This is a genomic window from Pseudomonas sp. KD5 (genome assembly GCF_012932895.1).
Classification (GTDB): Bacteria; Pseudomonadota; Gammaproteobacteria; order Pseudomonadales; family Pseudomonadaceae; genus Aquipseudomonas.
In genome coordinates this window covers 1-57,671 of sequence record NZ_JDWJ01000002.1, presented here as the reverse complement: position 1 = coordinate 57,671, position 57,671 = coordinate 1, and the positions used below count along the sequence as shown (strand labels likewise).

The window sequence follows — 57,671 nt, the reverse complement described above, 5'->3', positions numbered from 1 at the left end:
AAGTACTTCGACCCGCATATTCATATGGTCAGCCGCACCACCGATGACTACCAGAACATGGCCGCCGCCGGCATCACCGGGGTGATCGAACCGGCCTTCTGGCAGGGCCAGGCGAGGACCAGTGTCGGCAGCTTCATCGACTACTTCGACACGCTGTTGGGCTGGGAGCGCTTTCGCGCCAGCATGTTCGGCATTCATCATTTCTGCACCATCGGCCTCAATCCCAAGGAGGCCAATGACCTGTCAGTGGCCAATGAAGTGCTGGAGATTCTGCCGCGCTACCTGGTGAAAGACGGCGTCGTGGCCGTCGGCGAAATCGGTTACGACGACATCACCCCGGAAGAAGATCGCTTCCTCGCCGCTCAACTGGAGCTGGCCAGACAATTCAATTTGCCGGTGCTGGTGCATACCCCGCACCGCGACAAGATCGGTGGCACCAAACGCACCCTGGCAGTGATTCGCGAAGTCGGGATTGCCGAACACCTGGTGATCATCGACCACCTCAACGAACTGACCTTGCCTTTGGTGTTGGACAGCGACTGCTGGCGCGGCCATTCGATCTACCCCAACACCAAGATGTCGGAACAGCGCATGGTCGCCCTGCTGAAGGAATACGGCACCGAGAAAATGGTGGTCAACAGCGCCGCCGACTGGGGCATCAGCGACCCGCTCAAGGTGCCGAAAACGGGCGAAGCGATGCTGGCTGCCGGCTTCAGCGAAAGCCAGGTCGAACAGGTGCTGTTCCACAACCCCGTGGACTTTTTTGCCCAAAGCGGCCAACTGGACAAGTCCCTGGTCAGCACCCCGCTGCCCATCGACCAGCGTCGGCAGTGGCAGGACAACTCTGCCCTGCGTGGCCAGGAACCGGTGATCAAATGAGTGCCGGCACGGGTTGGGCTGCCGCGCAGGTCGGTTATTGCAGCAATGTGCACCCGACCCGTGACCTGGCGGGGCTACGGTCATCCATCGAATGGCATTTCCGGGGTGTGCGCACCCTGCGCGGCCTGAACGAGCAAGACAGTGGGCTGTGGATCAGCGCCCTCGCCGCGGCCGAACTACAGCAGGCGTCAGCTCGCGCGGACTTCCTCAGCCTGCTGCAACGCAGCGGGCTGCGGCTGACTTCACTTAACGGCTTTCCCTATGGCCAATTTCATCAAGGCGCGGTGAAAGCCGACGTCTATTTGCCCAACTGGACTGATCCGAAACGGCTGGCGTACAGCCTGAATCTGGCCCGAATCCTGGCACACGCCCTGCCGTCGGATTGCCCCCAAGGCGTGATTTCCACCGTACCGCTGGGCTATGCCGCCGACTGGAACCCGCGGCGACAGCAGCGTGCCGAACATCTGCTGCGCCAACTCACGGCTTCACTGGCCAGGCTGCATCGGGAGACGGGCAAGAAGATCGTGTTCTGCCTGGAGATGGAGCCGGACTGTGTGCTGGAAAACACCGACCAGGCCATCGCCTTCTTCCACCGCTACCAAGCCAGCGATCCGCACCATGACTATCTGGCGCTGTGTTTTGATGTCTGCCACCAGGCCGTGGTTTTCGAACACTGCTATCAGTCGCTGGAAAAGCTGCGCCAGGCCCGAGTGCCTGTCGGCAAGATCCAGCTGTCGAACGCGCTGATTTGTCACCTGCCCGCTGAAGACCACAACCGGCGCGAACACGTGCTCAAGACCTTGAGCGACTTCGCCGAAACCACCTACCTGCATCAAGTCAAAGCCCGAGATGCGCAGGCGCGGTTATCGGGCTGGGCCGACCTGCCCGCCGCCCTCGACGATTGCGCCAATAACCTGGGGCAGTACCCCGAACTGCGGATTCATTTCCACATCCCGCTGTTCAGCGAACACTTGCTGCTGCCTGAGCTCAGCGGCAGCCAGATCGCGCTGTCGCAGACTTTCGACTTTCTCGCAGACCATAGGGATTTTCGTCCCGTGCTGGAAGTGGAAACCTACAGCTGGGGCGTGCTGCCCGCGCAATTGCGGCCCAACACCGAGCACGCCCAACTGCAGGGCATCGCCGCGGAACTGCACTGGGTCGAAGAACAACTGCGCCAGCGAAAACTGCTGCAACCCCAAGTGCGGGAGGCGTACGCCGATGCCCTCTGATCACCCGCGTCAACCGCTGCTGCTGATCAACGTGGTCGGGCTGACCCCGGCGCTGCTGGGGCCGGCAACGCCGCACATCAATGCCCTGCTGAAAACCGCAAAAATGGCCAGTATGCAACCGGTGTTTCCGGCCGTCACGTCAACGGTGCAGGCGTCGATTCTCACCGGCCTGTCGCCGTCGGAACACGGCATCGTCGGCAATGGCTGGTATTTTCGCGACCAGGCCGAAGTGCGATTCTGGCTGCAACCCAACGCACTGATCCAGGGCGAAAAGGTCTGGCAGGCGCTCAAGCGTGAGCTCCCCGGGTTCCGCTGCAGCCAGCTGTTCTGGTGGTACAACATGTATGCGGACGTGGACGCCGCCATCACCCCACGCCCGCACTACCCGGCCGATGGCCGCAAGCTGTTCGGCCTGTATTCGTCGCCGGCCTCGTTGCATGAGCGTATCGAGCAGCAGATCGGCGAATTCCCGTTTCCGGGTTTCTGGGGCCCGGCGGCCGGCATCGCGTCGAGCCGCTGGATCGTCGACTGCGCCATCGCCGAATTCCAGCTCGATCGACCGGACCTGCAGTTGGTCTACCTGCCACATCTCGACTACTGCCTGCAGCGACTGGGGCCCGATCATCCGTCGATTACCGACGAGGTGCGGGCTATCGACAGTGAAGTGGGTCGCCTGCTGGCCTTTGCCCAGGAGCAAGGTGCGGCGGTGATGCTGTTGTCCGAATATGGGATCGAAGCGGTACAGCAATCCGTATCGATTAACCGGCTGTTGCGCTCGGAAGGCTTGTTGCAGGTGCGCCAGTCGCTGACCTGGGAGTTGCTCGACCCCGGCGCCAGCGCGGCCTTTGCCGTGGCCGATCATCAGATCGCGCACATCTACGTGAAACAGGCGCAAGACATTCCTCGCGTCAAAGCGCTGCTGCAGCGCCAGCCCGGCATCGAGCAGGTGCTGGATAAAGCCGAACAACGGGCCTGGCAACTGGATCATCCGCGCAGCGGCGAGCTGGTGACCGTGGCCGCGCCGGGTTACTGGTTCGATTACTACTACTGGTTCGACGATCGCAAGGCACCTGACTTTGCCCGCACCGTGGACATCCATCGCAAGCCCGGCTACGACCCGCTGGAACTGTTCATCGACCCGGCCATTCGCTTCCCAAAATTGAAAGTGGCGCGCCGCCTGCTGCAGAAGAAGCTCGGCTTTCGCTACTACATGGACCTGATTCCGCTGGACACCCGCCTGGTCCGCGGCAGCCATGGCCGCCTGCCCGACAGCGAGAACACCGGCCCGCTGCTCATCACCAATTGCGATCTGCCGTTGCCGCAGCGCCTTGCGGCCACGGCAGTGAAGCAACTGCTCCTGGAACACTTCCTGGGGCATTCACACACCGACCCGGCCAATGCCAAGGAGCTTCCATGCGGCGAGCCATTTCTATAACAGTTCTGAGTGCCTTGGCCGGTTTGGCTCAGGCACAGGACACCAACAACTTCAACTGCAGCAACTTCCTGCAATTTGGAATCAGTGCCGACCAGACCCGTACGGCGTTCAACAAGCACCCCGAGACCATGGCCTGGAACTGGTTCGTCTGCCTGAACCAGCCCGACGCCCAGGGTTACAACCGCGTGTGGGAGTCGTTCAAGCCTTCCGACCAGGTCTACCTGGCCAATGGCGTCAACCCTGGCTCGTATGACAGCCGCATGAAGCCGCCGGACGAGGTGCTCAAGCAAGCCAAGGCCCTGGGGCTGGACGCGAACCGTCTGCTGCACAACCTCAATGCCACGCAGCAGGTCGACGGGATGAGCCTGGAAATGGGCGGTACCGTCGTGCCTGAGGCACAGCGAGGCCAAGTCGTGCGCTTTCAACTGCTGATGTCCCAGGACACTTATAACTACATCGTCAAGAACAATGTCTACAACGTAGATGGCCAGGAGGCCCTGACGAGCAACCTGAACTTTCCCGCCACGGCCTGGGAATTGAAAGCCGCCTGGCTGTGGATCGGCGCGGACATGGACTACAAGAAGAAGCTGGAGAACGACGGCTACTACACCGCCCAGGCCTATTACCAGCAGGGCACCGACTACAGGGTCGGCTATGCGGCGTTGAGTGGCTTGCATGTGGTCAACAAACTGGACTCCAGCTGGGTCTGGACCACCTTCGAGAACGTCAACAACAGAAAGTACACCGTGACCAAGGGCCACCCGCCCCGGCCGATGACAAACAGCACCGGACCGACATCGGATGCCATACCGGTCAATACGCAGTTCCAGGCCAACAACCCGACGCTGTCGAAATACGAGTTGATCGGCGTGGAATATCAACCCAAGACCCAGGTGCTGGCGAACTCGCAGCTGGAATCGGCGTTCCAGGACACCTCATCCTGCCTGGCCTGCCACGGCACCGCCGCCTACTCGAAGACCGACGGTTACTTCAATTTCGCCATCCCGACCCAGGGCGGTCTCACCTACCCCACTACACCGCTGCCGGACAAAGACTTCAACGGCTACAAAAAACTGGATTTTGTCTGGTCGCTGAAACGCGCCCAGTGGAAACGCTAAGGAGAGCACGACATGAGCGTATTGAATTTTCCCCGCTTCTACCTCAACGGCCAGATGTTCTGGAACCCGCCAACAGCCAACAACAACGACATGTTCCCGCTGTATGACGCGGTGAACACGGACATCAACTGGTCGTTCATGACGCACTTCGGCATCGACCGGAACAATGCTCCCGACACCCTGATGCCATGGGCCATCTCGACGCAGTACATGGCTGGCATGCCGACCTATGTACAGCAGGTGCCAAACAATATCAATCCGAAGCATGACCCGTACATGCCCGCCGAATGGGATCTGTTTGGCGACAACGGTTGCGGCCTGGTGAACTACGGGAAAACCAAGTCGACCGTTATCGGCGGCGAAGTGCAGCCCAATAGCTACATCGATAAGGATGCACTGATCGGCGCGCAATACCACTTGCTCGGCAGCCCCCTGGGCAGCAATACCCCGACCGCGGCGCGCTTCGTGGATATCAGCCCATGGCAGAACACCTTCACGGCGCTGTACTTCGACAAACTGGTGTTAGGGGACGCGAACTGCGGCCTGACCCTCAACCGCAAGTACCGGATGATGGACCGTTTCCTGAACTTCAGTTGGGGAGCCCTGGGTGGCCTGGTGAACGTCAGCACCACCTGGCAGACCTGCTTCCCCAAGGAGAATCTGGAATGGGCGCTCGGCAACTCGTCCCTGCTGGCCAACCTGAAGCAGCAGATGGAGCAGCAAGGGGCACAGGGCCTGATGTTCCGCTTTTGCGTCTACCTGACCTGCTATGACAAGAACGGGATATTCAACGATTACCCACAGCGCCTCGACACCCGTTCCAACAACCCGAACGTCATGGCGAAAGTGCGTGACCTCTACAGAAAGGGCTTGGACAACGTCAACGAGATTTTCTTCAATCCTGCCTACAGCCGCACCTCGGCGGTCCTGGGGCTGTGGTTCGCCGGTGAATACCCCACCGCGCCCGCCGGAAGGCGACTGGTGGCCAATAAGGCGGTGTCGATGAGCCAGCTGTATTCCCAGGAGACACAACAAGTCAAGTTGGGGGTGATTTCGGCACAGATCAACGACTACACCCTGTCACTTGACCTGGGCAATACCTTTCCGAGCTATCCCGTGGATGCCACGGCTGATATCCCCGTCCCGGAAAAATTCAATGCCGGTACCTACCATTTGGGTGCCGAGAAGGATGGAACATTCAAGCCGGCGGTCATCTTGAACTTCGCGGACTATCGGCAGTCGGCCTTCAACCAGCGCTCGGGTATCCTCGATGTTCCCCTCGATGACTATACCAAGGGTGTATTGGAATCCGGTCCCCTGATTCTACGTCGGTTGGGCCTGTACAGCGCTCCCCAGACCGTCGCCGCCACCCAGCAGACATGGACCGCCGAGGTGATCGAAAGCGGCAGCTTCATCGACGTCGGCGACTACAAGAAGCTGACCATCATGGTGCAGAACAATGGCCAGCCGGCCGCCAACACGACACTGTGGGTGGCCGAGTACAACAACCCCTACATGGTGACCAGCAGCGACTACTACCTGGCATTCAGCAACGCCGCCGACTTCACGCTGTTCTACGACAACCCGGCGGACCGCAGCAAGAACACGGCCGGTCTGCCGCAGTTCACCGACGCACCCTCGGTCGGCCTCTACCGCAGCACTGGCAGCGGCCGCCGACTGACGGACCTGCAGGACGTGCCTGAACCTTCTGGAACCCCAGTCGGTTATCAAGAGTTCCTCACTGTTTCCGGTAAACCGGTCGCGGTGAACCTGCGCCCCTGCCTGACCCTGGACAAGCCCATCGGTCGCACCGGTACGCTGAACGACGAGAAGGGCAACTCCGTCAATTACACCTATGCCGTCATCACCACCAACGCCCAAGGTATCGCTCAGATAGGCTGCAAGGCAGTCGCGCCAGGCTTCCCCACCCTGCGCTTCTTCGTGAAGGAAGGCGATAAGGATCCGACCATCCCCTTCAGCTTCCCGCTCTCCGAGGCCTACGTCGACTTCCTTGCCCCGCTGCGGGTCCTGCCGCTGGACATGAAGTTGCAACAGGACTTCATCGACACCTGGAACGGCATGTGCACCTCCACGCAAGCTCCGGAAGAAATATGGAACACGTTCATCTTTCCAAAGGTGCTGCAGTCGTTCTATTACCTCTACCCCATCATGAACAAGTACATGCCCCTTGATTCACGCACGCGGGTGGAGGGCGCCGTCGACCAGTTACTCATATTGATCAACAAGGACAACCAGGACGAAAGCACCCTGGCCATGCCGATCACCCGAGACCTGTCGCAAAGCCGCCGCGCCGTGCTGCAGCTGTGGGCCAAACGCCTGGTGAAACTCAACTTCCCACCCAGGAAACTCTCCATGAGCGACTACAACGACCTTTGACGTTTCACGCCGGATTACCGGGTGGCGAGTCCGCCACCCGGCACTTCACAGGAGGTGTCCCATGAAAATCATCTTGGACCGGTTGTTGCTGCTGATCCTGCTGCTCAGCCCGCCTGTTTTCGCCCAGGACAGCGAGGCCATCTACTTCAGCATGGGGGTGCACAACAACCTGGGGTGTAACGAAAAGAACGGCAACTGCATCGCCAAGCGTTCCGTGGGCGAGCCTTCCGATCCGTTTTTCCCGGCCTACTGGATCAGCGACTGGACCATGTACCGGGTGATGCACAACTACGAGAAAAACCCGCCGCCCTACAGCAATCCACCCACCACCCTGACCCCGGCGGACTACACCGTCTCTCGCGGCACCAGTTACTACGACACCGCCTACATCCCGCCGGATGGCGACGGCTTCGGCGCGATGATGGAACACTACGAGAAATACTGCCTGCCGATCTTCCCGATCAAGAACAACAACTACACCTGCTCCTTCGTGTCGCTGGGCAACAAGGCCTACTTCCTGACCTATCCCCAGGACCGTCCCAAGGACATGCCGGCCTGCTGCATGTTCTCGCCGATGAACCACCCACCACGGCAGGATTTCATCAAGCACCTGCCCTACAGTGCCGCGCGCAGCCAGAACCTCAATGGCAGCGTGCAAGCCTATGCCCTGGATGTCGACTCGCCACAAGGCCCGATCCTGTTCGGCTACGCCTTCTACAAGAACGTCACGGGACAACCGCCCTACCGGCATCCGCAATCGTTCTATTTCTCCGGTGATGCCAGCGTCGCCAACGCCCCCATCGTCAGCCAGAACTACACCAACTTCCGCATCGCCAAACCGGACCCGGCCCAGACCTGGGCGCAAGTGGCCGCCATGTGCCCGGCGAATCCGCCGCCCTGCCAATTGTTCGAGCCACCGGCGTCACAGAGCAACGGCCAAAAGGCGCAGTGGAACAAGCTCATGCAACGCAAACCCTGAATAACGACGAAGGATCGCCATGAAAACCACATTCCGTTTCTGCGTGATGTTAGTGGGCCTGGCCAGTCTGCCGGCCTTGATCCTGGAGCAGGCCCTGGCCCGGGAACAGGCCATGCCGTCGACGCAGGCCAGTAACCTGAGTTGCCAACCCCCCAGCACCGCGCCGGCCGCCAATGCCAGTCAGGACCAGTTCGATCAATACAGCTGGCAAATGTTCATCGCCTTGAACTGGCCCGCACAGGACGGGCAGCGCGGTGATCCCGACTGCGCCAAACAGCCTGGGGACCCCGGCTACACCGTTTGGCAAACCTACAAGACCGTGGAGGAAATCTTCCTGCCGAAGGGGGCAGATCCTGGCCCGTGGAACACCCCGCAGACCGCCAAAAGCCTGGGCATCATCAACATCGCCGCGCTGAAGAACAGCACCCAGGTGAATGCCGTGGATCAGGCTGTCGGCGGCTGGCTGATCGACCAGGCCGGTAACCCGACCTACTACGACATTTCGGCCAACGAGACGTCCTACGACTACATCGTCAACAACAGCTTCTATAACGCCGATGTCGTTTCCAAAGCCAACAACATCAACTTCCCCAACGGGGTCATCGAGGTCAAGTCGAGCTGGCGCATCCTCACGACCAGTGACAACGCCAGCCGCTACCTGACCATGCTGGCGCGCGTGCCCACGTTCAACGACCAGGGCCAACGCACCGGTGTCACCGAGGCCTACCTGGGCCTGGTGGGCCTGCACATCATCACCAAGGTCAACGGCTATCCGCAGTGGATCTGGTCGACCTTCGAGCAGATCGATAACGTTCCGCCCAAGGAGTTGGTGCATGGCCAATGGGTCGATCAGCCAACAGCCGGCATGACCTACTCCTACTTCAACCCCGCGGCCCCGGCCATCACCCTCAACCAGTCACCCTGCGACTGGCAGACTCAGGGTACAAAACTGGTCTGCGTGCCCAAGCCCGGCACCACGTTCCAGACCCCGAACCCGCTGAACCGGGTCACCCCGATTGCCGAGATCACCAACGCCGTCAACACCAATTACCGCACCGACCCGGGCCTGCAAAGAAGCGTGCTGAAGTACTACCAACTCATCACCACCCAGCGCCCGCTGATGCCGGACAACCCCAGCAATCCACTGGGCCAGCCGACCCCGTCGCTCTCGGCCAACGTCACCATGGAGAGCTACATCCAGCCCAACAGCAGCTGCATGAATTGCCACTCCATGGCGACACCGGTCAAAAGTCCCTACAAGGCCGATTTCTCCTACATGTTCAAATTCGCCAACGCGCCTGTCGGCAAAACCACCAAGGACGAGGAATAGATCATGAGCATTCTCAATGGACCACGCCTGAATTTCTGGGGCGGCATCCGCACGGACGTCAGCCTGCCGAACAACGCCCCCACCATTCCTTACGACGGCAATGAGGAATGGCCGCTCTTCGACCTGACCACCTCGACCCTGGCACCGAGCGCCGAGTCTTACACCGACGATCAGCTGAACAATATGATCAACGCGCCCGACGGCGACTACTACACCGCCGGCGGCTGGAATCACTATGGGCAGCATGTCGTCGACATGCAGAACGCCTTGATCAGTTCCCAGGGTAATCCGGGCAGCATCAGCACCACCGGCGACATGGTGGGCCAGCCGGTTTATCTGCTCGGCTCGGTGGACCCGGTGACCGGACAAGGCCCCGTCTCCGGCCCGATGATGGTGGATCTGGACCCGACCTCCTCAACCACCACCCAGATATTCGTCGGTGGTCTGCAAATTGGTGGTAACAGCGACATCCAGTTGCTGATCCGCAGTAATACCGTGTGCAGCAGTTTCGACGTGGCGGGACGTGTGCTGTTGCCCGCGAAAATGGATGCGCCGGGATCTTTCCACGCCAGCGGTACGTTTCAACTGACCTTCCCTTTGAGCAGCATCGTCAGCTGGAACCAGAACAGCAGTGGCCTGCGCTCGATCATCCAGGCGCCGGGTGCGACCGGCATTGTCCTGCGTTTCGTCATGTTCGAAATGTGCCCCACGATGACCACCGAACAATTGGACGCCGATTATGCCGCCGGCCGATACACCCCCAACCCGAGCATTGGCAGGGTCATCGGTACACTGGCCCCGGCCTTCGCCGACGAGCCGCTGAACTGCCAGCCGGGCCGGCAACTGGTCAACCAGAGTACGGGGAATGCCGGCTATGCCGACCTGGGCGGCAACGGTTACCTGAGCATCGACATGGTGAACGTCATTCCGAAGCAAACCTTCAGGGCCGTCAGGGACGATATCACCAGCCCTATCGGACCGAACGCGAACTACGGCCCCGTCACCATCACCGCAGGCACCACTGAACTGGCCACCCTGGACCCGACCAACCGCTTTCTATTCGACTACTACGTGTATGGCGGCATCGTCGACCTGCCCCTGACCGCCAACCAGCTACAGGCAGTGCAGACCGCCGCCCTGGCGATCAACGCGCCCGGCAAGGTCGCCGGTACCACGTTGCAAGCCACCGAATCGACCTATCGGGTGTATGCCGATCAGCGCAACGTCTACCTGGAGGACTACCCCAATGGCCTGTCAATCACCTTGCAGGTCAGGTACTTGGGCGGTCCGGTCCCCAAAGCCACCGAAATCGACCTGCAGGCTGCTGCTCCTGCTGTTTACGATGAACCGCAATACTGGGATTTCCTCGATTTTCCTGCATCGCTGACCGTTAACCCTGGCCAGCTCGCGATCAGTTTCCCGGTCACCGTCAAAGCGGGTTCTGCCGCCCAGGCGGGCTTTGTCGCCTTGACCTGCACGGCCAATGGCCTTCCAAGCAGTGGCTACTTCACCAGCTTCCGCAAATACGCACAGACCGACTTCGGCATCCCCGCGGGCACCCACATCACCTGGGAGCTGATGTACCCGAACGTCCTGCGCTTTCACTACCTGGCCTTCCCCGCCATGTCGCGCTACATCCCGCTCAATCAGCCCGACGCGGTCATGGGCGCCAAGAACCCCATCCTCGCCCGAACTTCGGATGCGTACAAAGGCACCACGCTGTTCATGCCTGTGGTGCGCTCGATGTCGCCCTGCCAGCGGGCGCTGCTCCGGGCTTATCTCACCGGTGAACCGTGGCAACCGCCGCAGTAGCCGCGTCCATCCGTTATTCATGGAGAGAAGCCCTATGCCCGTTCCCATTAATATCCCGGCGCGGCCCAGCGAAACCCTGTGCCCGAGCACCATCATCGCCGAAGGCCTGCTGAACCCTAGGGGCATTTGCGTGCAGGCCGATGGCAGCCTGCTGCTGACCGAAGCCGGCTCGGGTCTGCCGGAGCAGACCTTCAGCGGCCGTATCAGTCGACTGCGACCGGATCCGCACAAACCCGGCGCCTACCTGCCCGGCGAACTACTGGCCCAAGGTTTTCGCGCCATGAACATGCAGGCCCGCATGCTGCGCGATGAAATCATGGGGCTGTCGGACATCGCCTGCGGTGACGGGCGCTGTCTGGTCAGCCAGACCAATTACGTCGAGGGTTCCAAACTGCTGGATCTGCAATTCACACCGCCCGAACCGGTGTTTCACAGTCGCGGCAATCTGAATGCGCTGTGCTACCACCCGACCCGCCGCAGTTGGCTGGCGGTCAAACCCGATACCAATCAGTTGGTGGAATTCGCCAGCGGACAGGACGAACGCGTGCTGGTCCAGTTGCCCGAACTGGACCAGGGCCAGGAAGCCGTCCCGGTGACCCTGGTGTACGAACCGGCGACCGACGCAGTGCTGATCAGTCTATTTTCCGGAGAGTTGCAGGGCGACCCGACGCGCAAGGGTATCGACTTCGCCGAGAAGGCCGGCCAGGTGATTCGGGTCTGGCCTGATAGCGGGCAGATCGAGCTGCTTATTCGCGGCCTGCAACTGCCCACCGGACTGGCGCTGTGTCCGAAGGGCAACGTGTTGGTGCTGGAACTCTGCGATCGCCTGCTGCAACCCTTGCCACCCGACTGGAACGGCGAACCGCTGCATGGCGGCTTTACCCGTTTTACCGGGCGACTGCTGAGCTGCAATCTGCAAACCGCCCAGGTCGCCGTGCTCGCCCGCGACCTGGATACCCCTTCCAACTTGTGTCTGCTGGAGGATGCGGTACTGGTGAGCGAAGGCATGGGTTTGACCGGCCGGCCACTGCCCATGCCAGACAACACCGTCGTCCCGTTGAGCGGCAGGCTGCGGCGGGTGCAGCTCTGAAAAGGTGGGCCACACGTTGCCTGAACATTACCTGCCCCGAATTCGGCAGGAATGTTCAGGCTCGGTTCGCGTCAATCGCTTTCTGAGGCGTCTCGGATTCGAGCGGGTGACACGATGATTTTCACGTTGTGCTCCTTGTTGTTAACCAATTGCTCAAAGCCCTGCCCGACGATCTGTTCCAGCTGAATACGCCCGGTTATCAGCGGCGTGATGTCCAGCCGACCGTCGGCGATAAAGGCGATCACGTCTGCGAACTCCCCGTTATAGGCGAGTGCACCCAGCACCTGTTTTTCGGTGGCGACCAGCTCGAAGAAATTGAACTCGCTGGGTTCCTCGAAGATGCCCACCAATACACACGTGCCGGCCTTGCGGACCAGGTCAATGGCGAGCTTGGCCGTGTGTTTGTTGCCGATGCATTCGAAACTGACATCTGCCCCCAGCCCGCCGGTCAGCCGCCGTACCTCGGCCAACGCGTCACACTCATTAGGGTCCAGCACCTGGCTCGCCCCCACCTCCAGGGCCTTGGCCTTGCGCGCCCCCGACATTTCCAGAGCAATGACCTGGGCCGCGCCAGCCGCCTTGGCGCACATGATGGTGCACAGGCCGATGGTTCCCGCGCCAACCACCACCACATTTTTCCCCAGCAAACTCCCGGCCTTTTTCACCGCGTGCATGCCCACTGCCAGCGGTTCGATCAACGCCCCGGCTTCGGCGGGAAAGTTGGCCGGCAACTTGTAAAGCAGGTTGGCCGGTACGTTGACCAACTCGGCGAACGCGCCATTGTTCATCAGCCCGGTGAACGCCAGGTTCTCGCAAATGTTGTACAGCCCATGGGTGCAGTAATAACAAGTGCCACAGTGCTGACAGGCATCGGCGGCCACCGGTTCGCCCACACTGAACCCCTGGACCCCGGCGCCGATTTCGACGATCTCGCCACAGAACTCATGACCGAGAATGCACTGTCCCTTGATGCCGGTCAGCGGGTGCGGCGCATCCACCGGAATGAACACTGGCCCGGCCACGTATTCATGCAAGTCGGAGCCGCAAATACCGCACCACTGCACGCGAATCTGCACCCAGCCCGCCGGTGGCGAGACGGGCAACGGCACATCTTCGACGCGGATATCGTGACGACCATGCCAGACAGCGGCACGCATGCTGCGGGTCGGATCAATTGGAAGGCTCATGTTGGAATCTCCTTGAAATCGTTGGCCTTGGCGCCCGGCAAATGGCCGGCCGCCAAGGGAGGCATCAGTGTTGTTGGACAAAGTCCAGAATCAGCCGATTGACCTGCTCGGCCGCTTCCATCTGCACCATGTGCGCCTGACCCGGCAGGATTTCGACCTGAGCAGCCAGGCCAGCGCTGTGGGTCGCAGGAATGATCGCGTCGTCACTGCCCCAGATCAGCAACACCGGTTGCCGGTTTTCTTGCACCACGCCGCGCAGATCGAGTTGTTGCCGCCCTTCTTTGAACAGCCCCGCAACCAGCAGGCGCAGGGCCGCATCCACCCCTTCCAGGCGCTTGTACTTGAGCATGTCTTCAAGCATCTGCCGATTGACCAGTTCGGGGTCGGAGAACAGTTGCACCAATTGTGGTTTGAGGGCATTGCGGCTGGCTGCCTCGACAAAACCTTGCAGGTAATCGCCGTTGATTTCCGCACCCAGGCCGGCGCTGCCGATCAAGCTCAGGGAACGCACCCGCTGGGGAGCCAGGCGCGCCGTGTTCAGCGACACCGCCCCGCCCATGGAATGCCCCACCAGATGCGCCACGGGAACATCCAGATGATCGAGCAGAGCCAACAGCACCCCGCTCAACTCATCCAGATCTCCGTGTTCCAACTGTTTGCCCGACTCGCCATGGCCCGGCAGATCCAGAGCTATCACCCGGCGCCCGGCGGCCAATGCTTCATGATTGAACATCCAGTTATTCAGGTCACCGCCAAACCCGTGCACCAGCACCAACGGCACCCCGCCTTCGCCGCGCTCGAAGTAACGGATCAGTCGCCCGTCCAGTTCGACCTTCTGCGGCTTCGGCCCACTGTCTTCCTCGGCACCGTCACCTGGCACGAACGCGGCCTGGAACTGCTCGATCACCGCATCGATCTCGGCCTCGCTGGCTTCGCCGTCGACCACGATGCCGAGCAATGCACCGACCGCGAGGGTTTCATCCTGGCGCGCGATCTGACGGCGCAGCACACCGGAAAACGGCGCTTCGACACTGCTGGAAATTTTGTCGGTTTCTACGTCGAGCACTTCATCGCCCTTGGCGATCGCCTGGCCCTCCTCCTTGAGCCAGACATCGACCCGGCCTTCGGTCATGGACAAGCCCCACTTGGGCATGGTCAGGGTATGGATCTGGCTCATGAACGCTTGCTCCACTCGATCAGCTTGAGCACGGCGTTTTCGATCTTCGCCGCGTCGGGGATATAGAGGTCTTCCAGAGAGTCGGAGAACGGCACCGGCGTGTGCGGCGCGGTGACCATCTCGATGGGCGCCTTGAGCGAGGCGAACGCTTTTTGCGCCACCAGGGCCGAGATGTCGGTGGCCATGGAACAGCGCGGGTTGGCCTCGTCGATCACCACCAGGCGCCCGGTCTTTTCCACGCTTTCCAGAATGCTGTCTTCGTCCAGCGGGCTGGTGGTGCGCAGGTCGATGACCTCGCAGTCAATGCCTCGCCCTGCCAGGCTACGGGCTGCATCCATCGCCGTATTGACCGTGCGCCCATAGGAAACCAGAGTCACGTCCTTGCCGTCGCGCAGGAAGTTGGCCTCGCCGAACGGGATGGTATAGAGCTCTTCCGGCACCTCGCCCTGCATGCTGTAGAGCAGTTTGTGTTCGCAGAAGATGACCGGATCGTTGTCGCGGATGGCCTGGATCAACAGGCCCTTGGCGTCATAAGGGGATGACGGGCAGACAACTTTCAGGCCGGGGATGTGGGTCCACAGCGACGTGAGCATTTGCGAGTGTTGGGCGGCGGCCCGCAGGCCCGCGCCGACCATGGTGCGAATCACCAACGGGGTGGAAGCCTTGCCCCCGAACATGTAGCGAAACTTGGCCGCCTGATTGAGGATCTGGTCCAGGCAGCAACCGGCGAAGTCGACGAACATCAACTCGCACACCGGGCGCACGCCGCAGGTTGCTGCGCCTACCGCGGCACCGACATAACCCAACTCCGACAGCGGCGTGTCCAGCACGCGGCCGGGGAATTGGTGGTAGAGGCCCTTGGTCACGCCCAATACCCCGCCCCAGGCGTCATTTTCACCAGGAGCACCGGCACCGCCGGCGACGTCTTCCCCCATGATGAACACGCTGGGGTCGCGGCGCATTTCCTGAGCCAGGGCTTCGTTGATTGCCTGCTGATAACTGATTTTTCTCGCCATGATAAAGGTCTCGATTCTTGTTATAGGGGCGTTCAGGGATAGGAAACGTAGACGTCGGTGAGCAGGTCGGCGGCGCTTGGCTTGGGGTCGGACTTGGCCTTGCGCACGGCATTTTCGATCAGCAGGTCCACTTCGCCATCGATCTGGTCCAACTGGCTGGCATCGATCAATCCGGTCCGGGTGGTGCGCTCGCGAAACTGCATCAAGCAGTCGTTGTGTTCGCGGAAATACTTGACCTCGTCCGGTGCCCGATAGGTCTGGGCGTCGCCCTCGAAGTGACCGTAGTAGCGGGTCAACTTGACTTCGATCAGCGACGGTCCTTCACCGGCTCGGGCGCGCGCCACCGCGGCACCGGCGGCTTCGTGAACGGCGAAAAAATCGAAGCCGTCGACGGTGACCCCAGGCATGCCGAAACCGGCTGCGCGGTCGGCGATGTGATCGCAGGCCACTGACCAGTTGGACGCCGTGGCCTCGGCGTAACCGTTGTTCTCGGCAATGAACAGGCACGGCAGGTTCCACACCGAGGCCATGTTCATCGCTTCGAACACGGCCCCTTCGTTGGAACCGCCGTCGCCGAAAAACGCTACGGCGACGCCGTCAGTCCCCTTGAGTCTGGCGGCCAAGGCCGCTCCTACCACCAGCGGTGCACCGGCACCGACGATGCCATTGGCGCCGAGCATGCCCTTCTCGAAATCTGCGATGTGCATGGAGCCGCCCTTGCCCTGACAGACTCCGGTTTTCTTACCGTAGATTTCGGCCATCATGCCGTGCACATCAACGCCCTTGGCGATGCAATGACCGTGGCCACGGTGGTTGGAGGCGATGCAGTCGTCATCCCTCAGGTGAGCCATGACACCGGCGGCCGAGGCCTCTTCACCGGCATAAAGATGGACGAAACCGGGAATCTCGCCGGTGGCGAACTCCACGTGCAGGCGCTCTTCAAAGACGCGGATGGTGCGCATCACCCGATAGGCATGCAGCAATTGATCAGCAGTCAGCTGTGTCGACATTTTTATTCTCCAGGGTGTCTTGAGGCTCAAGTTTCAAAGTGCAAGGTTCAACGGGTGTTGCGGGTGTTCACGACCGATGGCCAGCAGCCGCTCTTGCGCGGCATAGGCCAGCGCCGCATTGACATCGATGCTCAGCGGACCGCCGGAGTCGAGGGTCACGGTGGGCAAGTCATCGGCGTTGAATTCGATTTCCCGTTCGCCATCCAGGGCCAGGGTGCCGCTGCTCAGGCACAGACGATGGGCAACACCGGGTTCAAGGCTGGCGGCCGCGAGCACGCCGCAGCCTTGCAACAGGCCAGGCGCCAGGGGCACCAGCAAGGCTTCGGACGATTGCGGATCAAGGCGCATCCAGGCACCGTTGGGGGCTTGGCGCGAGACCGGAAACCACAAGCCGCAGAGGGCCGAGATGCCAATGGACTGAGCTTCCGCGAAGGTTACAAACACCTCCGCCAGATCGATCCCACGGCTGATTGCACGGGCACCGATGAAGGGCAGTGAGGACACCGCCACGTCCACCAGCGCCACTTCGCACAGGTCGCGGCTCGGAATCCGCACCAGCAGGCGTTTATTGCGGCGCAAAGCGATTTCAGGGGCGATCCGCCCGCTGGCGAATAGCCCGCCGGCCAGCCCGGCGCTGGTGGCTTCACGCAGTTCTGGAAAGGCATTGTTGGTCCCCGTCGACAGGGTCAGCAATGGAATGTCGCCGACTTCGGCAGCCACCGCTTTGTGGGTGCCGTCACCGCCGAGCACGGCGATCAGCGACACGCCGCGTTCAGCCATCCAGCGCGCGGCCTGGCGAGTGTCCGCCACGCTCTGGCGCAAGGTAAGTTCCAGGAACTCCAGGGTTGGCCAGTGGCTGTCACGCGCCTGGCGGCCATGACTGTTCTTCTTCACCGCCGCCGCGATGCCGGTCATGTCGGTGGGCATCAGTACGCGCTCGACACCGGTGGCGCCAAAAGCCGCCAGCAGCCGTTGGATCACCGAGACCTTGTCGGTGCTGGAAAACAACCCGGCATTCGCCGTCAGGCGCCTTACGTCCCGGCCGGACGCCGGATTGGCAATGATGCCGACGGTCAGGGGCAAGCGACTCATGTCGCCACCACGGGTACGGCAGAGTAAAAGCCTCGGCAGGAGGACATAGGGCACCTCTTGTTATTATCGGGTTGCCAGTCGTGCTGGTTGCCGGGGTTAGAGCAAGGCCGGTGCCAGAATCGCAAAAGATCGCCGAAAAGCCCGTTCCAGAGCGATTTTGACTACATTTCCAAGTGATGGGATCCCGCTCGATTGAGACGTCCCATGTCAGCCTGCACGGGTTAGAGGTCAGACCTTGAGACGTCGCGTCTCAGCTTCGCAGTGGGGTGAACCGATGCTTGTCGACCGTCCGTGAACGGCGCTTAATAGCCCGCACAACTAAAAGAAGATCGAACCGGAGGCCCTAATGCTTTCCGCACACTCGAAGGCGCATGTGGATTGCGTCAGCCGTGTTTTGAAGAACGCAGCACACCTGCCGCAACTGCCGGTGCCGGACTTGATCCTGGATTCCTGGCGCCGCTCCATGGAGCAACACCACTTGGACCCTGGCTCATTACAAGGGCCGCGGATCCTGTCCCAGAACGTGCTGCAAGAGTGTCGAGAACGCTCCGAACTGTTCCTGCGCATCGCCAGCGAAGAAGTCGCCCGACTCCATGGTCGTGTGCGCGATGCCGACTACTGCGTGTTGCTCACCGACGCCCAGGGCCAGACCATCGACTATCGCGTGGAAACCTCCATCCGTAATGATTGCCGCAAAGCAGGCCTGTACCTGGGCACCTGCTGGTCAGAAGGTGAGGAAGGCACCTGCGGGGTGGCTGCGGTGCTGACCGCACGAACACCGGTTACGGTGCACAAGCGGGATCACTTCCGCGCGGCTTTTATCGGACTCACCTGCTCCGCCGCTCCGGTCTTCGACCCTCGGGGGGAACTGCTCGGGGTGCTCGATGTGTCTGCGGTGCGTTCGCCGGACGACCGTCGTTCGCAGCATCTGATCCGGCAGATGGTGGTGCAGAGCGCACGGGAAATAGAACAGGCGTTTTTCATGAACAGTGCCCAGGGTTACTGGGTGCTGCGGGCCCACAACAGCCCAGGCTACGTCGACAGCCAGCCCGATTACCTGCTCGCCTGGGACGACGACGGCCAACTGCAGGCACTCAACCCCGCGGCGCGGCAGTGGCTGTCGCAAAGTTTTGGTCACCTGCCGGACCACATCGGCCAAGTGTTCGATCAGCAGTTATTGCATCGCGCCAAAGACGAATCACTCTGCCTGTTTCACTGCCGGGGTGGCCGCCATGTCTTGCATGGGCGACTCAGCGCGCCACGGCAAGTGAAACGCAGCCCGGCTCGTCGGGTATTGTCACCCGCCGAACTCGACCCGCGACTGGAAGAAAGTTTGCGCCTTGCGGTTCGGGTCAAAGACCGTAATCTGCCGGTGCTGATTCACGGTGAAACCGGTTCCGGCAAAGAAGTCTTCGCCCGCCAGCTGCACCAGGCCAGTCTGCGCCGTGATCGACCTTTTATTGCGGTGAACTGTGCAGCGATTCCCGAAAACCTGATCGAAAGCGAGCTGTTTGGTTATGCAGCCGGCGCCTTCACCGGGGCTTCGAATAAAGGCATGCAAGGTCTGCTGGAACAGGCCGATGGCGGCACCCTGTTTCTCGATGAAATCGGCGATATGCCCCTGCCCCTGCAAACCCGGCTACTGCGGGTTTTAGCCGAGGGCGAAGTGGCGCCCCTGGGAGCGTCAAGAAGCAAGGCGATAGACATTCAGGTGGTCTGCGCGAGCCACCGCGATCTGGAAGCCCTGGTGACCAGCGGCGAGTTTCGCGAGGACTTGTACTTCCGCCTCAGTGGTGCGCGATTCCAATTGCCGCCGTTGCGCGAACGCAGTGATCGACTGGCATTGATCAACCGGATACTCGAAGAAGAATCGTCGGCCTGCGCGATGGCGATGCAACTGGGAAGCGCCGCACTGGAATGCCTGCTCGGCTATCGCTGGCCGGGAAATGTGCGCGAACTGCGGCACGTATTGCGTTACGCCTGCGCCGTGTGCGAGACCGACTTGATTCTATTAAGTGACTTGCCTGAGCATCTGCCCGGCCGTCGACTCAACGATCCGGCTTCAGCTGACACCATGGAACGCTGCGCCAGTCCGGAACGCGAGGCACTCATCGATGCCCTCGTGCGTCATCGCTGGAAACCCACCCCCGCGGCCAAGGCTTTGGGCATCTCCCGGGCAACGCTGTATCGACGGGTGCATCAACATGGCATCGACATGCCTGGCAGGGGCTGACCACAATTTCATCCGGCGGCCCCGCTCAATGAGCGTTGGCCACCGGACAGCACAATGGACTTGCATCGATCACAGTATTGGTGAACGGCATCGAATAAATGTGGGAGCAAGCCCCGGCTATTAAAACCAGGTCTCCATCTGTATCCCGTATTGCCACACACCCCCAGCGTTGAAGTCGGTCTTGCCAAAGTTGTCTGTGGAGCTGTATCGGTCCAGGTCCGAAGACCAGTTCATGAAGCTGGCGAACACTCGCAACTCGGGGCGTGTGAGCAGGTCTCCAACGTCGGGTTTGAAGGTCGGGGCGATGGTGAATTTCCAGAAGTTGCCGTCCACCGCATTACGTTGCAGGTAACCCTTGGGGTCGAGGTTCATGGTTTGCCAGCTCATTTCGTAGGCCATCTCGAAATTGCTGTTGATTTCATTGGCCAACCGCATGTTCAGGGTCATCCAGCGGTAGTCGTCACCCTTGACGTAGCGATCCTTGCTTTGTTCGGCCAGCAGACTTGGACCGATGCGCCAGTGGGGTGCAATCGGTGTCTCGCCGTACAGCGCCAGGCGCAGCGCACGGGCGTCGTCGATCAGTTCGCCGTCCGAGCCAATGTTCTTGACCTCGGCCCCCAACCCTTGCCCGTAGAGCAGCGCCGTCTTGAAGAAGCCTTCCCTGCCGAAAAAGTTTTTCTGATGATTCGCGATCATGCTGTGCAAGCCGGAGTCCGCAGGCTTCAGGCCCGCTTCATTGGTGCGAGTGCTAAAGTCGTTTTTCTTTGAGCCAATGCCATTGAACATCCACTGCCACTGACCATTATCGAAGAACTGGTTGGAGGTGAGGATGTAGCTTTCCACATCGGCATTGACACCGCCCTCACTGAAATCCCCGTAGTTACGCCCGATCAACGAGTAATTCGAGCGCCAGTTCTTGTTCATCTGCACGTCGTAGATACCACCCCCGGTGCCGGCCAGAAAGACGACGTCCGAGTCCAGCCAATGGATATCGAAGTTGTCCCTGTCGAATCGCTTGCCTGCCCACAGGGTGGCGTTCTCGAACGTCGAATTGCCCTTGAATGCGGCGAGATGATCGAGTTCCGTAAATACCTGGCGCACATTCAGGTTACTTTCGGCGGCCGTCCAGTCATTGGAGCTTTCCACTCCATCGGCGATGGAAACCGTGAATTTGGAATGGGTGCCGTTCTGCGCATAGGCTTCTTTCGACAGGTCTATACGCATGTAAGTATCGTCTTCATTACCCAGTCGCCCGACTGCACCACCGACTGAACCGGCAGGCGTTGTATAAGGACCGCCCCGCCCGCCCCCCAGGCCATCGTTGATCAGCAATCCGGAGCGGGCGTAGCCCTTGAAGCTGAACCCGTCGGTGAGGTGTCCGGTACTGCCCTCCTTCTCCAGGCTTTGCTGACGGGCTTCGAGTTTTGCCAACCGCGTATCCAAAGTGGGCGCCGCAGTGGCGGTCGCAGTGGACGCAACAGGCTGCAAGGCGGGAGTGGACTGTTTGAGCTGCTGCAATTCCCTGGCGAGCGCCTGGGTTTGTTGTTCGGCGGCGGCTGCACGTTTTTCCGCAGCGCTGGCGCGGGCTTCAAACGCGGCCATGCGTTCTTCCAGAGTCGCGGCCTGAGCAGTGGCCGCCGAGGTGCCGAGTACGCCTGCGAGTAGCCAGCTTGATGCTTTCTGCATGGGGGATTTCCTGTTTTGTTTTTATTTTTTGTCCTGCGACCGGCCTTTTTTTTGTGAATTGTTAATTGTCAAAATCCACGAAAAAAAGGATGCCTCATCGCAAATACGCTGCTACATTTGGCGATGTTAACGTTAACTTTTCTAAAAACAAAAATAAAGAGGGCTTTATGAAACAGCTCAAATCACTCTTTCCAGCAGCACTGCTTGCCCTTTGCGCCGGGCTTCCATCCCTCTCCAGCGCAGCCAATCTGACGATTTCCTGCGGTGCGGTGGGCGCGGAATTACAACTGTGCAAAGAGGCCGTCGAGGCGTGGTCTCAACAGACCGGCAATCACGTCGAGGTGGTGTCCACGCCTAACTCGGCAACCGAGCGGTTGTCGTTCTATCAACAGATCCTCAGTGCGCAGTCCAGCGACATCGACATCATTCAGATCGACATGGTGTGGCCGGGGATGCTGGCCAAACATCTGCTGGATCTGCGCGAGGTGCTGCCCGCCGATGCAACCCAAGGCTACTTCCAGGCACAGGTGGACAACGCCACGGTGAACGGACGGCTGGTGACGATGCCGTGGTTCACCGACTCGGGCCTGCTGTATTACCGCAAGGACTTGCTCGAGAAATACAACAAGCAAGTCCCCCAGACTTGGGAGGAAATGACCGCTACCGCCAAGGATGTACAACAGGCCGAGCGCAATGCCGGCAACGCCAACGCCTGGGGGTACATCTTTCAAGGGCGTGCCTACGAAGGCCTGACATGTAATGCGCTGGAATGGATCAGCAGCCAACCGGACGGAGGGCTGGTCAATCCACGAGGCGACATCGTGGTCAACAGCCAGGCCTCAAGAACGGCGTTGACCCTGGCAAAAAGCTGGGTAGGCGACATCTCCCCGCGTGGCGTGCTCAATTACACCGAGGAAGAAGGACGCGGCGTATTCCAGTCGGGCAATGCGCTGTTCATGCGTAATTGGCCTTATGTCTGGGCCCTGGTGCAAAGCCAGGACAGTGCGGTAAAAGACAAGGTCGGGGTCGCTCCCCTACCCCGCGGCGGCAGCACCGGCACCCATGCCTCCACCCTCGGCGGTTGGGGTTTGGCGGTATCGCGTTACAGCGCCAACCCGAAGCTTGCCGCCGAACTGGTGAGCTACCTGAGCAGTGCCCAACAGCAAAAACATCGTGCGCTGATTGGCGCCTATAACCCGGTGATCGAGTCGCTCTACCAGGATCCCGAGCTACTCGCGGCCATGCCTTATTACAGTCAGCTGCACAGCATTCTCAATGATGGGGTCATGCGCCCCGCTTCAATCACCGCCGCTCGTTATCCACGGGTTTCCAATGCGTTCTTCGATCAAGTGCATGGCGTGCTGGCCGGCGAGTTGCCGGTCGATCAGGCGCTGACCGAACTGGAAGGCGAACTCACGCGCATCAAACACCGGAACTGGTAAGCCACAAGGAAGAAAATCACCATGTCTGTCTCTATTGCCCATGCTCCCTGTGACGAGCTCCTGCTCACCAGGGAAACGCCGGTACAGCGTCGCCGAGTGCGCGCTGCCTGGCTATTTCTGACGCCGATGTTGCTGTGTCTGGCCCTGGTGGCGGCCTGGCCGTTGCTGCGGACATTCTGGTTCAGCCTGACCGACGCCAACCTGGCGGACACCGCTGGCGGCACCTTCGTTGGCCTGAGCAATTATCTGTTCCACAACGGTTCCAGCTGGTCGGGCATCCTGGTAGATCCGCAATGGTGGAACGCGGTGCGCAACACCCTGCATTTCACCGTGGTGTCGGTGGGGCTGGAAGTCGTGCTGGGGCTGCTGGTGGCGTTGCTGCTGAACATCAAGTTCACCGGCCGTTCCCTGGTGCGAGCGTTGATTCTGATTCCGTGGGCGATTCCGACCATTGTCTCGGCGAAGATCTGGTCGTGGATGCTCAATGACCAGTTCGGCATCATCAATCACCTGATGCTCAGCCTCGGCCTGATTACCGCGCCTCTGGCCTGGACTGCAGATGCGGATCTGTCGATGTGGGCGGTGATTATCGTCGACGTCTGGAAGACCGTGCCGTTTGTCACCCTGCTGATGCTCGCCGCCTTGCAGATGTTGCCGAGTGACTGCTACGAAGCCGCCAGGGTCGATGGTATTCATCCACTGAAGGTGTTCTGGCGGGTCACGCTGCCACTGCTGATGCCCGCATTGCTGGTGGCGGCGATCTTCCGCATCCTCGACTCCCTGCGGGTGTTCGACGTGATTTATGTGCTGACCTCGAACTCGTCGAGCACCATGAGCATGTCGGTCTATGCCCGCCAACACCTGGTGGAGTTCCAGGACGTCGGTTACGGCAGCGCCGCCTCGACCCTGCTGTTTCTGGTGGTTGCAGTGATCGCCATGCTTTATCTCTACCTCGGACGCCGCCAACTGGAGGTCCGGTCATGAGCCCTCGCCTACTGAAAAAAGCGCTGTTGCGCTTCGGTTTCTGGTGCCTGATCGGGGTGTTGCTGCTGTATGCGGTGTTCCCTTTCTACTACGCCATCGTCACGTCGCTGAAGCCGTCCAGCGCCTTGTTCGAGGTGAGTTACTGGATCAAAAAACCCGACTTCTCCAATTACGCGGCGGTGCTCAACCAAGCCTCATTCCTGCGGGCTATCGGTAATTCGCTGGTGGTTGCGCTTAGCGTGGTGACACTCGCGCTGTTTCTCAGCCTGACCGCCGCTTATGCCTTGGGCCGGGTGAAGTTCCGTGGGCGTGGCACGGTGTTGATGATGGTCCTTGGGGTGTCGATGTTTCCCCAGGTCGCGGTGCTGTCGGGGCTGTTCGAGGTGATCCGTGCCTTGGGCCTGTACAACACGTCCTGGGCGTTGATTCTCAGCTACACGATTTTCACCCTGCCCTTCACCGTTTGGGTGCTGACCACGTTCATGGGTCAACTGCCCCATGAACTGGAAGAAGCGGCAATCATGGATGGCGCCTCGCCCTGGGTCACGCTGACCCGGGTGCTGTTGCCGCTGCTCTGGCCCGCCCTGGTCACCACTGGCTTGCTGGCTTTCATCGCGGCGTGGAACGAGTTCCTGTTTGCCCTGACCTTCACCCTCACCGACACCCAACGCACGGTGCCAGTGGCCATCGCCCTGATTTCCGGCGGCAGCCCCCATGAGTTGCCTTGGGGGTTGTTGATGGCGGCATCGGTGCTGGTCACCGTCCCACTGGTGATTCTGGTGCTGATCTTCCAGCGCCGAATCGTTTCCGGCCTCACTACCGGCGCGTTAAAGGGTTGATGCCCGACAACTACAAGGAACAGCATCGTGATCAAGTTGAAACTGGATAACGTGAACAAACAATTGGGCGGTGCGCGGATTCTGCGCGACGTCAATCTGGAGATCGCGGCGGGTGAGTTCGTGGTGTTCGTCGGCCCTTCGGGCTGCGGAAAGTCGACCCTGCTGCGCCTTATCGCCGGACTGGATTCGATCTGCGCCGGCGACCTGCTGATCGACGGGCGTCGGGTCAACGACCTGGAGCCGCGCGAGCGTGGCGTCGGCATGGTGTTTCAGTCTTATGCGCTCTACCCGCACATGAGCGTCTACGACAACATCAGTTTTGGTCTCAAATTGGCCAAGACCGAAAAGACCAGCCTGCGCGAGCGCGTGCTGAAAACCGCGCAAATCCTGCAATTGGACAAGCTGCTGCAACGCAAGCCAAAGGAATTGTCTGGCGGGCAGCGTCAGCGTGTAGCCATGGGCAGAGCCATGGCACGGGAACCGGACATTTTGCTGTTCGATGAGCCGCTCTCCAACCTGGATGCGTCCTTGCGGGTGCAGATGCGCAACGAAATCGCCCGGCTGCATGCCCGGCTGGGCTCGACCATGATCTACGTCACCCACGATCAGGTTGAAGCGATGACCCTGGCCGACAAAATTGTCGTGCTCAATGGCGGTCGCGTCGAACAGGTCGGCTCACCGCGCGAACTCTATGAGCGCCCGGCCAGTCGCTTTGTCGCCGGCTTTCTCGGTTCACCCAGAATGAACTTTCTGCCGGCGCGCTTGCAGGCGTCGGGCGAAACCAGCCTGATCGACAGCCCCGTGTTGGGGATGACGTCCCTGCCCTTCGACAGCTCGAACCTGGCGACGGACGCTCCGCTGAGCCTGGGCATTCGCCCGGAACACGTGTCGCTCAAGGCAGCGGAAGGAGCCGCCGGCATCGTGGTGACCGCGGTCGAATACCTGGGCAGTGAAACTTATGTGCACCTCGAGACAGGTCAGGACGAGCCACTGATCTGTCGTTGTGAGGTCCACGCCGGATGGCAGGCGGGCGACCGGGTCGAGCTGCTGCTGGACATCGACAACCTGCACCTGTTCGACGCTGACGGCACGGCCTTGAAGCGTCATCCACATGCCATTGAAACCGTCCCTCTGCGCCCGGCACGAGCAGGCGCCCTATGACTTTGTCTTTGAATACCATGAGCGATCCAATGCCTGACTCCCTTGACCTTGCGCAGCGAGCGCTGAGTGACGGCCTGTCTCGGGTCATCCACGATTACCGCCCCGGTTATCACCTTGCCCCCCCGACAGGCTGGATGAACGACCCTAACGGGGTGGTGTACTTCCGTGGCGAGTATCACGTTTTCTATCAACACCACCCCTTTGACGCGAAGTGGGGCCCGATGTATTGGGGGCATGCCAAGAGTGCCGACCTGGTCCATTGGCAGCATCTGCCGATTGCCCTGGCGCCCGGCGATGAATTCGACCGCGACGGTTGTTTTTCCGGTAGCGCGGTGGTGTGTGGAGACACCCTGGCGCTGATCTACACCGGGCACACCTGGCTGAAGGATGTGGGTGATGAAAGCTCGATTCGTCAAGTCCAGTGCCTGGCCACCAGTGTCGACGGCATTCGCTTCGTCAAGCATGGCGCTGTCATCGAGACCGCGCCACAAGACTCGATCATGCACTTTCGTGACCCCAAGGTCTGGCGGGAAGATGACTATTGGTTCCTGATTGCCGGCGCACGGCTGGGCGATAAGCCGCTGCTGCCACTGTACCGTTCCACGGATCTGCACACCTGGGAGTTCCTCGATTATGTAGCCAGCGGCAGCGAGGGCGATGGCTATATGTGGGAGTGCCCGGATCTGTTTCGCCTGAACGGGCGCGACGTGCTGCTGTACTCCCCTCAGGGCATGCAACCCCACGGTTACGAACGGCTCAACAAGTACCAGACCGGTTATCGAGTGGGCCAACTCGACAGCCAATGGCACTTCACCGGCGGGCCTTTTATCGAGCTGGATAACGGCCACGATTTCTATGCCGCGCAAACGCTGGTGGCCGCCGATGGTCGGCGCCTGGTGTGGGCGTGGCTCGACATGTGGGAAAGCCCAATGCCGAGCCAGGCCCATCACTGGTGCGGCATGCTCGGTTTGCCGCGCGAACTTGAGCTGCATGACGATCGCCTTTGCGTGTATCCGGCACGGGAGCTCACCGCGCTGCGCGAGGCGCCATTGCCGGGTACGTCCTGGTGGGATGGTTCGGGGGCCCGGCGGGTACCGGAAGTGAATGGCGACCTGCTGGAAATCCATGTGCATCTGGATCTGCTCGGTTGCACCGACGGGCACTTGGGAATCGCCTTGCGCTGCAGTGACGATGATGATGAAGAAACCTTGCTCTACTACGATGCGGCGCTGCAGCGCCTGGTGCTGGACCGCAGCCGCTCGGGTGCGCAAGTCAGCGGCCAGCGCAGCGTGTCGATAGACCCGACACAAGAGCGACTGGAACTGCGCGTGTTTCTCGATCGCTCGTCCATCGAGGTGTTCGACGAAAACGGGCGTTTCAGCCTCAGTAGTCGCCTCTATCCGCGGCCCGACAGTCTGGGCGTGAAGCTTCTGGCAAGCGGCAGTGGCGGACGTGTCTGCATTCCCAGGGCATGGCCCCTGGCCTCGGGATGGCTGTGAGCGGCGTCATTCGAGTCGCGAGAAACCCGGGCCCTGTGTCATGATTCTGCGTCAACCTGACCGGCCTCGCCTCGCATGACTTCAGTGAAAGACGTTGCACAACTGGCCGGCGTGTCCCTGATGACGGTTTCTCGAGCGCTCAACAACCCGGAAAAACTGAGCCCCGAAACCCTTCAGCGGGTGCGTCGCGCCATTGATGAACTGCAATTCGTACCGAGCCTGTCGGCGCGCAAGATGCGCGGCGACAACCTCCAGTCGCGCACCATCGGTGTGTTCGCGCTGGACACCGCGACCACACCGTTCGCGGTGGAGCTGCTGCTGTCCATCGAACAGACCGCGCAGCAGGCCGGCTGGAATGTCTTCATCCTTAACCTGTTGAGCAACCCACCCACCGACCAGAACATCGACCTGATGTTGTCGCACCGCCCCGACGGGCTGATCTTCAGCGCCATGGGCTTTCGCCACGTCAGCATTCCCGAGCGCTTGAAGAGCAAACCGCTGGTACTCGCCAATTGTCTGGCCGATGACAGTCGCCTGGTCAGTTACGTACCGGACGACGAAACGGGGCAGTATCGCGCCGTGCATCACGCGTTGAGCCAAGGCTATCGGCGCCCACTGTGCATCAATCTGCCAAAACAGAGCCTGGCCTGGGGGCTGCGGCAAGAAGGCCTGCTGCGCGCCTGTCAGGCATTCGGGCTGGCGCCTGACGCGCTTCTGCAATACGACCTTTCCGAGCATGACGCCTACGGTGAAACCGCCGCCATCCTCGACCGGCACATTGTTGAGGGTCGTCCGCAATTCGACATTCTGATCTGTGGCAACGACCGCATCGCGTTTTGTGCCTATCAGCTGTTGCTGAGCCGAGGCCTGAAAATTCCCGGCGATGTCGCCGTGCTCGGCTACGACAACATGATCGGTATCGCCGAACTGTTCATCCCGCCGCTGACCACGGTGCAACTGCCGTACTATGAGATCGGTCGCCGGGCTGCCCGGCATCTGATCGAAGCCCTTGAGGTAGAGGGAGCCCAGCCGGTTGATTGTCCATTGGTGGTCAGGGCGTCGCTATGAGTGCGAGCGCCGCAGACCAGCCGGTGCACGAGACGCCTCAGGATTCGGCATCGACACCCGCGAGCATTGCCTCTCCCAATACGATTTTTCCGCTGTCCTTGAGTGCCTGAGCGGCACCACGGATGTCTCTCGCTTCCTTGTTCTGACCCAGCTTGAACTTACCAACCAGGCGGGTGATCTCGATCTCTATCCCTACGATCGCCTTAAGCATCGAGGCAATGTAGTCCTTCGGGGCGTCCGTCATTTTCCATGGCTCGGGCTGGGATGACTCATGGGTTCGGGTCAGGAGCGCCACCAACCCACGGACATAGCGCTCATCATCGCGAATGGTGATCCTCCCATGGGCGTGCACCACCTTGTAGTTCCAGGTCGGAACCTGTTTATGGGTCTCGTGCTTGCTCGGATACCAGGTGGGCGAGATGTAAGCCTCGGCACCGCGAAAAACCACCAGCACTTCGTCCCCGTCTTTCACGTCTTGCCAGACTGGGTTGGCGCGCGCGACGTGCGCCTGGAGAACACCGAACTGCCCCTGCGCAGCCTTCAACTCGAAAGGAATGTGGTTGGCATCCAGTCCGCTTTCACCGTTGGTAAACAGAATGCCCAGCGGGTGCTGCACGATCAGTTCATGAAGGGCTTCGGCGCGAGGCTCATCAAAATGGGCAGGTACGTACATATCAACTCCTTCAATCGTTCAGGGGTGAGGTGGCCTTCATGTGAATTGTGTTGATGAACTGGCCCATGGTATAGAGCCAATATCCAACAGAATCACTAGGCCAGAATTGATGGCACGTAAAGCCAACGTTGTTGAAATTCCATCGCTGGGCACGCTGGATCGAACCGCCGGTCAATTGGGACGACAACTTGCTCAAGCGCTTAGGTCCGCGATCCGCAGGGGCGACCTCAAGCCTGGTGAGCTGCTGCCATCGACGCGCATTCTCGGCAAATCGCTGATGATTGCCCGAGGCACCGTCATCGAAGCCTTTGAGCAGTTGATCGCCGAGGGCTTCCTGGAATCCCAAGGCAGAGCAGGCACGCGGGTGGCCCGTTCTTTGGCAGATGCGTCGCCAGCCACCCGGCAGGAACAAGGTAGGCCAACTGAAACCAGGTCGTGGACGCCCTCTTCCCGAATCGAACGGTTCGCTCAGGTGGCCCAGCAATTTAGAGCGGCTGCGCAGATTCCGTTCTCGGTCTCGGTGCCGATTGGCAAAGCGGCGCCTGACGATATCTGGCGTCGCCTTGGCAATCGCATCAGGGCGCGAGGGGCTGGAGCGCCCTCGGGATACGGCGATCCACAAGGCGCGCTTGAGTTACGGGAAGCGGTAGCGGATTACGTACGCAAGTCACGCTCTGTGCGCTGTGAGGCGAGCCAGGTGATCATTACTTCCGGCACGCAACAGGGCCTGTATCTCGCCTGTCAGGTGCTGCTCGACGTGGGGGATTTCGCGTGGGTGGAGGATCCGGCCTACCGGGGTATCACCGGAATTCTGGAAAGCGCAGGCCATACAAATCAAATGATCCGCGTCCCGGTTGATGCCGAGGGGCTGAATGTTGAAAACGGCATAGCGCAATGCCCCCAGGCACGGGCAGCCTTCGTGACCTCGTCACATCAATATCCACTCGGCATGCCAATGAGCATGGCCAGGCGCGATGCCTTGCTGGCATGGGCCAGGGCGTCCGATGCCTGGATCGTCGAGGACGATTACGATAGTGAACTGCGTTACGCCGGCCACCCTTTTCCATCCTTGCAGGGGCTGGACCCCGACCGGGTTATCTACCTGGGGACGTTCAGCAAAATACTGTTCCCCTCGTTGCGACTCGGCTACGCAATCGTTCCGCCTTACCTGGTGCAAGCCTTCTGCGGTGCGCGGGTCCTGATGGATCGGCATCCCGCCAACGCCGATCAGCACGTGCTCGCAGCATTCATCGCAGAAGGACATCTGGATCGGCACATCCGGCGAATTCGCGGCGTATACGCAGACATCCACAGGCAAATCATCGAGGCGGTTGCCAGGCTGATTCCTCGCGAACTTGCATGGCTGGAACCGAGCGATCAGGGCATGCATCTGGTGCTTTGGCTGGCGGAAGGTATCGACGATCGGTGGGTCGCCGCCAAAGCTTCCGAAGCTCAGGTATCGGTACGTGCCGTGTCGCCGATGTATGCCGGTGGCAATGGCCGTTCGGGATTGATTCTGGGCTTGGGTGGTTTCAGTGCCGAAGACATTGATTCCGCCACCCGGCGCCTTGCGCAGGTCATCACGTTGGCTGCGAAGCCGTCGGCCGCAGGATCATGCCAATTGCCATAAAACATTTCTAAAACAATTAGCTGGACAACCTTAATAACTTATTGGACAGAAGGTTATATTTTTGACTAGTGACATTTGACAGGTCACCTTGAGTGATCAATACCTAACAGGGTCGACACCTGACAAAGGCGACGATCTAGTGGATGAATATCCATTGTCGACTGCATTGTAAGTAAGGCTTACGAACGAAAGCACTTATTCTTATAGGGCCGAAGATTCGGACCGTGCGGTAGCTTTGGCCATCGCAAAGTACCGGCGTCATTTCGTGCCCGAAGGCGATATCATGCACAGCGTTAAGTAAGGTTTACACATTCCACTTTAAAGCCCTGTGCAACCCCCTTACCGTTTCTTGTGCGTTACATGCTTCATCATTGATACACCGTTTTAAAAGCTTAACACTTTCGCGACTTCCACAACCTCATTGCGTTCACTGGAAGGATAACGGCATTGCTGATACGCAACAGGCATGCTTAAACCAACGTTACGGAGCTTGCCAGTATGCTGACGACTACCCAAGCCTCTAACTGGTATCTTTTGCAGTGCAAGCCACGTCAGGACGAACGGGCAAAAATCAATTTATTGCGGCAAAACTATGTCATATTTTGCCCGCAAATCGTTAGCCAACGCTGGATACATGGTAGCCCCCATCAGTCCCTTGAGCCTCTCTTCCCGGGGTACCTTTTCATTCAGCTAGGCCGTGACGACAATTGGGCGCCTTTGCGCTCTACCCGTGGCGTCAGCCGAATCGTCGATTTTAATCACGGTCCGGCAATGGTCCCTGACGATGTCATCGAGCACTTGCAAGAGCGGTGCTATAAACCACCGGAAATTCTTGCACCTCACTCGTTCAAACCCGGCGAAAAACTGCAAATAACCCGAGGGCCGCTGTCGACACTCGAAGGTATTTTCCTGAGCATGTTAGGTGACGAGCGAGTTATGATCCTGCTTCACTTTCTAAATAGAGAGCAGCCGGTTCGTATTCCACTGACTGATATTGAGCGAGCACGCCTCCATCTTTAAGCCCTTATTCAACCTGTTTCAACAACGAACTTAAACACACTCACCAACTTTAAATTCAAACAAAGTTTTATGCCTTTTTTATTTCATGGATTATTTCCAGGCGCGTGATCACTCACACTTACGGACTCCATTCGCATGAAGAAATCACTGACATCGGCCGATATTACATCGCGCACATTCGGCCCTGTTTTTCCGGTCTATAGTCATTGGATTCATCCCCAAGGAGCAATGAGATGACCCTTAAGACCCATGGCCCCTTCGCACTGATAGTGATCTCTCTATATCCCGGAGCGGCCTGGAGTCTCGACCCCCAGGCCATTAACATCTACGGATTCGACTTCACACCCACGTTGTTATTTTCAGAGAGCTACGATGACAACTTCCGGGAGCTGGATCGGGGACGTCAGTCTTCCATGGTGACCAAGGTGGCGCCCTCTTTCGAACTCAAGGCCGAAGATCGAAACAGTGCCACGCGACTTATCTGGCAGCCTACCCGCTACATTTATCATGATCATCCGGACGCCTCGAATACGGCACAACGTGTGCGGCTCGACAGCATCATGGAGTTCACCGACCGCCATCGCCTGAAACTTGAAGGGGAAGCGCGTAAATACGAGCGCACGACATCGACCGCTGTCGATGGCATCAATGACAAGATTCGCACTAATCGCGTCAATGGTCTCTATACCTACGGCGCCAGGAGCGCTGCCAATCAGATCGATTTGGGCGCAAGTTACGCTCAACTTCGTTACGACAACTCCGATGGCATCAATAAAGACAAAGAGCGCAATACCACCGGCCTGACCACCACCTGGTACCACCGTATAGGCAGTAATACCCGCGGCTTGCTGGAGTACGACCATACCGTCTTCGACTACCTGCTCTCCGACAGCCGTCTCAACAGCACGTCCAATGCGGTCCTGGCCGGTGCCGAGTGGGACTTCACTGCACGCACCACCGGCAAAGTACGCCTTGGTTATGAGCGCAAGAACTTTGATGACAGCAGTGTCAAAGACCTCAGTAACCCGACCTGGCAGGTGGACCTGCGATGGAAGCCACGAACCTACTCGACCTTTTCGTTCGTTGCTCGCCAGGCGCTGGCCGAGGGCGACGACGGTGCTGACGCCGTCAAGACCAGCTCTGCCCTGTTTGGCTGGCGTCATGGCTGGACCGAACGGATCACAACCGTAGCCGAAGCAGGGCTGGCCCGCTATGAGTACGAGGGGCAGAACCGCACCGACAACCTTCGCGACTACAACTTCGCCGTGGAATACCAGATGCGCCGCTGGCTGGATATCGAATTGGGCTATCGCCACCGCAACGACAATTCCGACGCCGACAACCATAGTTTTGAACGCAACATCTTCCTGCTCAGCTTCAACGTAAGTCTCTAAGAGGTCCCCCCATGAACTCGCGAATGCTTGGCTTGTTGTTCGTGCCGTGGCTGTTGCCCGTGACTTTTGCAGCGGACACCGGCGCCCAGTACAAACTGGCAGCCGGCGATGTATTGCGCATCACCGTATTCGGAGAACGGGATTTAAGCTTCGACAAAATCCGCCTCAATGACGCCGGTACATTTTCCTATCCGTTCCTGGGTGAGATCTCCGCCAAGGGGCTCACCCCCAATCAGGTGGAAAAGATCATCGTCGACGGGCTCAAGCAAGGTTACCTGGTCGACCCCAAGGTCAGCCTCAACCTGATCGTCTACCGCTCGTTCTACATCAATGGCGAAGTACAAAAGCCCGGCAGCTATCCATACGAGCCCGGGCTGACACTGGAAAAAGCCATTGCACTGGGCGGTGGCCTGACCGAACGGGCCTCGATCAAGCGAGTGACCATCGTGCGCGGCGATGGCTCACCACCATTGACCGATACGGTCACGCGCAGCACCGCCATCGCTCCCGGTGACACCATCTCCATTGCACAAGGCTTTTTCTAAATCATGGATAACAGCCCAAGCATCTACGTTGAACGTCCGCTCCAGGCGCATCTGCCTCAGCACCAGCAGCATGGCGAGGAGAAGGACACCATTGACCTGCTCAAATTCTGGAGGGTGATCTGGCGTGCTCATTGGAAAATCGCTTGGTTGGTGCTGCTTGCCTGTGCGCTTGCGATGACCATTCTGTCTTTCATTCCCGCGCAGTACATCGGCAGCGCCACCCTGCTGATCAAAGAAAAAACGCCACCACTGCTGACCTTCCAGCAAGTCACGGACTCAAGCTCCGGTACCGTCGATTACTTGCAGACGCAATTGGCGCTTCTGCAATCACGGGACTTGGCCGAACGCGCCGTCAAAAAGCTCAACCTCACCACTAACCCGGTAACCGATCCCCGCCAGCAACCGCAGTCATGGTTTACGCCACGCGAATGGTTGGCAAACCTTGATCTTGGCCAGTGGTTGCCGGCACTGGACTTTTTGATACCCCAACAGGTAACGCCCACTGAAACCGACATTTTCAATGAGGTCACACAGAACCTCATGAAGCGCACCGACGTCAAATTCGTCGGCAAGAGCCAACTGCTCAACATAGAGGTGTTACTGCCCGACCCTGACCTGGCGGCCGCAACCGCCAATGCGATTGCCCAAGGCTTCATTGATAGCCAGTTCGACAATAGCCTGAAGTCCTCGCAGACCAACGCCAGTTGGATGAATTCACGCCTGGTCGAATTGCGCAATAACCTGCGCATTGCCGAAGACAAGCTTCAGGCTTATCGGGAAGAACAAGGACTGGTCGATGTCGGCGGTGTCGCCACCATCAGCGCCAATGAACTGGAAATGACCGGCAACCGCATGATCGATGCCCGCCGTAACCTGGCGGAAGCCGAGAGCCGGTACCGTCAGGTCCAGGCCCTGAGCAATGGCGATCTGAGCAGACTCTCCAGTGTGCCCGCCGTCTTGAGCAACGCTTTGGTGCAGAAATTCCAGGCACAACAGGCCAAGGCTCAAGCCAAGGTCGAAGAATTGTCCGGGCGTTACGGTCCAAAACATCCGACCCTGATCGCCGCCCTCGCCGAGTTGCGTACGGCCACCGACAGTTTGCGTCTACAGGTTCGACAGGTGGTTGCCAGCATCGAACAGGATTACCAGCTAGCCAAGGCCAGTGAAAGCTCACTGCATAAATCATTCAACAGCAACAAGACGCAGATACAGGATATCTCGCGCAAGGAGTTCCAGCTGCGTGAGTTACAGCGAGAAGTCGACAGCAGTCGCGCGTTGTATGAGACCTTCATCACTCGCTTGAAGGAAACTGCGGCCACCTCAGACATGGATTCCACCAAAGCGCGTATCGTCGACCCAGCGATTGTGCCTTTGGAACCGAGCAAACCCCGTAAAACACTGATCATGGTGATTGTCGCCATCGCGGCCGCGCTGATCGGCATGGCGCTGGCATTAATATCCGAAGCCCGGAACAAAACCTTCAAGACCGACGAAGCGGTCGAAAGCACGCTTAATATCCCCCTGCTCAGTGTGGTGCCGCTGGTCACGAAGAGAAGCCGTCGGCAACTGGCGCGATTGTTTGACGACAACGAGCATCCGCGTTTTTGCGAGACCATTCGCAACTTGCGCACCTGGCTGATGTTGCACGGTGGAGAAAAGCCGTCACAGGTAGTGCTCGTTGCCTCGACCATGGCCGATGAAGGTAAAAGCACCATTGCCAACAACCTGGCTTACTCGCTTGCATTGCTGGAGCGGGTCCTGTTGATCGATGCCGACATGCGCCGATCCAGCCTTTCGCTCAATTTCGATTTTCCGGCAGACAGCCCGGGGCTGGCCAATGTCCTGGCGGGTACGGCCCGACTCGAAGATTGTATCCGGACTGTCGGCAATCTAGACATGTTGCCAGCCGGCAAGCTTGCGCCCCCGCCGCTTGATCTACTTAGCTCGCCGTGCCTGGCGCCCCTGCTCGAAGCGCTGAAGTCGCGTTACCAGCGCATCATCATCGACTCCCCGCCGGCGCAAATGGTCAGCGACGCGCTATTGCTGGCCAAGCATTCGGACGCGGTGATTTACGTGATCAAAGCCGAAAGCACACCGGTCAGCCAGGTGCAGAAATGCCTCGCCATTCTGCAACAGAGCCACGCGCCGGTGTTCGGTGTAGTGCTCAATCAGGTTGACCTGCGCAAGGCGCGCAAGCAGGGCTACAGCCATAGCGATACGTTCCAGAACTACGACTATCTGACCCGGTAAACCCTTGCGCCTGTCTCTTGAGTAGCTTCTTTCCAACAACCACCAAAAACTGCTTCATCCCAGTCGATCGATACCAGCGTGCGGGAACGAGGGCGTGCAGAATTCGACGCCGATGTCCAACCCATGCCTGGAGGTTGAGCCGATGACATCGCTATATACCGCTCAAATGATGCACCGGCGAGGTCTGACTTTCTGGGGCCAATGGGTGTGTGCGCTCAGCCTGGTCAACCTGCTATTGATATTGCTGGTGCATTGGAGGGTCGGCAGCCTGACCAGTGAATACCGCATCCTGATGGTTCTCACTGTGCTCGGCTCGATTCCGATCTACAGCGTCATGCAGGTTTACCACAAGCGTCATGAGTGGTTGTCGGGGCTCGGTCGTTTGCTGGCGGCCTGGCTGATTCTACTGGCCGTTCTGATCAGCATCGCCTTTGTCACCCAGACCAGCGCGATTTTTTCGCGTCAAGTAATCATCGTCTGGACCGTGTTGGGTTACCTGATCCAGGCTGCAAGCTTCCTGCCCTTGCATTACCTGGCTCGATTGCACTCGCGCAAGCTCTGTAACGAACGCCGCGCGGTAATCGTCGGTACTTGCCCGACCGCATGCCGGCTTGCAAGGAAACTGTCCATACCGAACCGCGTACCCGTACTGGGGTTTATCGCAACCGCCGAACATACCGGCCCGGCACCGAGCATTTTGCCGCTGCTGGGCCGCATCGACGAGATTCGCGAGATCATCACCCACCTGCACGTACGCCGGGTCTACATCGTCCTGCCGTTGGCGCAGGCAGCCATCATTGAAGCCCTGTACATCGACCTTCTGGACATGAATGTCGACGTGGTCTGGATTCCTGATTTCGGCAGCATGGTGTTGCTCAATCAATCGATCTCGGAAATAGAGCGAATGCCGGCCATCTACCTCAATGAAAGCCTCATCAGTTCGCACCCCGGCAGCCTGCTCTGCAAAGAGCTGTTCGAACGTAGCCTGGCCGCCGTGGCCATTATTGTGCTCAGCCCCTTGCTGCTGATCGTGGCGGCAGCGGTCAAGCTCTCTTCGCCCGGCCCGGTGTTGTTCAAACAAGATCGTTACGGCTGTAACGCCGAGGTGATCAAGGTCTGGAAGTTCCGCTCGATGCATGTGCATGACGACAGCGAAGTGCGCCAAGCCTCTCGCGAAGATGAACGCATCACCCCGCTCGGGCGCTTTTTGCGCCGTAGCTCGATCGATGAACTGCCGCAGCTGTTCAACGTGCTGTTCGGTGAAATGGCCCTTGTCGGCCCGCGACCGCACGCGGTCACTCACAATATTTACTACACCGGCAAAGTACGCGCCTACATGGCCCGTCATCGACTCAAGCCAGGAATCACAGGGCTGGCCCAGATCACCGGGCATCGCGGTGAAACCCAGACGCTGGAAAAAATGCAGCAGCGCGTCGCCCAGGACCTCAACTACATCAACCAATGGTCGCTGTGGCTGGACATCAAGATTCTCGTCAAGACCCCTTTCACGTTGTTCTCAAAGGACATTTATTAAGGAGTCAGCCATGATAGATTTGGAACTGATCGGGCATTTCGCACCGAACCTGCTGGACGCCAACAAAGCATTTTCCTTCATTAACTTTGCGTCCATCGGCAGTCTGTTCGACCGGAATCCGACGTCCATCGCCTATTTTTGCGATGGAATGTTGATGTCTACCTTCATGTCGCGCTTCACCGGCCGGACGATCGGCCGGGTCAGCTTTGACTTCACGTCCATCGCCGACGCTGTCTTCAGTTGCGCCGAGAGACAAGGCAAGCGCATCTATTTTGTCGGTGCCAGGCAAACCGAACTGGACCTGTTCATCAACAAGATCAAGGGGCGCTACCCGGCGTTGCTTATCGCCGGTCATCACAACGGCTATTTCGATGCACCGCAGGCCGTGTGCATTCAAGCGGACATCTGCCGCAGTGAAGCCAACATCCTGATCGTCGGTCTGGGCGCCGGGCTTCAAGAGCAGTTCGAACAGGATGCCCTGCGTGCCGGTTTCAACGGTGTGGCATTCACCTGTGGCGGTTTCATACGCCAAGAGGCGACGGCCACACACCATTACTACCCTGAGCTGATCGACCGCCTGCATCTGCGCGCGTTCTATCGAATGTACCGCGAACCCCACACCATCAAGCGCTACCTGGTCGATTACCCAACCAATTTTGTTCATCTGTTGGCGATGATCGTCCGGCGCCAAGTGACGATCCATATCACTTATCCCTGAGCGCCAACCATGCATATCCTGTTCATCCTCAAGGACTTCAAGCCCGATGGCGGCCTGGAGCGTGTCCAGCTGCGCCTGGCCCGGCAGTTTCTCAAGGACGGCCAACGAGTCAGTTATTTCGTCATGAACGGCGATACCGCGGACGATGAAGAAGCGGCCACCTTCAATGGTGGCGGCAATGGATTCTTCGGTCTGCTCAAGTCGATCGGAGTGCTGCGTCGCCTTATCCGTCGTGAGCGTGTGACCCACCTTATCGCCGCCAAGGAACAGGCCAACCTCTGCACCTGGTTTGCCACCCTGGGTCGCTCATGCAAGGTCATCTACGCCCGTCATGCGGCACTGGATTGCGGCGAACAGAAAATCGGCCTCACTACCCTGCGCCTGCTCTATGGGTTGTACCTCTGTGGCAACGATCAAGTCGTGGCGGTATCCAAAGGCCTGCATCAGGCCCTCGCCGATCTGGTGCCCTGGGGGCGCCAGCGTATCCGTTATTGCCCCAATGCGGTGGTCACTGAACAACTGCTCAGCGCCGCGCAGACGCCCCTGCTCAGAGGGTTGCCGACCGAGTTCTGGTTGGCAGTGGGCCGGCTGGTGGAACCGAAGGGCTTCCATTTGCTGCTCGATGCCTATGCCATGGCCTTGAGCAGCGCCGCGCTGCCGGATCTGGTGATCATTGGCGATGGTCCGCAACTCGCCGCGCTGACATTGCAGGCAAACCACCTGGGCATCGAGGACCGTGTGCATTTCACTGGTTTCCTGAGCAATCCCTACCCATTGATCAGGCATGCACGACTGCTGATCCTGAGTTCCTTTCATGAAGGCTTGCCGACCGTCCTGATCGAGGCCCTGGCGCTGGGTACGCCCGTGCTGGCCTGCGACTGCGAGACCGGGCCCAGGGAGCTGCTTGATAACGGCCGACTCGGCCAACTGGTCAAGGTCAATGATGTACCGGCACTGGCCGAAGGGATGCTACGCAGCCTGGCCTCGCAAGACCAGGCTGCGCCAAACGCACAAGTAGCCGCTGATGCAGTCCGCCAGTACACCAGTCAATACGCCGCGCAGGCGTATTACCAGGTATGGAATCAATGAAGAAATTGCTGATTATCCTGCAGGACTTGGGCGGGGGTGGTGCCGAAAAAATGATGGCGCGCCTCGCTGGAGCACTGACTGACGCTGGCAATGACGTGACTTTACTGATGCTCACTGGCGCCGGCGTGAACTCGGCGCACCTCGACCCACGGGTAAAACAGGTCGAGTTGCACAGCGCGCGCAGCTCCAGGGCCGTGCCGGCGCTGGCACGCTTTCTTCGCCACAATCGCTTCGACGCGCTACTGGCCGCCCTCACCCACGTCAACGTCGTGGCCATCGCTGCCGCCGCGCTGTCAGGTACGCTGGCGCGCCTGCATGTCAGCGAGCGCAACGCGTTTTCCCAAGACAAATATGTCAACCCCACGCTGACGGTGCGCACAGCGTATCTGTTGGCACCATTGCTGTATCGACTGATCCCCAATCCGGTGATCTGCGTCTCGCGCGGCGTCGCCCAGGATCTGATCGACACCACCATCACCCGCCCCCAGGATGTCACCATCGCCGACAATCCGGTGCTCGACAACGATTTTCGCGACAAGGCACCGGCGCGTCCAAACCACCGCTGGCTGCAGGAAAAGTCCACCCCGGTGATTGTCGCCGTGGGCCGCCTGGCGCGACAAAAAGGCTTTGACGTATTGATCGACGCCTTCGCCCGACTGCCCGATCCCAGTGCCCGATTGATCATTTTCGGCGAAGGCGCGCTCAGGGCCCAATTGCTCGAACAAGCGGTTGCCGTGGGCGTGGCCGACCGGTTCGATTTACCAGGCTATACCAGTGATCCGATGGCAGAAGTGGCGGCGGCCGATTGTTTTGTACTGTCGTCGCGTTTCGAGGGCAGCCCCAACGCACTGGTCGAGGCCATGGCCACTGGCACTCCGGTGGTATCGACTCACTGCCCCTATGGGCCGCAAGAGATTCTCGATAATGGCGCGATCGCTCCGCTGGTGGCCGTCGACGACCCTGACGCACTGGCGCAGGCCATCACGATGCAGCTGACGTTGCCGCGTGATGTAAATCGCCAGGCCCGCATCGATGCCGCCGCCCGTTTCGTGAGCGCTTGCGCGGCGAAAACTTATCTCGATGCACTACTCGGGAACCAGTCGTCATGAACACGCTGGAAGTCAGGTACAGCACGCTGCGCAACGCCTTCACGCTGTTCGGTGTGCTGTTCTACATCCAGGTGATCGGATTTTTTTCCGGGCTGGCGGATACGTCGAATCTGGACGCAGCCGAAAAAGACCTCGAAGGCAACGCGGTCAATCAGATTTGCGGTCTGATCACCCTGCTGGTACCGCTGTTCTTCTTCATCCGCAACAAGGTCTTCCTCAGCAAAAGCTTTTATAGGAACAACGTCTTCCTGCTGGTGTTCATGCTCTGCCTGGCGGTATCGATCAGTTGGTCCCACGACCCGATGTTAAGTTTCAAACGTTTTGTGGCGCTGATCAGCGTGGTCTTCTTTGCGGGTTTCATCGCCTACAACTACAGCCTCGAGAAAATCGCCTTCATGCTCGGCTGTCTCATCGGCGCCGCTGCGTTGTTCGGCTTGATACTGGCGCTTGTCAGGCCCGATGTCGCCTTCATTTACGGCGGTGTTCGCGAGGGTGCATTCAAAGGGATTTTCCCGGATAAAAATGCCGGCGCCCGGATCAACGCGATCGCCATTTTGCTACTGCTGCCGATGATCCGTCAGGGCAATCCCCGGGCCATCATCTGCTCGTTGTTCTCACTGATCGCGATTGCACTGGCCCAATCCGCCACCGCCACAGCACTGATTATTGCCGGCACCGTGAGTTACTGGTACTTCCTCACGCTGATCCGTTTGCACATCAACCGTTCATGGCCCGCATTCCTCGGCACGACGATCGTCTATTTGCTGATCTGTCTCTTTCTCTACGGCAACTACACGCTGCTGCTGGAGCTGACCGGTCGTGATCCATCACTCACCGACCGCACGTTGATCTGGGGCCTGCTCACACCGCTGATCGACGCCGAATTCCTCAAGGGTTACGGCTTCGGCGCCTTCTGGTCCAGCCCCAGCGCCGAGGTCTTTATCAGCCGCTGGGGTTACATCGGTAATGCCCACAACGGCTACATCGAAACCTTGCTGAACGGCGGTATCGTTCAGTTGATAGCGCTGCTCCTCATGCTGGTCGAGGCACTGCTAAAACACTATCGGGCCGTGATGGCGGACCAATCGGCACGGTTTCATGTCAGCGCGATGGTCATCGTCGGATCATTCATGCTCACCAACTATGTAGCGTATGTCGTGCCCAACTACCGCTCGGCGGAGTTTCTGGTGTTCTGCGTCCTGGCCCTGTCCTTTCGGCATCACCACGCGAAATACCCCGTGTTGTCAGCAGCAACCCTGCGTCAGCGTCCGTCCGGCGAGGCATTACCGCGCGATTCAGCCAAGGCGTAACGAAAGGAGAAATAACCATGCCAGACCAAGCCCACCCTTCACCCAATACCGTGTGCGTCATAATCGCGATGTACAACGGCGCCGACAGCATTGAGCAAACACTGGCGTCCGTGGCCGGGCAAACGCGACTGCCCGATCACGTCATCGTCATCGACGATGGTTCCACCGATGATGGACCCCAACGGGTCAGGGACTTCAAGGCGCCGTTTCGCCTGACGCTGTTGCATCAAGCCAACGAAGGCCAGGCCAGCGCCCGCAACCACGGCCTGCAGCACACTGAAGAGACTCTTGTGGCGTTTCTCGATGCCGATGACAGATGGTATCCGCGAAAGCTGGAGCAACAAGTGGCACTGTTTGAAGAACTGGATCGTCAGGGACGGCCGGTGGGGCTGATAGATTGCTACGTGCATAACGACTACAGCGACGGCAGGCGAATACTGGAAGACCGGCAAAAAAACGGTAGGCATTTCGACGATTTCATCCGCGCCAACGTCCTCAATGGCGTTTCCTCCGCGATGGTCAGACGCGACGTGATCATGCAACTCGGCGGCTTCAATGCCAGCCTGCGTTACTCCGAAGACCGCTTCATGTGGACCCGGATCGCCGAACACTGGGAGGTCCATACGGTGCCAGAGGTGCTGCTGCAGCGCATGGTCAACAGCGCCAACATGACCGCGCAACCGACAAGGTACTACCCGTACAAGATCAAGTTCATCGAAGCGTTCCTCGCCCAATTTGGCGCGCAGCTCAGCAAGCAGCAACGGATCGATTTCGCGCTGGGCAGCCTCTCCGACTTTCTCGAACTGTTTTCCCGCAGAGGAGAGCATGCCCAAGTGATCGGTGTGTACCGGCGAATGCTGGAGTATTCCTGGCAAGCGCTGATCTTCAGGAACGGCAAACCGACATTGCGCTTCCTCTATGCATGCGTCCAATCATTGCGCAAGGCACCTGCGTCCACCACCGCTCATTGAGCCGGTATCCGCCATGGCCAATCATCGTCTGGTTAAATTGATCTGGATTTTCACCGAGAAATTCGGCCTGATTTTCCTGTCGATGATTACCTTTGTCGCGTATGCCAGGCTGCTGTCGCCCACAGAGTTGGGGGTGGGCACGGTCATCATTGCCGTCGTCGAGTTGATCGGGATGATTTATTCCTCGGTTCTGGAAGACCCGCTGGTACGACTCGAACGACTGGAAGACAAACACATCGCCACAGCCTTCTGGGCGTCGGTACTCGTCAGCCTGCTGTCCATCGTCGTCATCTCGGGCGCGGTAACGCTGTACACACCCGACCCGGTGCTGCGATGGATGACGGCGGTGGCCTCGGTGAAAATCCTGTTCACCATGATGGCGCGGGTCTATGTGGCGCAAATGCGCCGTAGCGGCAACTTCAGGATGTTGGCGTCGCGCACGTTACTGGGCAAAGTGTGTGGTGGCGTGGGTGGCATCGCTGTCGCGCTTTGGGGGTTGGGGGCCTGGGCGGTCATTGCCCAGGTACTGATCATGGAGTTCGTGTCCATTGTCGTATTGATGCGTGCAGACCCGCGCCGCATTGCCTTTAGCATTGACGGCCCGCTCCTGCGCGAACTGTTGAAGGCCGGCGCACCGGTTGCCATCAACGCGCTGAGTTCGCAAACGCTACAGCGCGGGGTCACCGTCATCCTGGGCATGACGGCCGGTAGCAACGCGGTGGGCATGTTCAACATGGCGATGCGCATCATCGATCTGCCGCGCACGGCGATCTATCACGGCCTGATCAGCTATGCGCTGCCGGTGTTTGCCCGGCGCAGCGCCGATCCCTCGCGGTTGCGCGCGATCATCAGCGATTCGACCGCCGTCAGCGGCTTCCTGCTGACGCCCCTGTTCATCGGCATCGCACTCACGGCGCATGACCTGATCCTGTTGATCTTCGGCGCCAAATGGACCGAGGCCATTCCCCTGCTGCAAGTGCTTGCGTGCACGGCAGCCATCGGCAATACCGCCATGTACGCCACAACCGCACTGGTCGCGGTCAATTGCAGCCACCTGACCATCAAGGCCGAAGTGGCAACCACCGTACTGGCACTGGCGCTGGTCTATAGCTTCGGCAGCCTTTATGGCGGCATGGCCGCCGCCCTCGCCCTGCTAGCCCGGATGGCGATCATCACGCCACTGCAAATCCGTGGGTTGAACCGCGCAATCGGCTATGACTGGCGGCTGTTTTTCGAAACCAACTATCGCAGCGTGGTTGCCTCGTTGGTCATGGCTGCGATCGTCCTGATGGTTTCTTCCCGATTGAGTGTTCAAGGCTACCTGCACCTGTTCTGCAGCATCGTGGTTGGCGCGCTGAGCTATGCCGTGGCGTACAGCGTGATGCATCCGCGCTGGATGCAAGAATTCAAATCGGTTTTCACCACCCGCTGAGAGGACGCACCCGACAACCTTTCTCCTACCCGGACCACATTCTCCTGACTCGCGCAATTTCCTTGTGACAGGAACGCCTCATCATGCACAAAACCACGTTGATTACCGGCGGGGCCGGATACATCGGCTCGCATACCACCCTGACCCTGATTGACGCCGGTCAACAGGTGCTGGTCCTCGATAACTTGTGTAACAGCTGCCGCGAATCGCTCGCGCGCCTGGAGTATCTGACTCGCAAGCGAGTCGACTTCATTGAAGGTGATATCCGCGATAACCACCTGCTCGATGATATCTTCAGCCGCTACGACATCGATGCCGTGGTGCACTTTGCCGGTCTCAAATCCGTGGAGGAAAGCATTCGAAAGCCGCTGGACTATTACGCCAACAATGTCATTGGCACGCTCAATCTTTGCCATGCGATGGCCCGATTCGAGGTCTTCAAACTGGTGTTCAGCTCATCGGCCACGGTGTATGGCATTCCCCGACAGATACCGCTCATTGAAGATCTGGGCACAGGCAAACCGATCAATCCCTATGGTCGTACCAAGCTGCTGATCGAAGAGTTGCTCACCGACTTGTGCCTGTCCGATCCGCAGTGGAGCATTGCGGTGCTGCGCTACTTCAACCCGATTGGTGCTCACGATAGCGGGCTGATCGGGGAGAACCCCAATGGCAAGCCCAACAATCTGCTGCCTTGCCTGACACGAGTCGCGATGAGGCAAATGCCCGAACTCACCGTATACGGCAGCGACTATCCCACTGTCGACGGAACGTGCGTGCGCGATTACGTCCATGTGGTCGACCTTGCCGAAGGCCATCTCAAAGCGTTGCGGGCGTTGCAGAACAGAAACGGTATCCACGTCTGGAACCTGGGAACAGGCATTGGCCACAGCGTGCTGCAAATCATCCGCAGCTTCGAGGACATTACCGGTATTACCATCCCGTTCCGGTTCGCGCCACGCCGTGTCGGCGATATCGCCGAATGCTGGGCCGACCCCACCAAGGCGGGGCGTGATCTGGGCTGGTACGCACAGCGCGACCTGATACAGATGATCATCGACACCTGGCGATGGCAAATGTGTAATCCGCACGGATACCGCTCCCAACCCGGATTGGCCGCATCGATTGTGTTAAAGCAATGGGTATGAGCAGGTACATCCTTTTGGCAGCCCTGGTATCGGTGGTGTGCTACGCGTCGGGGGGTACTCCCCCGCCGCTGGCCAACGGCCTGGTGCTGTGGCTCGACGCTGCCGATGCTTCAAAAATGACCTTCGATGCCCAGAACCACCTCCTGCGGTGGCACGACAAGTCCGGCAAATCCAATGACGTTACCGTAGACGATGCCGCAGGCGCCGCACTTCCGCTGCGTGTGGAGGACGCCATGAATGGCCATTCGGTGGTGCGTTTGAGTGGCTCGTCGGCGTTCCTTGGCAAGACAATTCGTGCCGCAAAAGGCCCCATGACCTTATTGATCGTGTCACGCAGACTGAACGGGCAAAGCGGCGGCGAGACCTGGCAGCGGCTGTTCAGCTCGCGCCCGTGGATCGCTGAAAACGACAACGTGGCACCAAATTTCGCGATCAGCGTGCAACAGTCCTCCGCCTACGCCCCGGCCCTCTTCGTTCTGGAACTCAACGACGTGCCCATAGGCCCGTTTGCGGTGGGGCGCAATGTGGTCGGTAGCACCGAAGACTTGCGTGGCGACATCGCGGAAGTGTTGGTGTACGACCGTCACCTGGCCTCTCTGGAGGAACGGCAGCGCGTGTTTCAGTATCTGGCGCAAAAATGGTCCGTCGCTATCCCCAAGGCGGCCAATTCCTGGACCCGTATTGGCCCCCTGGACACTGTACCGCAGCGGATCAATGCCGAACTGCCGTTGTCCGATCAGGCCAATGTCGGCCAATGGAGGGTGGACAGCCAATTTTCCGACGACTTCAACGGTGCGACCCTTAACACCAGTCGCTGGCACGTCAACAATGCCACGGGCACCGAATCGCTCGGGCGTAAACCGGCGCTGTTTACGCCGAACAATGCCTACCTGAGTGATGGCCATCTGAACATCGTTTTCCGCAAGGAAAACGTGCCGCAAAAGTACGTTCGGCTGGGTTACCAAGGCTATAGCTCGGCGATGGTCCGCACGATCGAGCGCAGTTTTTACGGCTACTACGAAGCCCGCGCCAAACCCATGGAATCGGCGGGTTCCAGCGCCTTCTGGCTAGCGTGGACGGGGATTGCCGACAATGCCACGGAGATCGACATATTCGAGATCGGCGGCAAGACCAAGGGCGCTGCCTTCGACCGTCTATACAACATGAACGCCCATGTCTGGGCCACGCCACAGAGCACCGCCCACCTCAGCGACGGCAGCAGCTGGATCGCCCCGTGGCGCCTGGCCCGCGACTTTCATGTCTACGGTTTTGACTGGCAACCCGACACCTTGCGCTGGTACGTAGACGGCGTCCTGGTGCGAGAGGCCAAGAACACCCACTGGTTCTTCCCGATGCAAATCAACTTTGACAGCGAGGCCATGTGGAATTGGTTCGGCGTTGTCGACGACGCCGATCTGCCCTCCACTTTCAGCGTGGACTACCTCAAGGTGTGGCGGCGCGGTCGATAGCCGGGTCTTGATCCAGCGTCTTTGAATTTGATCCTTCCCCCTTCACGCCAATCGAGAGGGTGCGGCAAATGAACGGTACGATGACTTCCGAGCAAGCGACAGCCTGTCTGAATCTGGCGCTTGAACGAAACAGACAACTGTTCAATGAAGCCTATGACCTGAGCCGCGCCGCCCTTGATCTTCTCGATCAGCCCCACATGGACGCGGAAAAATTCACGCAGTACCAGGAGAAAAGACGCAACGCCGATCGTAAATACCAGGAAGCCATCGAACACTTGCGATTAATCATGGCTGAATATCCTGTCCATCCTTGCTCAGCGGCAGATTCATCACATCAGCCATCGGATTCGGCCAAGGGATGAAGCCGATGGTTATTCGTGTTGCTCAGCGGACAAACGCCATCGGGCAGCACATGGGTGCCGGTCAGGCGTTTCGCCGCTACAATGCGCACCTTGACCGTGACAAGCCAGACTAAAAAAACATGTCCCTACCCAAGCATCACCTGGAATTGCTCAGCCCCGCCCGCGACGTGGCCATCGCCCGCGAGGCCATCCTGCATGGCGCCGACGCGGTGTACATTGGCGGCCCGAGCTTCGGCGCCCGCCACAACGCCTGTAACGAGGTGAGCGATATCGCCCAATTGGTGGAATTCGCCCGTCGCTATCACGCGCGGGTGTTCACCACCATCAACACAATCCTGCATGACAACGAGCTGGAGCCGGCGCGCAAGCTGATCCACCAGTTGTATGACGCCGGTGTCGATGCGCTGATCGTCCAGGACCTGGGCGTGATGGAACTGGACATCCCGCCGATCGAGCTGCACGCCAGCACCCAGACCGACATCCGCACCCTGGCGCGGGCGAAGTTCCTCGATCAGGCCGGTTTCTCGCAGCTGGTACTGGCCCGCGAGCTGAACCTCCAGGAGATCCGCGCGATTGCCGACGAGACCGACGCGGCCATCGAATTTTTCATCCATGGCGCGCTGTGCGTGGCGTTCTCCGGCCAGTGCAACATCTCCCATGCGCAGACCGGTCGCAGTGCCAACCGTGGCGACTGCTCCCAGGCATGCCGCCTGCCCTACACCCTCAAGGATGAAAAAGGCGGTGTGATCGCCTACGAAAAACACCTGCTGTCGATGAAGGACAATAACCAGAGCGCCAACATCCGCGCGCTGGTGGAAGCCGGTGTACGCTCGTTCAAGATCGAGGGACGCTACAAGGACATGGGCTATGTGAAAAACATCACCGCCTACTATCGCCAGCGCCTGGACGACGTCCTCGAAGACCGTCCGGACCTGGCTCGCGCTTCCAGCGGCCGCACCGCGCACTTCTTCCTGCCCGATCCGGACAAGACTTTCCATCGTGGCAGCACCGACTACTTCGTCAGCGAGCGCAAGATCGACATCGGCGCCTTCGACTCGCCGACCTTCACCGGCCTGCCGGTGGGCGTGGTGGAGAAAGTCGGCAAGCGCGACCTGCTGGTGGTCACCCACGAACCGCTGTCCAACGGCGACGGCCTCAATGTGCTGGTCAAGCGCGAGGTGGTGGGCTGGCGTACCAACATCGCCGAACCGAAAGGCGAGTTCGAAGAAGACGGTGAAAAGCGCTACCGCTACCGTGTCGAGCCCAACGAAATGCCGAAGGGGCTGCACCAGTTGCGGCCGAATCACCCGCTGAGCCGCAACCTCGACCACAACTGGCAGCAAGCCCTGCTCAAGACCTCCGCCGAGCGCCGGGTGGGCCTGGCCTGGGTCGCTCGCCTGCGCGAGGATCGCCTGGAACTGACCGCCACCAGCGAGGAAGGTGTCAGCGCCAATGTCGCCCTGGACGGTCCATTCGGCCTGGCCAACAAGCCGGAACAAGCCCTGGAGCAACTGCACGACTTGCTCGGCCAATTGGGCACCACGCAGTACCACGCCACGGATATCAAGCTGGATGCACCGCAGGCGTATTTCATCCCGAACTCGCAGCTCAAGGCCTTGCGCCGCGAAGTCATCGAAGCGTTGACCGCGGCCCGCATCGAAGCCCACCCACGGGGTGGTCGCAAGGCCGAGACCAATCCGCCACCGGTGTACCCGGAGTCCCACCTGTCGTTCCTGGCCAACGTCTACAACCAGAAAGCCCGCGACTTCTATCACCGTCACGGCGTCAAGCTGATCGACGCGGCCTATGAGGCTCACGAGGAGACCGGCGAGGTGCCGGTGATGATCACCAAGCACTGCCTGCGTTTCTCCTTCAACCTCTGCCCCAAGCAGGCCAAAGGCGTCACCGGCGTGCGCACCAAGGTCGCGCCGATGCAGCTGGTGCACGGTGACGAAGTGCTGACACTGAAGTTCGACTGCAAGCCTTGCGAGATGCACGTGATCGGCAAGATGAAGGGGCACATCCTTGGTCTGCCGCAACCGGGCAGCGTGCAGCAGGTTGTCGGGCACATCAGCCCTGAAGACCTGCTCAAGACCATCCCTCGCGCGCCCCACTGAGTGACGGACGAGCGCGCCGCTACGGCGTCGCGCTCGCTGCGTTCGGAGGGATATTTAACCGACACAAAAAAACGCCAGGCCGAATCGGCACTGGCGTTTCTCGTAAACACGACCATCCTGGACTCGCGCAATACCGCCGACTGAGTCATGACTGGATGAGTGTAAGGAAAATGGCAGGGGCGGCTGGATTCGAACCAACGCATGGCAGGATCAAAACCTGCTGCCTTACCGCTTGGCGACGCCCCTGTAGCTGTTGCGATGAGTGCCTGGCACTCTCTTTCTGATTTCGCAGCTTGCGAGCAATATCGAGCTGCTGCGTCCCTACGCTGCAAGCCCCGTAAGGGCCTCTGCAAGAACGCGCGGAAATTTATCAACTTTCGCTGCATCTGGGAAGCCCAAAAACAAACTAATTTGTTTTAAAACAGACATTTACTATTGAACCAGGCTATTCGGGATATCCGGAGGGTGCCATGGCAGCCGTTACCGATACGCTGAAGCTGTTTCTCACCGGCGATGTCATGACCGCCCGAGGCATCGACGCAGTGCTGCCGCATCCTGGCGATCCACGGCTTTACGAAGACTACGTCAAGAAAGCCGACGATTACGTCCGGTTGGCAGAACGACGCAATAGCCCGATTCCCCGCCCGGTCGATTTCAACTATATCTGGGGCGTTGCGCTGGATGAGTTCGAACGTCGCCAGCCACACGCACGCATCATCAACCTGGAAACAGCGGTGTCCCGACGCGGACGACCGGAGCCAAAGGGCATCAATTACCGCATGAGCCCGGAGAACTTCCCGGCCATCAGTGCCGCCGGCATCGACTGCTGCGTGCTGTCCAACAACCATGTGCTGGACTGGGGCGCGCCTGGCCTGGCCGATACGTTGGCCACCCTGGCGAACAACGGCATATGCAGTGCCGGCGCCGGGCACAACCGGCAATCCGCCGAAGCGCCCGCCGTGCTGGCGCAGCCTGACGGGCGGCGCTTGCTGGTGTTTGGCCTCGGCGCTCCCGACAGCGGCATTCCACCGCAGTGGGCCGCCACGGATAGCCGCGCGGGCGTCGCGCGACTGGAAGATCTGTCGATGCAAAGCCTGCGCCCTGTGGCCGAACGAATTCTCAAGTACAAAAATCCGGGGGATCGGGTGGTGGCCTCCATTCACTGGGGCGGCAACTGGGGGTTTGAGATCCCTCGTGAACAGGTCCGGTTCGCCCATGCCTTGATCGACGAGGCCGGAGTTGATGTGGTGCACGGCCACTCCTCGCACCACATCAAGGGTATCGAGGTGTATCGCGAACGCCTGATTCTCTATGGCTGCGGGGATCTGCTGAACGATTACGAAGGCATCGAGGGCCACGCAGAATATCGCGGCGACCTGGGGCTTTTGTACTTTGCCTCGCTGGCCCCGGACGGGCACCTGCAGACGCTGGAGCTGATACCCACTCGCCTGCAGCGCTTTCGCCTCTGTCGCGCCGAAGGGGATGACCGTCAATGGCTGCAAGACACCCTTTCTCGCGAGTGCAAACGCTTGGGCAGCAGCCTCCAGACGGGCGCGCAAAATGCCTTCGAGTTGCATTGGTAGGCTTTTTCATTTCTGCGTCGCTTTTGCATTTCTGTGCGACAGATCGCACTTCAGGTACTCCCGTACTACTCCCTCTTGGTGTTAATTTGGAAAAGTTTCTGACTAATCAATCAGATATTTCCTACCAACCACCTGCAAAGGAATGCCCCCAGCAATGGATTTCTCACTCAAGCACCTGGCCGCGACAACCCTGATGCTGGCCAGCCTTTCGTCGTTCACCACCTCAGCGCACGCCAACATTACCCCGCAACAGAGCGCGACCATCCTCAAGACCTTCAGCGATGCATCAGTAACGGATTTCAGGCAGTTCCTGGAACGCCTGGCCAAGAGCGAGCTTGCCAAAACCGGCAATCTTGGCCCGACAATCAGTGCTTTCCAGGGCAACAAGCCCCTTTCCGCTGAACAGCAGAACGAGATTCATCGCCTGCTTGGCCTCTATGCGCGGGTGAAGTACGGCAACGCGGCCACCGAGACCCTGCGCGAACTGGTGGCCATCCCGACCTTCCGCGTGGACGGTGTGGCCCAGCACGAGAACCCTGAATTCATCAAGATCGCCGACAAGCTCAAGGGCCTTGCCCAGGCCTTCGACCTGAACTTTCGCAATATCGACAACCGCGTCTATGAGATCTCCCTCGAAGGGGCTGGCGACGAAATCGTGGGCATTCACGCACATGCCGATGTGGTGCCCGTGACGCCGGAGAACTGGGTCCTGAAAGACGGCACCCGCCTCGATCCGTTCAAGGTCACCCTGGTCGGCGACCGTATGTATGGCCGAGGCACCGAAGATGACAAGAACGGCATCGTGGTTGCGCTCTACGCCATGAAGATCATCAAGGAAGAGAAGCTGCCGCTGGCTCGCCATTTCAAGCTGCTGGTAGACACCACCGAGGAAACCACCGGCGACGCCATCCCCTACTACTTCGAACACAACCCGACACCCAACTATAACCTGGCGCTGGATGGCGGCTACCCGGTGGTGATTGCCGAGAAAGGCTACGGCACCGTCATGGCGAACTTCGCCCGGCGCAACGCTCAGGGCAAGGGTGCCGAAATCACCTCAATGACGGGCGGCCTGGCAACCAACCAGATTCCGTCGACGTCGGTCGCCACCCTTTTAACTGACAAGCCCGCCGAACTGGCCGCCAGTCTGCAGAAGGCAGGTAGCGATTATGCCAAGCGCAATGGCGGCAACTTCGAGGTGACCGCCAAGGTCGTCGGCAAGGACGTCAAGCTCACGGTCACCGGCGTTTCTGCCCACTCCTCCGAACCCGAGTCAGGCATCAACCCGGTGGCACGGATGCTGGGCTTCATCAACAGCCTCGATGGCAAGGTCGCGCTCAAGCACAACCACATTACCGACGCCGCCCGCTACGCCGTCGACAACTGGGGGCTGGACTACCTGGGCGGCAAATTGGGGGTCGGTTTTTCCGATGCCTTCATGGGGCCGCTGACCACCTCCCTGACCTATGTCGGGATGGATGAAAAAGCCTTCAAGCTTGCGGTCAACCTGCGCGTGCCGAAGGGCAAGTCCCCGGAAGCGCTCAAGGCTGAAATCGCCGAAAAGCTGGGTGCCTGGAGCAAGAAGACTCACATTGCAGTGGCTTTCGACTACAAGATCGCCGAGCCGATGTACCGCAACCCCGAAGGTGAATGGGTCAAGGCGCTGTTGGCCGTGGCCAGCGAAAACCTTGGCATGGAACACAAGTTCGGTACCTCAGCCGGCGCCACTTCGGTCCATGAGCTGCCCAACGGCGTGCAGTTCGGTTTGGCCAGGCCCGAGCTCAAGTACACCGGCCACAACGACAACGAGTTCAAGACCGTCGACCAGTTCCTGCTGGACCTGCAGATCGTGACCGAGATGATGGGTCGCATCGGGCAGTTGCCGACACTCTGATCCCCCTTCCGGACCCGCCATTGCGGCGGGTCCATCGTTTTGATCGTCTTGCCATGAACCGGCGGCTATCGCATAACTGACCTATTCTGAATCAACCGACAAGAAGTCAAACCCCACCTGATGTACCCGGACTCTTTACAGCAATGGAGGCTAGGCGATGAAGGAGCAATCGATTGAGTTCCGCCCTGGAGAGGGACACTTTGAAGAGGGGCACTCTGCGCTCCTCGCCATGACCCACGCCACCCAATCTTCCACGACCAATAGCCGCATCGAACTTTACACCCAGGAGTCGATGGTCAACTGGCTAGGCCCGTTTCAGCTCATGCGCACGGGCATGCAATCGGCCGCCGCCACCACCATGGGTGCCTTCGCAGACCCACGCGATGTGTTGGCCATGCTCAACCCCCGGGACTCTAACCCGCCCATCCAGGTGGCTGCCGACGGTGACGTGTGGATCGACTACCTGGCGGATACCGGCGATGGCTGGGACTCCACCTATTCCATGGCGCTGTGCGTCAGCCAGGATGTCAAGTTGCCGGAGCTCACGCTGCCGCGCGGCGACGTGCTGCTGCTCGGCGGCGATCAGGTCTACCCCACACCGGCCCAATCCGGCTATCGCACCCGCTTCCTTGATCCCTTCCGCGCCGCCTTCCCCGCGCCGGTCCCCAAGGTTCGCCCGAATGAGCAGGACCAGCCCGTGCCGCAGCCGGGTGCACCGTGGATGGTGGCGACGCCCGGCAACCACGATTGGTATGACGGCCTGCGCGGTTTCTCTCAACTGTTTTGCGAGCAGAAGCCCATCGGCGGCTGGGAAACCCGTCAGCGCACCAGTTATTACGTACTGCAGCTGCCCAATGGCTGGTGGATCTGGGGCCTGGACCTGCAATTGGAGTCGATGATCGATCGACAGCAGAAGCAGTACTTCGAAGAGATGCGCGCCAAACTGCAGCCAGGCGACCGCGTGATCCTCTGTACACCCGAGCCGAGCTGGGTGGATGAGGCCGAACGACTCGCACGCGTGGGGCGCAAGACCCTGCCCTCGATCGAGACCCAGACCTTGCGCTTCAGCAGTCTGCGCGAGATCGAACAGCTCTTGGGTGACCACTTGGCGGTGGTCCTGGCCGGAGACTCGCACCACTACGCGCGCTACCAGCCAAAAGCCGGCAGCCAAGCACCGCAACGCATCACCTGTGGAGGCGGTGGCGCCTTCCTGCATGGCACTCATCAACTTCCCGATCCGCCCGAGCCGATCAGCGTCGGCGGAACGCCACAGCACTACGAGCTGGCGGCAACCTACCCGGATAAAAAAACCTCCGAACAGCTGCGTAACCGGGCATGGCGGCTACCCACCCACAACCTCTCGTTCTGCGGCATGTTGGCTATCTTGTACCTGCTGTTCGACTGGATGGTAGAAAGCGCCAGCAAGGTGCCCCACCCGGCGCGCGATAATCGCAGCCTCGTCGAGGTATTGTCTGGCCTCGAAGTATCTATTCCCAACCTGCGCGAGGTATGGCGACAACTGGTCCTGGTCCTGGCACACAGTCCTTCGTCGGTGATGCTCGCCGTGACCATTGTGTTGGGCTGCGCAGTGCTCTCAGCCGCCGGGGTCAAGCGCACCCGAAAGCTTGCCTATGGCGTCGGGGCCGTTCACGGGTTGCTTCATCTGGGACTGGCGATCGGGCTGCTGTGGCTCATGGGCCGTATCAACATCCACTACTTGCAGTTCGAGGTAGAAAACCTGCTCCAGGTCTTGTTGTTCCTGGTGGGGACACTGGTGCTCGGTGGTAGTTTGGGAGGCCTGCTATTCGGTGCCTGGATGGTGATGGCCAACACTTTATGGGGGCTGCATAGCGAGGTGGTTTTTTCCTCGCAACGCATCGCCGACCATAAATGCTTCCTGCGCATGCACTTCAACGGCGACCAACTCACCATTTACCCGCTCAAGCTGGAGAAGGTCTGCCGGCGCTGGTCCGTGGCGTCGGGAGTCGCCAAACTGGCGAAGGTGCAGCGCACCTGGAGGTTGCGGGCAACGCCTGAAAGCACTGGCCCGCGCTTCGTGCCGGCCTCGGGCGAGCTCGAACTGCGGCTGATCGAGCAGCCCATCGTGATTCGGCGGCGAGGAAGCAGCGCATGAACTCCGCCTGCCAGTAATCACTTGGGGGGTTCCCAAATCCGGCCGCCCGAGTTGACTCAAATTCAGCTCGACATACGGGCGGGTAAAGACCGGACAACCTTGAGCCCCGGCGTCATATCCTCATACATAAACGGAATATGTGGTGCCGCTTTTTAGCGTCCTCACTCCGTTCCCCCTCCCATATAGGCCGAAACTCCCACCCCGTTTGGGAGTATCGGCCAATGTTCAATCTCCAGCGCTTAGTCATAGTTGTAGAGGTCAATGGTCAGGCCTCGATGACCGTAATTGCTCAGGAGAACGTCATGACTATTCGCGAGCAAAATTCATCGCTAACGAGCGATCCGACCTCTCTCAACTTAACGTCGATTACGGCCAACGCTCTGAGCGTTACGCCCGGTGCAAACGTTACGCTGGATGAAACGGCCGGGTTGCAGAACCTCACCGCCACGCCAACCCCCGCGGGAGACGCTGACGACAACGACATTCTGCTGGCCTCTCTACCTTCGGCCTTCTCTACCCGTTTGACCGCACTGGGTGCAGGTACCGCAACAGGTGCGGCCTTGAGTGGCTATACCGGTGCCGCGGGCGACACCGGCAGCAATGCGTTCACCCTCACCGACGCGTCCGGCATTACCGACATCAGATTCGTCGACAGCGCTGGCGCACCGCTCGACGGCGTGGACAGTGGACTGGATACCCTCGATGGCACCAGCATCCTTCTCTATACCGATACGAACAACAACAATATCGTTGTGGGCCGAGCCGGTGGCCCAGCCGGCGCGATCGTGTTCGCTGGCTATATCGAAGAAACCGGATCGCCGGTCACGGGCGGCAAGATCTGGACCGTGGAGTACCAACCGCTCAAGCATCCCGATGCGACGAATCCCGATGATTCGCTTAATCTGCAGGATAAGGTGTTCGTCGGAGTCACTCAGGACCTGGGATTCAGCCTGGCCGGTGCGCCCTCGGGTCAGAACCTCTTCCTGATGTTCACGAAAGCGAACCCGACAACTGAAACCGTCAATGGTGTTGTGCGGATCACCGATCCCACCATCATCGCCACCGGTAAGGACCCTGCAGACCAGTCAAGTGGCGCCAACATAAACACCGGCGACACGATCAATACCAGCCAGGGCGGTGGGCCGACCACCATAGGCACCAACAACCAGATGATTGTGGAACAGGAAGGCATCCGCTTTTCGTTCGTCACCGGTGCCCGGCAGGATGTGACCGTTCCCAACCTTAGTCAGACCGAAGCCGATGTTGAGTCCAACATCGACTTTACCGGCGTCTACAATTCGACATCGGCCAATTTCGACGTCGTACAGTTGCAAAGCGGTAAGAGTGCGGTGGTAAAAATCAGCGCATTCAGCACCGCTGCTGAACCTGGCGCGAATTTCGTCAACGGCTATGCGAATGACACGCCGGTTGCCATCACCAATGTTCAAGTCATCAACAATAGCACCGGGCTGGTAATCGAAAACTCCGACGGCTCGGTGAATGATCCGACCATCACCATCAGCTTTACGGGTGGGGTTGCAACACTCACCGGCATTAAAGCCGGCTACCAGATTGAATACACCACAACCTCAGATCACAACCGCGTGCTCATCGAGAACGGGGCGGCCCTAGACGCCAGGGGCGATAACCACGCCGATTTTGATATCGGCGGCTTCTCGCTGCGCCAAGCCTCCACCTCGACCGCCGAAATCGGCTCCAAGATGATCTTCGAAGACGACGGGCCGAGCGTCAGTGCGACCGGCACGGAGCCAACGCTGACAGTCGACGAAACGGTGCTGACCACCGACGCCACCCAGAACTTTGCCGCCAACTTCAGCTCGGCGTTTGGCGCCGATGGTGCGGGTACGTTGACCTATGCGTTGGGCGTGGTCGCGGGCGGCTCCGGGCTGACCGATACCGCCACCGGTGAGGCCGTCAACCTGTCGCTCAACGGCACCGTCGTGGAAGGCCGCACGGCCACCACCAACCTGCTGGTGTTCACGGTCAGCGTCGCCGCCAACGGTGACGTCACCCTCGACCAGCTGCGGGCCGTGGTGCATCCCGACGCGACCAATCCGGATGATTCGACGAGTCTGACCTCGGATAACCTGGTGACCCTGACCGCCACCATCACCGACAAGGACGGCGACAGTGCCCATGCCACCCTGAACATCGGCCAGAACCTGGTGTTCAAGGACGACGGACCGAGCATCAGCACCACCGGCAGCGAGCCAACGCTGACGGTCGACGAAACGGTGTTGACGACCGACGCCACCCAGAACTTCGCCGCCAACTTCACCTCGGCGTTTGGCGCCGACGGTGCCGGTACGCTGACCTATGCACTGGGCGTGGTAGCCGGTGCCTCCGGGCTGACCGATACGGCCACTGGTGAGGCAGTCAACCTGTCGCTCAACGGCACCGTAGTCGAAGGCCGCACGGCCACCACCAACCTGTTGGTGTTCACGGTCAGCGTTGCTGCCAACGGTGACGTCACCCTCGACCAGCAACGGGCCGTAGTGCATCCCGACCCTACCAATCCGGATGATTCGACGAGTCTGACCTCGGATAACCTGGTGACCCTGACCGCCACCATCACCGACAAGGACGGCGACAGTGCCCATGCCAC

General features: G+C 59.6%; 43 protein-coding genes and 1 tRNA gene (1 of these 44 running past the window's edge). 36 read left to right on the top strand and 8 right to left on the bottom strand.

Features of this window, described 5'->3' with window-relative positions:
- The 9 genes from AF70_RS03970 to AF70_RS03930 all read left to right on the top strand — a co-directional run.
- Positions 1-879: the 3' portion of a TatD family hydrolase gene (locus AF70_RS03970; protein ID WP_028940746.1), read on the top strand. Its footprint begins 6 nt before the window's first position; 879 of the gene's 885 nt are visible here — the last part of the coding sequence; the start codon falls outside the window, past its left edge; it ends in the stop codon at positions 877-879.
- Complete coding sequence (gene eboE / locus AF70_RS03965; RefSeq protein WP_028940747.1) at positions 876-2,108, top strand: metabolite traffic protein EboE; 1,233 nt, start codon at positions 876-878, stop codon at positions 2,106-2,108. Before AF70_RS03970 ends, eboE begins: the two co-directional genes overlap by 4 nt.
- On the top strand, positions 2,098-3,543 hold the full coding sequence (locus AF70_RS03960) for an alkaline phosphatase family protein (protein WP_028940748.1): 1,446 nt from the start codon (positions 2,098-2,100) through the stop codon (positions 3,541-3,543). The genes eboE and AF70_RS03960 overlap by 11 nt, the downstream gene beginning before the upstream one ends.
- Entirely contained in the window at positions 3,522-4,661 is a 1,140-nt protein-coding gene (locus tag AF70_RS03955; protein WP_019578685.1) for a hypothetical protein, read from the top strand. The genes AF70_RS03960 and AF70_RS03955 overlap by 22 nt, the downstream gene beginning before the upstream one ends.
- A 12-nt stretch (positions 4,662-4,673) precedes the next feature.
- Positions 4,674-7,058 carry a hypothetical protein gene (locus AF70_RS03950; RefSeq protein ID WP_028940749.1) on the top strand — a complete coding sequence of 795 codons (2,385 nt, stop codon included), beginning with the start codon at positions 4,674-4,676 and terminating at the stop codon, positions 7,056-7,058.
- A 61-nt stretch (positions 7,059-7,119) separates the two neighbouring features.
- Positions 7,120-8,037 (top strand): hypothetical protein, encoded by a 918-nt coding sequence (locus tag AF70_RS03945; protein ID WP_028940750.1) that lies wholly within the window; start codon positions 7,120-7,122, stop codon positions 8,035-8,037.
- 19 nt (positions 8,038-8,056) lie between these two features.
- Positions 8,057-9,367 carry a hypothetical protein gene (locus tag AF70_RS03940; protein WP_028940751.1) on the top strand — a complete coding sequence of 437 codons (1,311 nt, stop codon included), beginning with the start codon at positions 8,057-8,059 and terminating at the stop codon, positions 9,365-9,367.
- A 3-nt stretch (positions 9,368-9,370) separates the two neighbouring features.
- The gene (locus AF70_RS03935) at positions 9,371-11,179 is read left to right on the top strand and encodes a hypothetical protein (RefSeq protein ID WP_028940752.1); all 1,809 of its coding nucleotides are present in this window, start codon (positions 9,371-9,373) and stop codon (positions 11,177-11,179) included.
- 34 nt (positions 11,180-11,213) lie between these two features.
- On the top strand, positions 11,214-12,269 hold the full coding sequence (locus AF70_RS03930) for a hypothetical protein (RefSeq protein ID WP_028940753.1): 1,056 nt from the start codon (positions 11,214-11,216) through the stop codon (positions 12,267-12,269).
- A gap of 71 nt (positions 12,270-12,340) precedes the next feature.
- Here the strand turns inward: AF70_RS03930 and AF70_RS03925 are convergent, their stop codons facing one another.
- The 5 genes from AF70_RS03925 to AF70_RS03905 form a co-directional block, all read right to left on the bottom strand.
- The gene (locus tag AF70_RS03925; protein WP_231508981.1) at positions 12,341-13,426 is read right to left on the bottom strand and encodes a 2,3-butanediol dehydrogenase; all 1,086 of its coding nucleotides are present in this window, start codon (positions 13,424-13,426) and stop codon (positions 12,341-12,343) included.
- A gap of 94 nt (positions 13,427-13,520) precedes the next feature.
- Complete coding sequence (locus AF70_RS03920; RefSeq protein WP_028940755.1) at positions 13,521-14,633, bottom strand: acetoin dehydrogenase dihydrolipoyllysine-residue acetyltransferase subunit; 1,113 nt, start codon at positions 14,631-14,633, stop codon at positions 13,521-13,523.
- The gene (locus tag AF70_RS03915) at positions 14,630-15,649 is read right to left on the bottom strand and encodes an alpha-ketoacid dehydrogenase subunit beta (protein WP_018928915.1); all 1,020 of its coding nucleotides are present in this window, start codon (positions 15,647-15,649) and stop codon (positions 14,630-14,632) included. The genes AF70_RS03920 and AF70_RS03915 overlap by 4 nt, the downstream gene beginning before the upstream one ends.
- Before the next feature lie 32 nt (positions 15,650-15,681).
- On the bottom strand, positions 15,682-16,659 hold the full coding sequence (locus AF70_RS03910; protein WP_018928914.1) for a thiamine pyrophosphate-dependent dehydrogenase E1 component subunit alpha: 978 nt from the start codon (positions 16,657-16,659) through the stop codon (positions 15,682-15,684).
- A gap of 33 nt (positions 16,660-16,692) precedes the next feature.
- Entirely contained in the window at positions 16,693-17,751 is a 1,059-nt protein-coding gene (locus AF70_RS03905; RefSeq protein WP_028940756.1) for an ATP-NAD kinase family protein, read from the bottom strand.
- Positions 17,752-18,097: 346 nt separating this feature from the next.
- Between AF70_RS03905 and AF70_RS03900 the strand changes: the two genes are divergently transcribed.
- Entirely contained in the window at positions 18,098-19,984 is a 1,887-nt protein-coding gene (locus tag AF70_RS03900) for a sigma-54-dependent Fis family transcriptional regulator (RefSeq protein WP_028940757.1), read from the top strand.
- Between the two features lie 120 nt (positions 19,985-20,104).
- Here the strand turns inward: AF70_RS03900 and AF70_RS03895 are convergent, their stop codons facing one another.
- Complete coding sequence (locus AF70_RS03895; protein WP_028940758.1) at positions 20,105-21,670, bottom strand: carbohydrate porin; 1,566 nt, start codon at positions 21,668-21,670, stop codon at positions 20,105-20,107.
- A 167-nt stretch (positions 21,671-21,837) separates the two neighbouring features.
- Between AF70_RS03895 and AF70_RS03890 the strand changes: the two genes are divergently transcribed.
- The 6 genes from AF70_RS03890 (at position 21,838) to AF70_RS03865 (ending at position 28,663) form a co-directional block, all read left to right on the top strand.
- Entirely contained in the window at positions 21,838-23,112 is a 1,275-nt protein-coding gene (locus tag AF70_RS03890) for an ABC transporter substrate-binding protein (protein WP_028940759.1), read from the top strand.
- 21 nt (positions 23,113-23,133) lie between these two features.
- Positions 23,134-24,096, top strand: coding sequence for a carbohydrate ABC transporter permease (locus tag AF70_RS03885; RefSeq protein ID WP_028940760.1), 963 nt, complete (start codon positions 23,134-23,136; stop codon positions 24,094-24,096).
- On the top strand, positions 24,093-24,935 hold the full coding sequence (locus AF70_RS03880) for a carbohydrate ABC transporter permease (RefSeq protein WP_018928908.1): 843 nt from the start codon (positions 24,093-24,095) through the stop codon (positions 24,933-24,935). Before AF70_RS03885 ends, AF70_RS03880 begins: the two co-directional genes overlap by 4 nt.
- Before the next feature lie 27 nt (positions 24,936-24,962).
- Positions 24,963-26,096 (top strand): ABC transporter ATP-binding protein, encoded by a 1,134-nt coding sequence (locus AF70_RS03875; protein WP_028940761.1) that lies wholly within the window; start codon positions 24,963-24,965, stop codon positions 26,094-26,096.
- On the top strand, positions 26,093-27,595 hold the full coding sequence (locus AF70_RS03870; protein WP_028940762.1) for a sucrose-6-phosphate hydrolase: 1,503 nt from the start codon (positions 26,093-26,095) through the stop codon (positions 27,593-27,595). The genes AF70_RS03875 and AF70_RS03870 overlap by 4 nt, the downstream gene beginning before the upstream one ends.
- A gap of 75 nt (positions 27,596-27,670) precedes the next feature.
- Entirely contained in the window at positions 27,671-28,663 is a 993-nt protein-coding gene (locus AF70_RS03865; RefSeq protein WP_028940763.1) for a LacI family DNA-binding transcriptional regulator, read from the top strand.
- Positions 28,664-28,700: 37 nt separating this feature from the next.
- Here AF70_RS03865 and AF70_RS03860 read toward each other — a convergent pair whose 3' ends face one another.
- The gene (locus tag AF70_RS03860; RefSeq protein ID WP_028940764.1) at positions 28,701-29,336 is read right to left on the bottom strand and encodes an FMN-binding negative transcriptional regulator; all 636 of its coding nucleotides are present in this window, start codon (positions 29,334-29,336) and stop codon (positions 28,701-28,703) included.
- Between the two features lie 109 nt (positions 29,337-29,445).
- Between AF70_RS03860 and AF70_RS03855 the strand changes: the two genes are divergently transcribed.
- From AF70_RS03855 to AF70_RS03780, 16 genes are all read left to right on the top strand, one after another.
- A complete protein-coding gene (locus tag AF70_RS03855; protein ID WP_028940765.1) occupies positions 29,446-30,966 on the top strand; it encodes a PLP-dependent aminotransferase family protein in 1,521 nt (506 codons plus the stop codon).
- Positions 30,967-31,464: 498 nt separating this feature from the next.
- Complete coding sequence (gene rfaH / locus AF70_RS03850; protein WP_028940766.1) at positions 31,465-31,986, top strand: transcription/translation regulatory transformer protein RfaH; 522 nt, start codon at positions 31,465-31,467, stop codon at positions 31,984-31,986.
- A 233-nt stretch (positions 31,987-32,219) separates the two neighbouring features.
- Positions 32,220-33,380, top strand: coding sequence for an outer membrane beta-barrel protein (locus AF70_RS03845; RefSeq protein WP_028940767.1), 1,161 nt, complete (start codon positions 32,220-32,222; stop codon positions 33,378-33,380).
- Positions 33,381-33,391: 11 nt separating this feature from the next.
- The gene (locus AF70_RS03840) at positions 33,392-33,925 is read left to right on the top strand and encodes a polysaccharide biosynthesis/export family protein (RefSeq protein ID WP_028940768.1); all 534 of its coding nucleotides are present in this window, start codon (positions 33,392-33,394) and stop codon (positions 33,923-33,925) included.
- Between the two features lie 3 nt (positions 33,926-33,928).
- Positions 33,929-36,175, top strand: coding sequence for a polysaccharide biosynthesis tyrosine autokinase (locus tag AF70_RS03835; protein WP_028940769.1), 2,247 nt, complete (start codon positions 33,929-33,931; stop codon positions 36,173-36,175).
- Positions 36,176-36,317: 142 nt separating this feature from the next.
- Entirely contained in the window at positions 36,318-37,709 is a 1,392-nt protein-coding gene (locus AF70_RS03830; protein ID WP_032831140.1) for an undecaprenyl-phosphate glucose phosphotransferase, read from the top strand.
- A gap of 10 nt (positions 37,710-37,719) precedes the next feature.
- The gene (locus AF70_RS03825; RefSeq protein ID WP_028940771.1) at positions 37,720-38,427 is read left to right on the top strand and encodes a WecB/TagA/CpsF family glycosyltransferase; all 708 of its coding nucleotides are present in this window, start codon (positions 37,720-37,722) and stop codon (positions 38,425-38,427) included.
- A gap of 9 nt (positions 38,428-38,436) precedes the next feature.
- Positions 38,437-39,516 (top strand): glycosyltransferase, encoded by a 1,080-nt coding sequence (locus tag AF70_RS03820; RefSeq protein WP_028940772.1) that lies wholly within the window; start codon positions 38,437-38,439, stop codon positions 39,514-39,516.
- Positions 39,513-40,625: a glycosyltransferase gene (locus AF70_RS03815; protein ID WP_028940773.1), complete on the top strand. Its 1,113-nt coding sequence runs from the start codon at positions 39,513-39,515 to the stop codon at positions 40,623-40,625. The genes AF70_RS03820 and AF70_RS03815 overlap by 4 nt, the downstream gene beginning before the upstream one ends.
- Entirely contained in the window at positions 40,622-41,935 is a 1,314-nt protein-coding gene (locus AF70_RS03810; RefSeq protein WP_028940774.1) for an O-antigen ligase, read from the top strand. Before AF70_RS03815 ends, AF70_RS03810 begins: the two co-directional genes overlap by 4 nt.
- 17 nt (positions 41,936-41,952) lie before the next feature.
- Entirely contained in the window at positions 41,953-42,906 is a 954-nt protein-coding gene (locus AF70_RS03805; RefSeq protein ID WP_028940775.1) for a glycosyltransferase family 2 protein, read from the top strand.
- Between the two features lie 13 nt (positions 42,907-42,919).
- On the top strand, positions 42,920-44,338 hold the full coding sequence (locus AF70_RS03800; protein WP_028940776.1) for an oligosaccharide flippase family protein: 1,419 nt from the start codon (positions 42,920-42,922) through the stop codon (positions 44,336-44,338).
- Between the two features lie 83 nt (positions 44,339-44,421).
- Positions 44,422-45,486: a UDP-glucose 4-epimerase GalE gene (gene galE, locus AF70_RS03795; protein WP_028940777.1), complete on the top strand. Its 1,065-nt coding sequence runs from the start codon at positions 44,422-44,424 to the stop codon at positions 45,484-45,486.
- Entirely contained in the window at positions 45,483-46,955 is a 1,473-nt protein-coding gene (locus AF70_RS03790; RefSeq protein ID WP_028940778.1) for a family 16 glycosylhydrolase, read from the top strand. The genes galE and AF70_RS03790 overlap by 4 nt, the downstream gene beginning before the upstream one ends.
- A 68-nt stretch (positions 46,956-47,023) precedes the next feature.
- On the top strand, positions 47,024-47,317 hold the full coding sequence (locus AF70_RS03785; protein WP_028940779.1) for a hypothetical protein: 294 nt from the start codon (positions 47,024-47,026) through the stop codon (positions 47,315-47,317).
- 119 nt (positions 47,318-47,436) lie between these two features.
- Positions 47,437-49,434: a U32 family peptidase gene (locus AF70_RS03780; protein ID WP_018928889.1), complete on the top strand. Its 1,998-nt coding sequence runs from the start codon at positions 47,437-47,439 to the stop codon at positions 49,432-49,434.
- A 171-nt stretch (positions 49,435-49,605) separates the two neighbouring features.
- Here AF70_RS03780 and AF70_RS03775 read toward each other — a convergent pair.
- A tRNA-Gln gene (locus AF70_RS03775) sits at positions 49,606-49,680 on the bottom strand.
- A 224-nt stretch (positions 49,681-49,904) separates the two neighbouring features.
- Between AF70_RS03775 and AF70_RS03770 the strand changes: the two genes are divergently transcribed.
- The 4 genes from AF70_RS03770 to AF70_RS03755 all read left to right on the top strand — a co-directional run.
- On the top strand, positions 49,905-51,017 hold the full coding sequence (locus AF70_RS03770) for a CapA family protein (RefSeq protein WP_028940780.1): 1,113 nt from the start codon (positions 49,905-49,907) through the stop codon (positions 51,015-51,017).
- Between the two features lie 154 nt (positions 51,018-51,171).
- The gene (locus AF70_RS03765; RefSeq protein WP_028940781.1) at positions 51,172-52,911 is read left to right on the top strand and encodes a dipeptidase; all 1,740 of its coding nucleotides are present in this window, start codon (positions 51,172-51,174) and stop codon (positions 52,909-52,911) included.
- 157 nt (positions 52,912-53,068) lie between these two features.
- On the top strand, positions 53,069-55,045 hold the full coding sequence (locus AF70_RS03760) for a metallophosphoesterase (RefSeq protein WP_028940782.1): 1,977 nt from the start codon (positions 53,069-53,071) through the stop codon (positions 55,043-55,045).
- Positions 55,046-55,347: 302 nt separating this feature from the next.
- Positions 55,348-57,671 (top strand): DUF5801 repeats-in-toxin domain-containing protein (locus tag AF70_RS03755; protein WP_256677826.1); only part of this gene is annotated, 2,324 nt, incomplete at its 3' end.

Bases quoted from the DNA above. Each gene is read 5' to 3' on its own strand.
- AF70_RS03865 (WP_028940763.1), top strand. From the start codon at position 27,671: ATGACTTCAGTGAAAGACGTTGCACAACTGGCCGGCGTGTCCCTGATG.
- AF70_RS03805 (WP_028940775.1), top strand. From the start codon at position 41,953: ATGCCAGACCAAGCCCACCCTTCACCCAATACCGTGTGCGTCATAATC.
- AF70_RS03940 (WP_028940751.1), top strand. From the start codon at position 8,057: ATGAAAACCACATTCCGTTTCTGCGTGATGTTAGTGGGCCTGGCCAGT.
- AF70_RS03900 (WP_028940757.1), top strand. From the start codon at position 18,098: ATGCTTTCCGCACACTCGAAGGCGCATGTGGATTGCGTCAGCCGTGTT.
- AF70_RS03935 (WP_028940752.1), top strand. From the start codon at position 9,371: ATGAGCATTCTCAATGGACCACGCCTGAATTTCTGGGGCGGCATCCGC.
- AF70_RS03845 (WP_028940767.1), top strand. From the start codon at position 32,220: ATGACCCTTAAGACCCATGGCCCCTTCGCACTGATAGTGATCTCTCTA.
- AF70_RS03840 (WP_028940768.1), top strand. From the start codon at position 33,392: ATGAACTCGCGAATGCTTGGCTTGTTGTTCGTGCCGTGGCTGTTGCCC.
- AF70_RS03780 (WP_018928889.1), top strand. From the start codon at position 47,437: ATGTCCCTACCCAAGCATCACCTGGAATTGCTCAGCCCCGCCCGCGAC.
- AF70_RS03820 (WP_028940772.1), top strand. From the start codon at position 38,437: ATGCATATCCTGTTCATCCTCAAGGACTTCAAGCCCGATGGCGGCCTG.
- AF70_RS03810 (WP_028940774.1), top strand. From the start codon at position 40,622: ATGAACACGCTGGAAGTCAGGTACAGCACGCTGCGCAACGCCTTCACG.
- AF70_RS03860 (WP_028940764.1), bottom strand. From the start codon at position 29,336: ATGTACGTACCTGCCCATTTTGATGAGCCTCGCGCCGAAGCCCTTCAT.
- AF70_RS03770 (WP_028940780.1), top strand. From the start codon at position 49,905: ATGGCAGCCGTTACCGATACGCTGAAGCTGTTTCTCACCGGCGATGTC.
- AF70_RS03815 (WP_028940773.1), top strand. From the start codon at position 39,513: ATGAAGAAATTGCTGATTATCCTGCAGGACTTGGGCGGGGGTGGTGCC.
- AF70_RS03925 (WP_231508981.1), bottom strand. From the start codon at position 13,426: ATGCGTGCCGCTGTCTGGCATGGTCGTCACGATATCCGCGTCGAAGAT.
- AF70_RS03800 (WP_028940776.1), top strand. From the start codon at position 42,920: ATGGCCAATCATCGTCTGGTTAAATTGATCTGGATTTTCACCGAGAAA.
- AF70_RS03785 (WP_028940779.1), top strand. From the start codon at position 47,024: ATGAACGGTACGATGACTTCCGAGCAAGCGACAGCCTGTCTGAATCTG.
- AF70_RS03910 (WP_018928914.1), bottom strand. From the start codon at position 16,659: ATGTCGACACAGCTGACTGCTGATCAATTGCTGCATGCCTATCGGGTG.
- rfaH (WP_028940766.1), top strand. From the start codon at position 31,465: ATGCTGACGACTACCCAAGCCTCTAACTGGTATCTTTTGCAGTGCAAG.
- AF70_RS03870 (WP_028940762.1), top strand. From the start codon at position 26,093: ATGACTTTGTCTTTGAATACCATGAGCGATCCAATGCCTGACTCCCTT.
- AF70_RS03760 (WP_028940782.1), top strand. From the start codon at position 53,069: ATGAAGGAGCAATCGATTGAGTTCCGCCCTGGAGAGGGACACTTTGAA.
- AF70_RS03825 (WP_028940771.1), top strand. From the start codon at position 37,720: ATGATAGATTTGGAACTGATCGGGCATTTCGCACCGAACCTGCTGGAC.
- eboE (WP_028940747.1), top strand. From the start codon at position 876: ATGAGTGCCGGCACGGGTTGGGCTGCCGCGCAGGTCGGTTATTGCAGC.
- AF70_RS03960 (WP_028940748.1), top strand. From the start codon at position 2,098: ATGCCCTCTGATCACCCGCGTCAACCGCTGCTGCTGATCAACGTGGTC.
- AF70_RS03830 (WP_032831140.1), top strand. From the start codon at position 36,318: ATGACATCGCTATATACCGCTCAAATGATGCACCGGCGAGGTCTGACT.
- AF70_RS03790 (WP_028940778.1), top strand. From the start codon at position 45,483: ATGAGCAGGTACATCCTTTTGGCAGCCCTGGTATCGGTGGTGTGCTAC.
- AF70_RS03880 (WP_018928908.1), top strand. From the start codon at position 24,093: ATGAGCCCTCGCCTACTGAAAAAAGCGCTGTTGCGCTTCGGTTTCTGG.
- AF70_RS03855 (WP_028940765.1), top strand. From the start codon at position 29,446: ATGGCACGTAAAGCCAACGTTGTTGAAATTCCATCGCTGGGCACGCTG.
- AF70_RS03765 (WP_028940781.1), top strand. From the start codon at position 51,172: ATGGATTTCTCACTCAAGCACCTGGCCGCGACAACCCTGATGCTGGCC.
- AF70_RS03930 (WP_028940753.1), top strand. From the start codon at position 11,214: ATGCCCGTTCCCATTAATATCCCGGCGCGGCCCAGCGAAACCCTGTGC.
- AF70_RS03835 (WP_028940769.1), top strand. From the start codon at position 33,929: ATGGATAACAGCCCAAGCATCTACGTTGAACGTCCGCTCCAGGCGCAT.
- AF70_RS03945 (WP_028940750.1), top strand. From the start codon at position 7,120: ATGAAAATCATCTTGGACCGGTTGTTGCTGCTGATCCTGCTGCTCAGC.
- AF70_RS03885 (WP_028940760.1), top strand. From the start codon at position 23,134: ATGTCTGTCTCTATTGCCCATGCTCCCTGTGACGAGCTCCTGCTCACC.
- AF70_RS03895 (WP_028940758.1), bottom strand. From the start codon at position 21,670: ATGCAGAAAGCATCAAGCTGGCTACTCGCAGGCGTACTCGGCACCTCG.
- AF70_RS03890 (WP_028940759.1), top strand. From the start codon at position 21,838: ATGAAACAGCTCAAATCACTCTTTCCAGCAGCACTGCTTGCCCTTTGC.
- AF70_RS03915 (WP_018928915.1), bottom strand. From the start codon at position 15,649: ATGGCGAGAAAAATCAGTTATCAGCAGGCAATCAACGAAGCCCTGGCT.
- galE (WP_028940777.1), top strand. From the start codon at position 44,422: ATGCACAAAACCACGTTGATTACCGGCGGGGCCGGATACATCGGCTCG.
- AF70_RS03950 (WP_028940749.1), top strand. From the start codon at position 4,674: ATGAGCGTATTGAATTTTCCCCGCTTCTACCTCAACGGCCAGATGTTC.
- AF70_RS03905 (WP_028940756.1), bottom strand. From the start codon at position 17,751: ATGAGTCGCTTGCCCCTGACCGTCGGCATCATTGCCAATCCGGCGTCC.
- AF70_RS03955 (WP_019578685.1), top strand. From the start codon at position 3,522: ATGCGGCGAGCCATTTCTATAACAGTTCTGAGTGCCTTGGCCGGTTTG.
- AF70_RS03920 (WP_028940755.1), bottom strand. From the start codon at position 14,633: ATGAGCCAGATCCATACCCTGACCATGCCCAAGTGGGGCTTGTCCATG.